This window comes from Iodobacter violaceini, assembly GCF_011601265.1.
GTDB classification, from domain to species: domain Bacteria; phylum Pseudomonadota; class Gammaproteobacteria; order Burkholderiales; family Chitinibacteraceae; genus Iodobacter; species Iodobacter violaceini.
The window spans coordinates 1-57,671 of sequence record NZ_JAAOLX010000015.1; the positions used below are offsets into that span (position 1 = coordinate 1).

A 57,671-nucleotide genomic window follows, 5' to 3' on the forward strand; every position below is an offset into this window, starting at 1 on the left:
TATAAGAGACAGACCCCCGCCCGCCCCTACAAAGACGGCCTGAAACCCGCCGGTGCGAAATACCGCATAGGCCGATGCTTTAGCAATCTGCGATTTTGCACTTGGGAATTTTTTATAAACCTGAGCCAGCGTGTCTTGCGCTGCCTGATCAATTGCTGCCCGGCGCTCTGCAGGTGTTTTTTGCTCAACAGATGATGCGGCACTGTTTTGTTTTACGGCTGAATCGGCCAGCACAGGTAAAGCAAGCAGTGAGCTTGCGGCAAATATAATTGATTTTAATTGCATAATTAAACTCCTGATTTCATAAAATTTAGAAACTTACTTACAAAAATCAATCGTATTTAAGTATTTAATAATGATTCAGTTTTTAACTATTTTCCCCGGCTTCAGCAGGCAGGTACGCTGACATGTTTAAAGCTATTACCAGTTAATCACAAAAAATTAAAAAGGTATGTCGGTTAATCCCTGCACAGCACGTAAATATGTCACAAAGCGTTCAATCTTCACAGCCATTAATCGCACAAAAAATATATAGCTTATTTTATTTATCAGAAAGAAAAAAGGAAGGGAATCATCTTAAATCAATCACAGATATAGCACCATTAAGATCAGAATAGCAATCCAGAACATACTCATTCTGATTGAAATATTCTGATCATGAAACCATCCGCCTGACGGATATATTTTAAAAAACCAGATTTATTCATCCATTTAAAAAAATGGAATTAACCTTAAAACACACTATCCCCGGTTATTTTGGTGATTGCGGGGGATCATGTAAACCCTTAATTTCCCGCGATTAGACGATAAATCACAAACAAGCGGAACGCTTGATCTGGAAAGAGAACTGCAGCGCTTTACAGAGATTGCATCAATACGCGCCGATTTAGCATGATGCCCGTTTGGGCAAAAATCCGGGCCACGGCATTTTGCCCAAACAAAAAAACGGCGCGGAATAAGAATTCTATATTCCCGCCCCTGCCGGCCCGGAAACATGGCAGCTATACGATCTGGATATCGATCCGGGCGAAATCCACGATCAGGCCCAAGCCCGCCCCGATATCCTCGCCGAGCTGATGCAAGAGTGGCAGCAATATGTGAACGAAACCAGCGTACTGGAAGACATCCCCACACCGCCTCTGCTGTAGTACACCGGGCTTTGCCGGGGTTTTATCGCCCGGCGAAGCCCTCTGCCCTTTGGACAAATATCCTCAGGGCGATCAGCGCAGCCTTTACCATGAGCAGCCCGGGGCGCTGCTTTACACAAAAAACTGCATCAAACGCCCTGAGGCGCAATCTGTTCAACTATGGGCATAGTCATTTCGATAATGCGCTCAAAGCTAACGGCTCGCGTATTGCAGGTGCCATACAGCACATTGCTGCCCTCCATCACAATGGCTAATAAATGGATCAGCTCATTGATCGCAAGGGTATTGGCTGCGGGGTATCTGAGACTGACTAAGGCGGCTGATCTTTCGATCATGGCATCATAAAACGCATCCACTGTCTGGCAAATTTGCTCATCATGCAGCGCCATCGCCCATAGCTCACGGAAAGTGCGCGTCGTTTCATTTTGAATGGCATCCATCATCATCCAGCGCACCAGCCCCCTCAGGCCTTCTGCATAGAGTTGCCCTTCCGGGGAAAGCGATTCTTCCAAATGAAGAAAGTATTTCTCCAGTATTTTCGCAACCATCGCGTTGATCAGCTCGTTTTTACTAGGGAAATGATAAGTCAGATTGCCCGGTGAAATTCCCGCCGCTTCGGCCACCCTTCTGGTTGTAAATTTGGCATTGCCAAACTCAATCAGCACCTGCTGCGCGCACTCAAGAATATGGTTAATCGTATTTTGCGAAACACTGCTTTTGGCCGCATCGCCTGGCAGATCCGGCGACCTGGATTTTCTTTGTATTGACATCAAACAGCCTCTTTATTCGGTACTTTTTTGCATTGACCTAATTAGTTCAAGTGTACTAAATTAGCGACAAATAGTTCATCTGTACTAATTTTATCGCTAAGCTTTTTGTTTGGCTAGGTGAATTGCTTTGCTTGACTACTCCACAGCTGATGAAGAAGGCTGCCCGGAGTTAAAAAATGACTTTCCAGAGGATAAATATCATGCGAATCAAAACACTATCACTTGTACTGTCTATGGCACTCATGGGTGGGGTCAGCGCTGTTTCTATTGCAGCTGGCGGTGGCGGGGTGGCAGCAACAGACCCAAATGCAGCGCTGGGCAAGCACTTTGATGCAAAAGGCAAGATGCCTTCCCAGTACACCAAAGCGCTGATCGAAGCGCAACGCAGCAGCCTGCCATTTGAAGATACGCGTGATTTTGAAGAATCCAAAAAAGGCTTTATTGCCGCCCCTTCTTACAAAGAAATCATGGCAGATGCCGGCCACGTCGCATGGAATATAGGCAGCTATGACTATCTGCTGCAGGGCAAAGACTTTGACAGCATTCACCCTTCCCTTCAGCGCCAGGCCATTTTAAATATGGGCTACGGCCTGTATGAAGTTGTGCCGGGTAAGATTTATCAGGTACGCGGTTTTGACCTCGCGAATATGACCATTATTAAGGGTGACACCGGCTGGATTTTATTTGATGTGCTAACAGCCAAAGAAACCGCCCGTGCCGCGCTGGCCTTTGTGAATGAAAAACTGGGCCAAAGGCCGGTTGTGGCTGTGGTTTATTCACATTCACATGGCGATCACTTTGGCGGCGCTCGTGGTGTGGTTGATGAAAAAGATGTCATCAGCGGCAAAGTTCAAATTATTGCTCCTGAAGGCTTTATGGAACATGCCATCTCTGAAAACGTGTATGCCGGCAATGCGATGACACGGCGCATGCTGCTGACCTACGGCACGCTGTTACCACGCAGCCCATTTGGTCACGTTGATCAGGCGATTGGTAAGAATGTTGCCGCAGGCGATTTGGGTTTGATTCCGCCAACCCGTACTGTAAGCCAGGATATTGAAGAGATCACCGTTGATGGCGTGCAAATGGTGTTCCAGAACACACCGGGTACCGAAGCACCTTCAGAAATGAATACCTACTTCCCACAATTTAAAGCGTTCTGGGCGGCTGAAAATATCACCGGCACCGTACACAATATCTACACCCTGCGCGGCGCTTTGGTGCGGGATGCGCTGGCATGGTCCAAAAACATCAATAACGCCTTGTATTTGTTTGGCGATAAAACCGATGTGATGTTTGCATCGCACAGCTGGCCGCGCTGGGGTAAAGAGCGTGTGCAGGAAGTCATGCGCACCCAGCGTGATATTTACGCCAATCTGAATAATGAAGTGCTGCATCAGGCTAATAAAGGCGTCACCATTAATGAAATTCATAATGTGTACAAACCGCCGCAATCGCTGCAAAACCAGTGGGCGGCCCACTCTTATCATGGCTCTGAAGAGCACAACAGCCGTGCGGTGCTCAACCGCTACCTTGGCTATTGGGATGCCAACCCGGCTACTTTAATGCCTTTATCGCCGCGTGATTCCGCCCCTCTTTATGTGGAAATGATGGGCGGCAGTAAAAAGATTATGGCCAAGGCCAAAAAACTGCATGACCAGGGCAAGTATCTGGAAGCCGTTGAAATCTTGAATAAGCTGACACTGGCAGAGCCAAAGAATACTGCGGCTAAAGATTTGCTGGCCGATGTATATGAGCAGCTGGGCTACCAGAAAGAAAGTGTTGCCTTAAGAAACAGCTTCCTTGCTGGCGCCTATGAGCTGCGTAATGGCATTCCGGAAGGGGCTTCTCCAAGTGCAACCAGCCCGGATATGGCGCGTGCTATGTCCACTGATCTGCTGCTGGATTATCTGGCCGTCACCATGAACAGCAAAAAAGCAGACGGCATGAAGTTCAAGATCAACTTTATCACTCCGGATAATGGTGAGAAATACGTGCTGGAAATGAGCAACTCCACACTCAGCAATATTAAAGGCTTCATCGCCAAAGATGCGGATCTGACCATCACCATCAATCGCAGTGATCTGGAAACCTTTATCTCTGGCAGAGCCACTTTTGAGCAGCTCACCCAAAATGGCAAAGTACAGCTGACTGGTAATACAGCGGTACTGAAGCAATTGATGAGCACCCAGGAAAAATTTGACCCTCGCTTTGAAATTCTGCCGGGCACTAAAAAAGCCAAATAAAGCAGCAGGCTGATTGATGTGAAATGAGTACGCAACCGCCGTTCTCAGCCCAGGCTGAAGCGGCGGTTTTAATTGAGTGCGCAGGTAAACCCTGCAATCAGGAGTTGTTTGATGAAACCCCAATTATTAGCATTATTACTGGCCGGATTAAGCGGCAGCAGCTGGGCTGGCGGGCTGTATTTGTATGAGCTGGGCACCGAAGATGTGGGCCTTGCCGGGGCGGGCAGCGCCGCCCGTGCACAGGATGCCACAACGATTGCCACCAATCCGGCGGGCATGACCATGCTGGAAGGCGATCAGCTGACGATTGGCCTGCAAGGTTTGTATGGCGATGCCAAATATCAGCAGGACGGCCGCGGGGCATTCAGTGGCAATGAAGCGGGCAATGTTGTGGGCTGGTTTCCTGGCATGAGTGTTTTTTACAGCCACAGCGTGGATGAGCAGCTGAAAGTGGGGATTGGCGTGTATGGCAACTTTGGCCTTGGGCTTGATTTTGGTGACTGGGCGGGCAGCCGCTTAATTAAAAGAAGCACTTTGCTCGGCATGACCATTCAGCCCACAGTGGCTTATAAAATCAATGATCAATGGTCTGTTGGCGGAAGTATTAACGCCAATTATGGTGTCTTTTCATTAACCCGCAGCACACCCGGCGGCGATGTAGAGCTGAACGACACCGACTGGTCCGCCAGCATCAAACTGGGGGTTTTATATCAGCCTGATCACGCCACCCGCCTTGGCCTCTCTTACACCAGCGAAACTGAATACAATTTCAACAGCAGTGTAAATCATCCGCTGGGCGGGCAAATCCCGGCGAGTGGCAGCATCAATGCGCCTCAGCAACTAATGTTCAGTGCCTTTCACCAGCTGGCACCCCAATGGGCTGTGATGGCCAATCTGGGCTGGCAAAACTGGGAAGCGTATAACGATAATCAGCTTTGGCTCGGCAATAATGAAGCGCCCAATGCAGACCGTATGCAAGACACCTGGCATACCGCGCTGGGCCTGCAATATCAGGCCACGCCCGCTTTACGCTTAAATACCGGTATTGCCTATGACAGCAGTTTTTACAAAGACCAGCAAAACACCTCAATGACCATGCCATCCGGTGAGGCATGGCGCTTTGGCTTGGGCGGGCAATATCAGCTGAATAAAACTGATAGCTTAGGCGTGGCATTTGAGTATGTGCATTTTGATAGCGCTTATGTACCAAGCCCACTGTTAAGTGGCGCTTATCATTCCCCCAAAATGTATTTCATCACTGCAAATTACAGCAAAAAATTCTGAGCGAATCATTCTTTTGCTCAATAAAGCCAAATCTGTAAACGCACAGATTTAAAGCATCAGCCGGGCCTGTCATTTAAATTAGGTATATCTATGTGCCTGATGTGTTCCGCCAGAAAAATACCCATTTCGTTAAAAATAACAGGCTCGTTCTGCTCAGCGCTGTATTGATCTAAGCCCATTTTTCATAAGCTGATTGTTTTAGAAACGCCGCGATATCGGGCACATAATAAAACCATCCTGCTATTCCTATTACAAAATCGCAGCGTGCTGCTGGTGCAGCAGCACGAGTGCATGCACGCGCTTTTTTGTCATTTGAAGACTGACTGCAAATTCTTATCAATTTATCCAGAAGGCATGAGTGACAGCACCCGACCCTTAGCGGACATTTTCGTGAAACTTGGAATTGTCTATCAAGCCAAGGACTGGCCACGAACGGCTCGGAAGCGTCTATAAAACCCAGGGCGATTCATTTCTCCGATTACGCTTCTCTAATCGGAGCTACGATACTAGCTAACTGGCCCCCCCCTTAATGACATTATTGTTCCCGCAGTAATCAAGCCCGATGCCAGTATGCCTTGAAACAATTTTCCAATTTTTGACTCACATTTAAATGAAAAAACGATGAATAGTATAGGCAGAACCAAAAATCCACCTATCGGTGAAACCCAACGTCCTGACTCCGGTCCATAGTTGTACAACTCAGTACTAAGCGGTAGTAGCATCGGAATTCCGATAAAGGATAGTAAGGAAACTATGACGAGTAGTGCATAACTCTTTTGTCTTTGACGAGAGCGAAACAGTAGCGCAGATAAGATTAGCAAGTAGAGTGTTTGAAAAATCAGATATGACATTAGCCCGCCGATTGGGAGGTATTCCATGATGGCATTCACAAATAGAAATAGAAATGCAGACTAACGCTTGCTGTGATTGTTGGGCTTCGCAAGCTCAGCACCAACCTACAAAATTCAATTTCCGCTTCTGGCCGTAATCAGCCATTTAGGGACAGTAGCTGAGAGGCAACATCCGCCCTGAAGCGGATAATAATAAAATCCAATTGAATTTCTAACTTATATTTTTTGTTCGATTGAAAATCGATTTGGCCAGATTCATTACGAAATAGTAAGCGTCACCTGCAATCGTGTCCGATATGGTGTTATCGTAATACGGAGAAGTTCTGTCCTCATTAAAACGAGCAATTGCCTCCGTTTCATTCGATGCGTATATCAGATAGCCCACAACTTCAAAGCCCTGAGCCAGCAAGTGCTCTCTATTAGCAAGAAATTGATCTTGATCGGTGCACAAACAGCTAAACTCGCTCTGCGCCCCGATCATTCTTTTATAAAACTGATATGCTGGCATTTTAGATTCCTCGGCATTTTAAATACTGATCGTTTCTGCAATATCAAACTAATGGAGAAGATTGCTGGATTACTCTACTGCCCGTTAGAAGAAATGTCTGCACTTGGCCGCATCCAGCCTGTGAAGCACATCATGCTTGAAATGAGCCCGTACTTGCAACCACAGGCGGCACCTGACCCAAAGCGGGAGTACTTGAAATATGATATAAAAACAACTAACAAAGAAAAAATTGCACGTTATAGGGCTTGATGAGTAATCAATTTAAATTTCACTGGTCAGGCATACTTCAAAATAGTCACTCTGGGACACGAACTTTTAGAAATTTGACATTGTTACTTACTTTATCGAACAGTAGCAGCATGGTATCAAGGGTTTTTGAATTTCTTGCACGTTCAAGCTTATTAGCCATTTCAGATTGATTTTTGTCTAACTTCAAACTTTGAATTACTGCGGACAACCATAATGGTGATAACTGAACAAAGGAACCCATAGACATTTGGTCAAGTTGTAAATTCCCCTCTGGGCTGGTTAATTTTAAGCCCAATAGAAGTAATGTTCTACCATCTTGCTCTTTGAGGGCAAGGTGGTCGTTATTGAACTCACCGCCCCACCGGCCGTTAATTAAATTAAATCCATTTCGTTTTGAAATGGATTCAAATAATTCAGTACGAATCTTTGCTTCCTGTGAAAAGATATTCATTGCAATGCTAGGAATATTTTGTGCTTGTTCAATATTTGCGTCAATTTCGGCTACAGCAACAGATGGTATCGATATGGACAACGCCATGGCGATTAAATTTATTATTCGGTTGTTCATATCAGGCCTCTAACAGTCGAAGATTTAAAAATAACTACTAAGAAGTCAATTAGTTCTGGTTTTGTGATTACAATTAACTTCAAACACAGTGAGATTAACAATCTATCCTAAACGTGTACATTTTTAAATAGAACAGGCCACTATCGATCCAAAACAGACTTTTTGTTTAAAGTGAAAGAAAAGTCCACTGTATTAACCCCAGAGCGCCAGCAATAGCCACGGCTTCAACTGTCCCATTCGGAAAGTATAAAGAGACCAGTGCTAATGGAAATCCCGTTATGCACAGCATAATGTGGGCTGATATTGACGTTTCTGCATTGTTATAAATAAAAGAACACGCAGCAGACAAACAAAACCAAAGCGTCGACCAGCAAAAATAATAAATAAATATTTCTTGAGTTCTTAATTTTAATCTCACGTCATTACCTTTTCATTGCCTGACATCGCCCTAAATCGGAAGTAAATCGTTTAAATGGGTGGCCTTCCATGAAAAGCTAAATAGAGACATTTTATTGACTCAGGAAGATCAATCCAATACTGGCCCGACTTGTCTTCTGGCAATTGCCAAAACAGATTTTCTGTAAATGCAACATCTATGCAGGTATTTATTTCGTCATTTGCATTTTGCAAAATGGCATTAAAAAAGTAAAACAAAGGCTTGTAAACTAAAAAAGACACTCTATTGTTCATTTCTGAATTCAAGGCGTAAGCAAGTTTTTCAAACCAAGAGTATGCGTACTCTGGAAGAAATTTCCCCCAATCATTCATAAACAATAAATCTGTTTTTTTTGATATATCTGGAAATTTATGATGAATAGCTTGATAAAATTCCACGACTGAATGCATCTAAAACACCCGCAAATGAATGTTTTTTTTTATTGCCAATCAATATAACTATTTAACTTCAAATTTCTCTATAAGCGAATAATATTGCTTAAGTACTGAATCTTGTGCCTCAACACCTTCAAGTGCATCCACCTCACTGCGTATTAAGTAATATTCAGGCTCATTTTTTATGTGGCCTCTGATTAATATCCTTGCAATTTTTTCTTTGCTTTTTTCTGCAAATTCTGGAAATTCTTTTTGAATTGACGCGTTCCATGCATTAAGGGCACTCAGTCGGGCAGCAGGCTTTAAATTCGAAAAAATTTCTGGCACCTCTCGAAGCGCTTGCTCTAATCCAGTCGCCATTTTTGACTTGGTTAAACCTCTGTTTGACGCTAGCATTTGATTAAATTGCTCAGGCATCTGAATTAAAAAGCCGACGTAAACCTGAAGCTTTTCATCTGGAATTAACTGAAGCTGCTTAGTTAACTCCTCAAACACAGCAAATAGCTTGTCATACTTTGTGACCTTCACATTTTTTGATTGAACGTGCGTGTTCACTATTCATGCCTTCCTATATGACACTTCCGCTTCTGGCCGATTGCGGTCAGTAAACTACATCATGCTCGAAATGTGCCCATAGTTACAACCACAGGCAGCTCCCGCCCCTTAGCGGACACTAAATAAATCGTATTAAATAAATCGCTAAGAAGAATAGTTTTGTCGTTTATGAATTTACTTCATCTTTTTAAGTATGCCTCGATGGCATTGTTAAAATTATTCGGCTTGGTAATTTCTTGCAGCAATTGCTGACCGGCATTAACTTGATGGATTGTCATCTTTCGCGAAAAATCTGCTTTAGCTTTAGCGCCATTACTTGTTGCATCTGACGCGGCGAGGCTAAACAGTGCGTAAGCTACCACAATATTTTTTGGTACACCTTTCCCTTCCGCGTACATCACACCAAGGCTGACTTGTGCCACGGCATGCCCTTGCTCAGCAGATTTGCGATACCAACTAACTGCTTGAGCGTAGTCCTGTTGCACGCCTCTACCATCTTCATACATCATGCCGAGATAAGATTGAGCCATTGGCTGACCTTGTTCTGCAGCTTTACGATACCAACTAATTGCACGGTCGTAGTTTTTCGTTACGCCTGAACCAAACTCATACATTGTGCCTAAATTGGCTTGCGCGGAGATATCGCCTAACTCTGCAGCCTTGTGAAACCAATGTGCTGCATGGGAGTCATCCTTTGCCACACCTTGACCGCTGTAATACATTGCGCCGAGATTCGTTTGTGCTTCTGCTTTTCCTTGTTCAGCAGCCTTTCTATACCAATACACGGCTTGAATGTAATCCTTAGGTACGTCCTGGCCTTCCGAGTACATCACACCGAGATTATATTGCGCGTCGGCAATATCTTGTTCTGCAGCCTTACGATACCAATACATGGCTTGAACGAAATCCTGTGATATGCCCCATCCTTTTGCATACATTAAGCCAAGGTTATACTGAGCTTGAGGCATTCCTTGCTCAGCAGCTTTGTGAAACCAACTCACAGCTTGGTTATTGTCCTGTGGAACACCCCGCCCATTTTTGTACATCACGCCGACATTGAACTGTGCAGTAGCATAGTTTTGTTCTGCTGCTTTACGCCACCAACTCAAAGCGCGATTATTATTTTTCGGGACCCCACGCCCTTTTTCATACATCACACCTAGATTAAATTGTGCAGCAGCAAAGTTTTGTTCGGCAGACTTGCGATACCACACAACAGCTTGAAGTTCGTCTTGCTGTATGCCTAATCCCTTGCTTAGCATGACGCCTAGTTTAAATTCGGCCTCCGCATAATCTTGCTCTGAGGCTTTACGAAACCAACTAAATGCTTGAGCATAATCTTTTTCTACGCCGAAACCATTCTCATAGGCTATTCCAAGGATGGTTTGGGCTGCGGCATCGCCCTGCTCAGCAAGTGGTGCGAATACTTCGATTGCCTGTGCTATTTTTTCAGCATCATAAGCAACTAATCCTTCGTTATTTTCCGCATTGGCTGTCGCAATAAAACCTATCAATGCACTGATTAGAATTGTTTTTTTCATTTAGTCAAATAGGTAAAGGAATCGAAAGATTTTTATGCGTGAATAGACTGCGAACTACAAGCTGCAGTTTATTTTGATAGTCTACTAATGGCCGCAAGTTGACAGATGTTGCAGCAGGCCACACATAACACTTTTTTCCATTGCAGAGAATTCTGCTCTTGCCAGAATAAGGAAAACTTATGGATTACTTTGCAAAATATCTTCCGCCCATTTGGCAAGCCTAGACAACCCAATATCACTCTCGGTGGCATCCACATCACCCGCCACATCAACAAATACTAACTTCCCTTTTATTAGCAAATATCCCCCACCAGAAAATGCCTGCTGTTCTTGCGGCTCCTTTCCATCTTCGAATTTAAGGTTCCTAACGGTGTATGTGCCAATGAAATGCGGATTGTCAGCAAATACGCCATTTTTCGTGATTGAACCAAGGGATAACTTTACGGCATACCTCTTGTCGGAGGGTGCTAACTTTTTACCAGCAGCATCGATTTGTGATTGAAGTTGTCTGTGATAATTATCACTTTCACCCCATTTTTTTTCAACAGAGGCTTTAATTGTCTTTTTCAACGATTCAAAATCTGCCTCTGAAAAATAAACAGTCTCCATCATATCTGGGGCAGAAATCTTGTACTGAAATCTTACTCGCTTTTTTGGGGTCTTATTTCCACCTGACGTCGGAACGTAATCATACATGACGGCTATTAGATGAGCACCAGATGGCATGTGTGCTTTGGCACTCTCATAATCTGGCGCCCCCTCCGAAGCTCGTTTCGAGGCGAGTGGAAGTGGAATTACTATAGACTCGTGCCCGACATGTCCTATGAATGGCTCACCTGAAAAAGCGTTATCTGACATGAGTGAACAGAGAAACAAAATCATAAATTTTGCGATAAGTATTTCTGATTTTTTGCAAAAAAACATAAAGAATCCATTAAAGTATAAGTTGGTGTTTCTTGACCCAAAGCGGAATTCCAACTGCTTATGCATTTCGTATTGGAAATGAGTTAACAATAGTGGCTAGCTCACCCAATATTTTTGGGAGATACGTTTGGTCTAATTGAAATTGAAAATTTAGCTGATTTCCTACTCCCGCTTCATCCATGGCAAAACCACTAACCTCTAAATTGCCAAGTACATTACAAGTAATAGAAATTTCGAGCTGCCCCTCAAGGGTAGAAAAGATTGCTTTACCCTTTAAGGTATCGTATAGCAGCTGCAATTGATCGTAAAAATCGCTAAATTCAAATACCTGAAACGAAGCAAAAAACCGGCCTCTGAATGCTCCTGAATTTATCTCAACGACAACGTTTAGCCAATTGTCATCGTAAAACTCACCTATTGCAGCACGTTCATAGCCTTGAACTGTCACTGCAATATAGTCTTTGTTTGAGCTACAGATTTCAAAAGTAAGCACAAAATCCCTTATTCAGAATTACTTATTGCGAGCATCCCCTTCTGGCCGACTGCAGAAGTCAATTGCGCAATAACTATTGGTTTTATTTCAATCCAATTTCATCTATCCACTTTGATAAATTCATTTCATTTGCAACTTTCTCTAAACATAGCTTTTCATTGTTCGACACGAGAGATAGCTAATGTGATATTTCTTCGAGGACTTTCACGTCATCATCGAAATCTGTACTATTTAAACGTTCAATATATTGGCAGGCAATAATCAAGGCTCGTGCAATATTTTCCATGTGAGACTTTTTTGTCTCAGTTTAAGTTATTTGTACAGTCTGCTCTTGGCCGTCTTGAGCTACTGCTCCCGACCCAAAGCGGAAACTTCCTTAAAACTAGCCGAGTCTATATTCCTTTACGTGGTTTCTTAAGTCACCAGTTATCGGTACAAAATTCAATATTTCTGCAAGAGGTAAACGATCATTATTAAGTCGCACGATATTGAGTCTGCGCACTGGAATGCCAGCTATACGATAAGCGGGTAATTTATGGTGGCCGTCAATAATGAACTCTCCCCACGCGCCATCGGTACACAAAGTAATAACCGTTGGCCTTGCTCCATTTTGTATGTCTTGCGCTAGATGATTAACATGAGCAGCAGAAAGTGAGCTGAGAGGTTGTGTTGCTATCAAAGCACCAAAACCTGGATAGAAACTCGTGACTTCCAAACCATTTTCTGACTTATCAGTTAGGTCGACCACGTAAGCGTCAGCCGGAATTTCTTCTAATACAAGAGCATATTCACCTATAGCAAGTACATTTAATATCTCAGAAAAATGTACTCCTAGCGGATAATCCCCACTGACCTCCACTTCAACAGATTTACGAAATGACAGCTCGGACCGCGTTTTATCCGTAGAAATTTTGCGAACTAAGTTTTGTCCTACACTCCCACGACAATCGCTCCATTGAAAAACGCGAATTTTCCCACCAACGAGCAAGGCAGCTTCAAAATCATCGCCTCTTACATCTAAAAGACCGCCCATTGAAGTAACTGTAAATGCTTCACGGCGAATTTCAGTGGAAATTCCTTCGGTCCAATCTATTTTTCCATGCCAACCTAAAGTATCTGTTGTTGAAGTCGAGGCAGTCAAAATATCTCCAATTATTGAATCGTGTTAAGCCTTTTCGTCTGCTCATGGCCGACTGCGGTCAGTAAACTACATCATGCTCGAAATGTGCCCGTAATTACAACCACAGGCGGCACCCGCCCCACTGCTAATATTCAACCATTAGCATAATAAATATTCTGACATGAAGCTGCTGCATCCCAGCCTGTCAGGTTGAATTTTTTATTAAGAAAATTATTCAGTCGGCTTTAAATTAATGCCTTCAATATTTTGTTCAATGTTTTTTCCAGAGCATTTCACTATTGCTACGCTTTTTTTATTGGTTTCAACATTAACGCCAGCCTTAATTTCGTCATCCTCCGAAAACCGGTCAAAGATCCAGAAAACTGAATAAACCGTGTTTCCATTTGGAATATTTACAGAATACGATATGTGTCCTCCCACTCCATTCCATTGATATGTCGATGCTTGATTACGCGGAATATTAACAACAATTTCGGGCTTATCATGCAATTTACCGAATGAGTATGAAATGGTTTTCTCTGCGTCGCAGACTTCAATTTTTTTTCCTTTTGCAGTCATGCAAGAAAATATGGTTTCGCTACCGGCCTGACATTTTGCATATATGCTCGAACTGAATAATGCGATTACTATACTGAGGGTAGTAGTAATTAATTTCATTAATGTTTCCTTTATGTGGATTAGCTTATCTAAGTTGGCCGTATTCAAGTTATCTGCAGAGTTCGAAGTTAAGCAATTAAAGTCTCTCTCATGCTGTACTTCGTAAGACAGAGTTACAAGTACCTGCTATAGAAGAAAAGGTGAAGCTCATTCGGCATTTAAACCATAGCGGAATTACTTCTGCTGTTAGCCACTAACGCATCGTCGCACAGTCTAACCCAATCGTTTCAACAGCGCGTTAGCCCTTATGTAATTATCGCGCAATTTGTAAGCGGAGTAATAATATTCAAAAAGTTTTGATGGGTAAATTGGGCAAGATTTTGAAAATGTCTGTAAAGCTAGTGTATAGCCGTCTTTTAAACCTGCCGAGTATAAGACGCTTACTTAATTCAGGCGACTTCTCTCATTCATATTGCAATTAGCTACTTAGATATAAAAACACCCCAAACCTGGGACTGGCGTCCAAATTTGGGGTGTGTTTTTAATACGCCAGGGCAGGCTCTGCACGAATCAAATGACCGGATTGGCATTCAATGCAATCAACAATATATGAATAGCGATGATGCGAGCATTCGATTTGTGCAGATATGCCCCGGATTGATTTAGCCACTAGACGGGATAAATCCCTCCTAATGCCAGGTGGAGATTAACGCGCTGAATCAGGCGCTCGTTTTGTATACGCAGCATCGACATCTGACTGTTTGCCAGATTAAGTTGCAATTGCTGTAACTGATAGCGATCTCCCTTGCCTACTTTAATCATCACGCCTTGCAAATCGATCAGCTTTTGCTGATCGGCCAGTAAAGCAGCCAGTAAATCACCGCGTTCAAGCAGCTTTTGCTCGGCATACAGGCCCCCTTCAATTTCAGCCAGGGCATTGAGTACCGTCTTGGCGTAATTCACCGTGCTTTCCTGCTGCTGTGCCGTTTTAACTTCTACCTGCGCATCCAGTGCGCCACCGGTAAAGATGGGGGCAAGCAGACGGCTATTCACGCCCCAAAGCGGGTTGCTTAAGTCTTTTTGCAGCACCAGCAGGCTGTTATCCAGTACGCCTAAACCCGCCATTAAGCTGACTGAAGGAAGTTTGGCTTTTTTAGCTGCTTCCACCTGATAAAAAGCAGCACGAAAGCGGCTTTCGGCGGCACGGATATCAGGGCGTCTTTCGGCTAAATCAGAAGGCAGGCCCACTGGAATCGGCTGCAGCTCACGGGGCAGTGAATGAGCCACCGCCACTTCTGCCGCTGGATAACGGCCCAGCAATACTTCCAGAGCTCGCCTCGCCGAGCTGAATGCCTGCTCGCTTTGCAATAATTGCTGGCGATAATTTTTCAGCAGAATCTGGTTATTCAACACATCCTGCTGAGTATTGCGGCCAATTTTTCTTGCGCTTTCAATCAATGCCAGCTGCTTTTCTGCCAGCACCACCATAGACTGCACCAGCTGAATCTGCTGCTGGGCTTCGGCGGCAGCCAGCCAGGCTTTCACCACAGCCGCAGCAACAGACTGGCGGGCATAGAGGGTATCGAGCTCTGCAGCCACTGATAATTCACGGCTTGCTGCCTGACTGCTGCGTGTTTTGCCCCAAACATCAATCTCCCAATTGGTGACCAGCGCAAGGCCATTCAGTGCCAGCGACGAGCTGGGAATCGTTGCATCCCCTGCCTGCCCGCCCAAACCTAAGGTTGGATAAAGTGCGGCTCCGGCGGCTTTTACTGCACTGTGCGATTGCTCCACACGTAAAGCCGCCAGACGCAGATCAGGATTATTCAGCTGAGCTTCACGGATCAGCTGCAACACTTCAGTGGGTAATGCAAAACCAAGAGCCGCTGCATCAAATTCACCAGCACTGCGGGCAAATTTCCAATTCGCCGGAAACTGCAGCTCTGCCAGAGCAGCCTGCTTCAGGGCGGCGTGATCGGGGGCCGGGGTAATCGCGCAAGCCGCAAGTGTTAAAGCACAAAATCCGGCCAGCCCTAATTTAATCATTTCTTTTTTCATCAGGCGCATTCCTTAGTGCAGCTTCAGCACAAGATAATTCACCTTAGATTGCGCACGAATCATCACCATTCTTAACAAATGCAGCGCAGCCAGCTTATCGGTATAAATGGCCGCACCGCCGCGCGCACCCATCGGTATAAACAGGTTTTCATCGCCTTCACGTGGCTCTATCGTCAGCTTTACCGCATATTTTTGCGGCAAAGGTGCAGAGAGATATTCAGCAGGCGTATTAGGAACAACGCCTCCCTGAACCAGCTGCCCCTGACCATTTGCCCAGACAATTGAATCCACCCTGGCATGCACAACATCGCCTGGCAGGCTTTTGAAAGCTATTTCAGCCTTATCGCCCGGATTAACATAGCGCAGCTCGTTCTGCTCAAAAAACGCCAAGATGCGCTGCTCATGCTCAACAAAGCTCAGCGCAGGTTTAAAGGGCATGCTCACCAGATAATTACCTGGCCGCACGGATACATTCACGGCATAGCCATCAGCGGGCGCACGCACCACCGTAGATTGCAAATCATAACGCGCCGCTTCCAGCTGAGCCTTGATTTGCGCCACGCTGGCCAGATCAGGGCCAACCACACCTTCCAGCCTGGTCTGAATCTTAGCTTCACCTGCTTTGGCGTTGGCCACTGCAGATTCGGCTTTTTTAACTTCGGTTGTAAAGCTTTCAACATCAAATTGCGGGCCTGCCCCATGCTTAGCCAGCTCGCGCGATTCGCCAAGGCGTTTACTCATCAGATCAAGATGTGCCTGTGCTGCAATCAGATTGCTTTTGGCGCTATCCAGATCCTGCCACAGCGTTTTCGAAGTTGCCGTTGCATCGGCCAGCTTGGCCTCGAGTTCTTTGACTTTTAAGCGATAAGGCGTGTTATCGATTTCCAGCAGCACCTCGCCTTTTTTGATCAGCTGATTGCCTTCCACTGCAACACGGGTCACCGTGCCTTGCACGCGGGGAATCACCTCAACCACATGATTAATCACGCGCACATCACTTGATGAAGGCGTCACCACATTAATGGTAAATATAATTGTGGCGGCCAGCGCAAGCGCGCCAGTCACAGCCCCCACCTGCGTTTTGATATTCCACGGAATAATTTTTAGTTTGATACAAAACAGCCAAACCAAAAAAGCATAACCACCAATGATAATTTCAAGCACGGGTATCTTCCTCGGTCAGAATGGCCTCAGGCACAGGCACTTGCTTCGCCAGAATTAACTCGCGCTGCTGAGTTAAGCCCTCCAATTTTTCTTTTAACAGCAGCAGCTCATCATCCACGATCGCAAGATCTAAAGGTTTATCGCTGTGCTCACCGTTTGGTTTGCGAAAAAAATCATCGTGCTTATCCGTACCATAGGCCCGTTTGTAAGCTGTGGGTTTGGTAAACGCCCATAACCATGCAAGAGGCCATAGCAAGCCACCAACTGCCAGCGACAGCAGGCAAAGCACCTGAATGGCGTGCTTTTGCGGGTGATTATGTTTTTCAGCAAAGACTTCCGGCAGTACGTGTACTTTCCAGAATAAATAGATGGCCACAATGGGCACTGCAATTAAAACAACCCAGACCATTACATCGGCAATGGCTTCTTCCATGCCGGCCATAGCCCAGGCAGATGCGGGCAAAAGCGATAAGAAGAGGGCTGCCCCTCCACTACCACACCATCGTTGTAGTTTTGGCATATAAATCCTTTTCTTTAAGTTAATTACAAATACTAGCATAAGGAAAAATCAATACCTTATTTACCCACCGTCAAATATAAAAACCTTGTTATTAAACAAATTATTTGAATAAATCGAAAAATAAATAATTAATACTGCAAAATTTACTAATTTATTTTTTATAAAGATGAATTAATTTTTTATGAAGATGGAATTTTAAAACAATATAAAGATGATAATGCAAGCTCTGTTGCACAGCTTAGCGCTTAGGATCGTATTCCTTAAAATTTTTTTCATTGCAAGGTTTTAATCATTAATGCACTACTAAGCAAACACACATGATTATTCACATGCCTTTGTTATAGTGACATTTAGTTATTTTGCAGTACCGTATATTTAAATAATATAAAACGCTTTTTAGACAGACTGATGATTTTAATCTGTCTGGTAAAAATCAGGCTCAGTCAGTGGGCGGTAATGATAAAACCACCTTGTTTTTTTAAGGCTGACACATATTTTTTACAAACGAATGGATTGAAAGAACAGCGCTACTTTACGGGAGTAAGTTAAAAAATAAAACTTCCTTGCTCGTTTTGGCATAATACAAAACCTTGAGTATTAAAAAACGCTACCAATATGTCACAGACTCATCAGCTGATCACAACCCTGAAGCGTTTGCTTAAAGCAAAAAACGTAACGTATGCGCAGCTTGCCCTGCATTTAGAGCTGAGCGAGGCCAGCGTTAAGCGTCAGTTTTCCCGGCAAAGTATCAATTTGCGTACTTTAGAATCGATCTGCAGTTTCATCGGTTTAGAGTTGGATGAGCTGGTACTGGCGGCAAGCCAGGCACAAAGCAAGCTGATCCAGCTGACAGAAGCTCAGGAAAAATACATCGTGGAAGACCCAAAACGGGTTTTGGTTGCCCTGTGTGTGCTTAAGCATTGGACAAAGGATCAAATTGTAAGCAGCTATAGCCTGAGCGAATCAGAATGTATTGGCTATTTGTTAGAGCTTGATCGTCTTGGCATGATTCGTTTGATGCCAGAAAACAAGGTTAAGCTCATTATTGCAAGGGGCTTTTCCTGGCTTCCGGGTGGCCCGATCCATCAATTTTTTCGCTCTTATGTTCAAGCCAACTTTTTAGAATCTGATTTTCAAAGCTCAAACGAACTCATCCGTTTTCAGCAGGCCACCTTAAACGAAGCTGAAACCAAGCGTTTTCAGCAGCGTATCAGCAGATTACTGCAGGAATTTGCCGACTTACACCAGGAAGCGCTCAGCTCACCTGATAATAGTGAGCGTTTGACGATAGGTTTACTGATTGCCATGCGCCCTTGGGGGCCAGAGATATTTGATGCACTGAAGCGCCAGCCCGCTTGAAGCGGCTGCGTGCCTTATTCAGCCCAAGCCCGGCAGCTGTGATTCACAATATTGCTGCAGCCTGCTCGCCGGTGCGGATGGCGATAAAGGCAGCTTTACAGATTGAAATCTGAAATTGATACAAGCGTAAATTACAACGCCAACGAGATGTTCAAGCCTCACTTCTCCATTTACGCCGTACCCAAACGCCCGGCCAACACCCGCTTTCCCAGCCATTGCACGGCGGTGCAGAGCAGCAGGTACACCAGGGCGATGAAGCCGAAGACTTCCAGCGGGTAGACTTGCTCGCGGCTGTTGACTTGGCTGGCGACGAAGGTAAATTCGGCCACGCCAACGATATAGGCCAGCGAGGTGTCTTTCACCAGCACCACCCACTGATTTACAAAGGAGGGCTGCACAATACGCAGGGCTTGCGGCAGGATGACAAGGCGCAAGACTTGATAGCGGTTCAGGCCGCTGGCGTGAGCAGCTTCCCACTGGCCATCCGGTACGGCGCGTATGCCCGATTGCACGGTGTAAGCCAGATATGCGCCAGAAACCAGCGACAGCGCGGCAATCACGGTGAGCACGCCGGGGATGTCGATGCCAAAGGCAATCGGCAATAAGAAGTAGCACCAGAAAATCAGCAGCAACACCGGAATAGCGCGCAGCAGCTCGCAGACGGCCAGCAAAATTCGCCGCAGCCAGCCCTGGCTGAGCGTCAGGCTGATGCCCCAGACCAGCCCTAAAATACTGGCGAGGATAGCTGCGCTGGATGCCAGAATCAGCGTCAGGGCGATGCCGCCCAGAGGGCCGTTGGGCCATGCGCCGACAAAAAAGAACAGCAGATTATTGCTAATTACGGCGGTATTCATACCCATCTCCGCACAGGTTTGGCCACGGGGCCAGCCAAAGTGCGCTGCACCAGCACAATCAGCAGCACATAAAACACGCTGGCCACGGCAAAAGACTGGAAGGTCAGCAGGGTTTGGGCGTCGATCTGGCGGGAGCGGTAAGAGAGCTCCATCACGCCAATGGCCATAGTGAGCGAGGTGTTTTTTATGGTGTTCAGCCATTGCCCTAAGAGCGGCGGCCATGCCGTTTTAATTGCCTGCGGCCAGATCACCCAGCGCAAAACATCCAGTGGGCGCAGCCCCAGCGCCCGGCCTGCATTCCACTGCCCCTGCCCCACGGCATTCATGCCAGAGCGAATATCCTCGGCAATAAACGCCATGGCGTAGAGCGATAAGGCCACCCAAGCGGCGATAAACTCAAACGAGGGCAGGCCAAGAAAAATATCCCCGGCCTGCCAGAGCGCATGCGGGCTGTTCAGCCAGAGCATCCACGCCTCGGGCAACAAGGAGCCCACGGCAAAATACCAAAACAGCACTTGCACCAGCAGCGGGATATTGCGGATCAGATGATGCGGCAGTGCCAGAATCCGGCTGCCTGACTGATAACGGGCAATACCCAGCACCACGCCCGCCAGTGTTCCTGTAAAAATCACGGCCACAGAAAGTAATAAGGTAATCAGCAAGCCTTGGCCCAGCGTCAGAATATGCGGCCAATCCAGCCAGCCATTGCCCAGCCATGCGGGGGGATTCATTTCCCTTACTCCAATAAAAAAATGCGCAAGGGCGAACCCTTGCGCTAAAAGTCGAGAATGTCGATACCAGGAGATAAAACAATGTCTAAAACGCAGGTAAAGCTCATTACGGCACTTCCTGCTTCATCCGAAAATTGCGAATACCTGTTTACTGCACCTACAAAAAAACACTTCCAGCTACCTTGCAAACACCCTGTTTTCAAGGCTCAGAGAGAGAATCGCTTAATTAAACCTTGTCACCAATCTTGAAATCACGCGGTAAGGCTGCGCGGCTTTTCGGGCCAAACCAGTGATCGTAAATCTTTTTCGCCTGGCCGGATTTTTCCAGCTCCAGCAAGGCGTCGTTCACCTCTTTGCTCAGGCGCTCTTCGCCACGCGGGATACCAATGGCCTGATATTCACGCGTCAGTGCAAAAGGGGAAATCTCGTATTTGGTTTTGTCCGGCGCGTTGGCCAGCAATGCCAGCAGCTTGGCGTCATCCTGGGTAATGGCTTGCACATTGCCATTACGCAGCGCGGTGAAAGCTAAAGGCGTATCGTCATAAGCCACTACAGGCGTGCTTGGGTATTTTTCGCGCAGCAGGATTTCCTGCGTGGTGCCTTTATCTACGCCGATACGCAGCTTAGCGATGTCTTCAGGGGTTTTAAGCACACCTTTTCTGGCGATGAATTTTTGCCCGGTGGCAAAGTAGGGTGTGCTGAATTCAACCTGCTTACGGCGCTCTTCGGTAACCGTAAAGTTAGCAGCTACCAAGTCCACTTTATTTGCAGTCAGCAATGGGATGCGGTTGGCCGGATTCGTTGCCAGCAGTTCCAGCTTTACACCCAGCTTTTTAGCAATCGCCTGAGCGATTTCCACATCAAAGCCCACCAACTGGCGGCTGGTTTCGTTTACAAAGCCAAAAGGCGGATTGCTGTCAAAAGCAGCTACACGTAATACACCCGCTTTTTTGATATCGTCCAGCTTATCAGCCAAGGCTGGGCCAGCAATAGTTGTAAGGACCAGAGCTAGTAATAATGAGCGTTTCATGATTTATTCTCTTATCAAGTTTTATTGAAAACTGAGGTGAACCTTAGATTTAAGATTCAGAATTTGGTAATCAACCGCAATGAATGCATCATGCCCGACAGACTAAATATTTAAAAAGACTTTAAAATTTGATTTATATAACAATACAGAATATTAAATCACCATGGTCTTTACACCCTGAAGAGATAAGTGGCTTTAGCAGATCTTGCGTAAAATACGCTCAAAGCGCTTTTTTGATACAAGAATCATGAAAGTTTGAATCATCCGTTTTGGCATAAGGAGAATATCCAGATGCGATTTTTATTAGCGGCAGCGCTGCTGGCCCTTACAGCATGCAAGCAACCCAGCCAGCCGGTGCAGGCAGATAGCAGCCCTGCTTCTGCCCCACTTACATTGCTAAGCAAAGTGAAAGATATTCCCGCCGGAATCAGCATTCAGGGCAAGCTGCTGCAGGCATTACGCTGGCAGGATAAAGGTGGCGATAATCTGTTGTTGCTCAGCCAAGCTGAGGGTGATTTTCAGCCATCAAAAGATGGATCTGATGATGTACGTGATGCACATGTCTACGCGGCCCATTACGTACTCAGTGCCGGTAAACCCAGGCGGCTGTGGTTGCTGCAGGACGGTGTGGAGCAGTGCATGTTTGATGTGGCTGCAGCGTTTGATCCGGCCGCAACCCGCGTGGCCGATCTGGATGGTGACGGGGTAATGGAAACCATACTTGGATACAGCCAGACCTGCACCAGCGATGTCAGCCCGCATAGTTACAAGCTTATTTTGCATGCAGGCAAGGCTAAATACGGGTTGCGGGGCACAGACCGTTTCGGGGTGACATGGCGGGATGCAGATACAGGGCAGCTGTCAGGTACTCCACTACTTGCTGACTGCAGCCGCAGCAGCCAGCAAGCTCTGCTAAACAGCAAGAAAACAGCGGGCTTTGACGAGCTGCCTTTACCAGGCTGCTACGCAGATGAAAAGGATTTTGCCGGAGCCCCCCCGGCTTTTCTTCCCGCCATGCGCCAGCAGTGGCACAAGTTGATGCAGCAGCAGGATGCAGAGTGGCGTAAGAGCCTGTAAGCAGGCAGGACTAGAAACAGCAGCACATCCCAAAGAAGCAGGACACTTCTCTTTCAATGATCAAACAAACCCTAAACACGCTTTATTCAGGTACGAAGCTGTGTGCGGGCCGATAAACAAATACTGTCACCTATACTTCTGATTACCTTGTCAATTTATTCAAATATCTGACGCAAGGAGTTAGAAATGCCTTTTAATATCAACAACCCAATCAATCAGGGAAACGGCCCTTTATGTGGTGCGGCATGCGCTGTGTTTGTCTCGCACTGGCTGGCAAATCAAGATCTGAATATCCCCGTTGATCCAAATGTTCAGCTTGGGGGAACGGTTGCCGATGAAATCCGCCTCGCCATGGACGCCACCCGCACCTGCTCTTGTACTGACAACCTGGGCAGCACACCTGCCAATATTGCGGCTTATCTTAAAAGGCTGCACCCCCATGCACGGATTTACGCCCCAACAGAAATGCTCAGCAACTGGTCAACCCGCCCCTGGTACCCTGCATTACGCTTAGGCTTACAAACAAGCTGCAATCTGAATTGGTCCTGCGGCTGCGCTTGTGCCCTTCCGGGCGGGGTTTTAGGCGTTGATTATCTGACCATCAGCATGATCAGCAAATCCCTTGCATGCCCGCTCTTCTCAAGCGCTTATTACGAAGGGCACTTTATTGTGCACACCGGAGTTGACCGCATCATGGATCCCAATGGCGCGATCCTGATCGGCCCCAATAAAGACCAATACCTCTCCGGCGGCTACTTCAGCCGGGGCTGGGCATCAGTCGGGCTGGATCTGCATATCTACAGGTAAGCCCCTGCCTGCTCTATGCAATAGAAATAACCCGCCCCTGGCGTATCCGTCACATGTAAATTCGCAAGAAACAAGATAAATAACGACAGATCAGGAAAAAATAAAAAGAGAAAAACAAGAAATTTGCCTGGATTTAAGGCAGAAGAGGAAATACATCAGAGCAAAAAAAATCAAGGTAACGTGTAAGCTTAAACCACTTTTTCATGCGGTTTAAATTCAGCCAGATAACCGTAAACCTTGATTTTATTGATATTTAGTTGGTGCGCCCAGTAGGAATCGAACCTACGACCTTCAGCTTCGGAATCTGACTATCTAGTATTTCATGGCATTTCATTAAATTTCAAAACCAAGCAAATACAATGACTTATTAAATTTGGCATGCCATGGGTCTATATAATTCCTAATGAAACTGTAACCATAAAAGTAACCATAGAAACTATAGGGCACGATTATGGCAAAGAATAAGCTCAGCTACGAATCTGACATCAAGAACGCACCAGAAAATATTGCCAAGGGTGAAAAAGAAATATTCTTACGCGATGGCGATGGACTCGAACTACGAATCACGCAATCAGGACGGTACTGGCAGTACCGCTATACATGGGAAGGCCAGCGCTGCGTTTTCCCAATTAATGGAGATAAAAGCGAGCGGGACGAGAAAGAAACCACAGCTAAAAATGAACTTGCCGAAGCCAGGCGTTGGGCCGCGTGGTGTAGAGCACAAAAAAATGCCAACCTGGACCCTCGGAAAGTGCGGGCAGAAGCCGAGGCAGCACGCAAACAAGCCATACTTGACGCTGAGGCGGAGCAAATTCGCACAGTGCAAGCAAAAGCAGCGCAACTCACGATGAACGATTTGTATGCTCAATGGGATAAAACTCATGGAGTAACACTAGATGCTCATTGGAGAGCGGTAAGGCGTTCACACTGGCAATGCCACCTTGCGCCCATCATTGGGAGTACCCCCATTGAAGAAGCGAATAAAGTGCCTTTGATGGAAGTACACGACCAACTAACTTCCCAAGGAAAAAAAGCAACAGCGCGAAGTGTTTTATCCTTACTCATTCAACTAATCGGCTGGGGGGTGGAACGTGGCTTAGTCACTGATGATCATAGATTGCTGACTTTCAAACTCCCAAAGAGGCAAGAGGTTGTCACAGATGGGCAAAAATCTGAAAACTTTAAAGCCGATGATTACATCATTAAACACGGCATTGAAATTATCGGTCAAGATGGTGAAGACGATAAAGCAGGACGCGCTTTACAGTTTAGCGAGTTAAGAGATTTGCTCAGCAAAAGCCTGCCCAAATCTTCACAAGCGCTTACCGGAAAGTGCATCATCCGTTATATGCTGGCAACCGGAGTAAGAGCATCACAAGCAGTTCGCTTGCGGTGGGACTGGGTTTCGCTTGAGCATCGTGTAGTTATCTATCCCACCGGCTCAATGAAAAAACGCAAGATGCACCATGTACACCTGAGCGATTATGCCTTTAAACAAATTAGCTTAATGCTGGCAATACGTGTAAATGATTTTGTTTTTCCAGCACCACTTAAAGACGCCGCACACGTTCGCAGAGATAATGTAAGCACTGACATTGCCACCCGCCAGCACTACAGCGGAGACGATTTGGCAAAGCGTATGAAATTACGCCGAGCCATAGACCAGTATAATTTTTACAATCTGACAGGCGGAAAATGGGCGTTATACGATTTACGCAGAACCGCCGCCACACGCTTAATGGAATTAACTGGCAGCAATTGGGACATCGTACAAAAGATATTGGCCCACTCACAAAAAGAAACTCGTGGAGAAACAGACAAATACGATAGATATTCAAGATGGGCGGATCGCTGCAATGCGCTTAATCAATGGGGTGAAGCACTAGCCTTATGCGAAGAAGGATCTGCGCCACTTACAACATCTCAAAACATCATTAAACTAAAAGAAGGCTAATTCAAACTAAATTAATTAATCATAGCCAAAATCAAAGAATTAATTAATTACAAAAACTGAGCAAAAACATTATGTTGCGACTAATGATGATATAAGAGGCTCCATAGCATCGGCATAATGATCACGATATATTTTGCTATACCTAAGTTTAGGTCACGAGAAAATCTTTATTGAATCACTTATAATAGTAATTACAAAAAATATTACGCCCATAGGACGCGTTAATGACACTACTTTCCGTGAGAAAACCAACTGGAAAAGATCTTGTAGATCTTTTCCTTTTATGTAGCCCCGAACATCTTTTGAAATCACTAAACATTACAAGTGAGAACCAAAGCAGCGCAGCAGCTAACTTTGATAGCATGGATACATCAGATTTTAACGCATATTTTGGAATGTCTTTAATTTTTGCTGGTAAATCAAAGATTAATAAAAAAAAATCTGCCTCTCTAATCCAATCACTATATATTGATCCTGATACTATATTCTGGATAAGTGGGTATATATTTTCTCAACCACCACAAGAAGCACAAATAGAACCACCAAAAAGAACACCAACAAATCAAGATATTATAGATCTTTTTCTGCTATGCGCCCCAAATGATGCCTTAGAACAATTAGGAATTTCAGAAGAAAACAGAAATGATATCGGAAAACATAGCTCTGATAATTTTCAAAGCATATTCAATTTGGCCCTTTTTTATGCTTCCAATTCAAGATCCAATCAAAGAAAATCTTTCCAGCTTATTCAATCCCTATATATTGACCCTTATTCTTTATTCTCATTCAAAGATATAGCTAATCTCGATGAATTTGAAAAAACAGAAGTACTTATCAAAGAAATAGAAAAGAAAAATGCAAAGGCTATTCGTGCAAAAGGTGGATATGAAAAATCAAAAAGATCACACCACTCAAAAATAAAAGAGAATGCCTATTCAACATGGAATACTTGGAAAAACAACCCGAAGATGTTTAAAAAGAAGGTTGATTTTGCAGAACATATATTAGAAAAATTCAAAGATTTATCAATCGATAAAGATACGATAATTGGCTGGTGTAAACCATGGGAGCACGAAGCTAAATTATCAAGGGGATGGTGGAAAGAATAAAAAAAGAGGATCTGCTAGCAAAGGGGTTTTCTTCTAATAACTTGGTCCCCAACATGGCGTTTTTTCTCCGAGAAGAAGCACCACATGTCACAGCATATCAATTCGAAAATCCCCCTCCCATCCTATGGCTCTCTGCCAGTAAGTGGCTTTGTGCGGCAACCTGCAGTCCTCGCTTGTGTTCCTTTTTCTGCGACTACTTTGTGGCGAAAATGCAGAGCGGGGTCTTTTCCAAGCCCCGTCAAGTTATCTGAGCGCGTAACAGCATGGCGTGTAGAAGATGTAAGGCAATGGCTTAAGACGCAAGGTACCATCTAATGACTGCGCTACACTCACTTAGTAATACAGGGCCATATTTAAGCCCTTATACCAAGATTCAAACCACATTGAATCAGACAGAAGATGGTACTGATCACCTTCCTAATGAAATTGCCTGTAGATCGCTCGCCTCAGCTGCAGTCAGAATCACTGTGATTATCCTGCTTGATATGGCGGCATGTTTCCATGCATAGCGAGGTTCAGCCAAGTACCACCAGATATAGAAGCAAGGTCAGAAATACCCTTTTTGCTGCTGTAATCGTCCCAATAATCCTGTAAAGAGCAATTTTATGAAATACCCGTTTATCACGGGTGTGGCTACTGCTACGCCCAAAAAAGCTGAAGCACCTATCTTTAAGACTCCTGCGCAATTAAATAAGGGCAAGACCCGCTGCATTTCAATACAGCAAAACGCCATAGCGATAGCTATTGAGGCTAAGCTCTTACGGCCTAAAACAAGGGGTTATGCATGGTCCTTCCCTAAGCAGGAAGCTAAAGCATGAATCAATCATTTAGCCAACAAGTCAAACTAGCCTCTCAGGGATATTGGCCACTTATTCTTACCCGCATGGGGATCAACCCCAAATTATTAGATGGCCGCAATCATCCATGCCCAGCGTGCGGAGGTGTTGATAGGTTTCAATTTACATCTCGCGGCAACGGTGCTGATTATGGTCGCTTTGCCTGCCGGGGCATGAACAAGCAAGGAGGGGATGGCTTTAGTTTGGTTATGCATGTCTTTGACCTAAGTTTTCCTAAAGCCATCATGGCAGTAGCAAAAGTACTGGGCATCAATATAAATGGGCCACGATTAGCAATGCCAGTCATACCTGTGCAACCTCCCCCCCCAGTCATTGACAACACCACCAAGTTACAAGCGATATTGGATAACTGTCAGCAAATCCGTACCGGTAATACGGCTGGTAAATACCTCATCAACCGTGGCTTATCTGCAGATTACTGGCCCGCCAGTGGTGTGCTGCGCTTTGCCAGTGCTTTGGATTACTGGCATAGCAATGATGAAGATAAGCCCATCAAACTAGGCGTGTGGCCTGCCCTAGTCGCTCATATCCAAAAGCCTGATGGCTCACTGGCTGGTATTCATCGCATTTATCTAAGCCAAGCCGGTCACAAGGCCGATATCGCAGCTATTAATGGAGAAGTCCCCCCTAGCAAGAAATTGCAATCAGCCCATACAGGCGCAATCCGTGGTGCTGCTTGCCGCTTATTCCCGATTGGCGAGGATGGCCGCTTAGCGCTAACAGAAGGGATAGAAACCGCCATCGCCGTACATAGAATGACGGGCTTAGCTGTGTGGGCGTGTATCTCTGCCGGTGGGCTAAGAAACGTAGTGCTACCAGACAATGTGCGTGAGGTACTGATATATGGCGATAACGACTTGCCTGATGAAAAGAACCGAAATGCAGGCAAAGAAAGTGCTTATTTTTTGGCGGCCAGGCAGCTTGCGATGGGCAAAGCAGTCAAAGTTCTATTACCACCGTTAGCGGGCATAGATTGGTTGGACGTACTAAGCAATGAGTTAAATAGAGCAATATCATGATGCTGAATAATTTGAATGCAATCTCTCAATTTAATACCGCCAATCCAGATAACACCACTTACCTGGCACCTAAAGCGGACTCAGAAATTAGCGCCAATAGCGTAACCGAATATTACTTCGTACAAAATAGCGATCTGATTTATGTTGGCACTAAGATTGACCACACTACTGGTGAAAGACAGAATTTAGCCCCATTGCGTCTGTGCAAAACGCTGGCCGTTATTGGGCAAGGGATTGATGATTACGGCGATCATTCCCGCGTATTGCAGTGGTCTGATTCTCTCACCAAGCAAGAGCATACGCTGGCACTCGCAGCAGCGGACATTGGCGAACGTGACGGCTGGAAGTTATTAAACAGCAAAGGCTTAGCTGTGGCATCGGGTAGAGCCGCACGTGAAAAACTGGCTGATTACTTGCAAAGCCAAGGCGGTCAAACACGCTATCTCATCGCCAATCAATCAGGCTGGAAATGTGGGGCATTTGTACTACCAACCGGCGAAGTCATAGGCACTCCAGAAAGCAGAATATTGTATCCCGCATCTGCAACATACCTGCCCGCCTTTGCCCAGCGCGGCACGTCGGCAGAGTGGCGAAATACCGTAGGCGCACTGGCAAAAGACAATCCGCTAGCGATGACCGCCGTAGCTTGCTCATTAGCAGGAGCACTATTAGAGCTAATTGAAGCTCGTGACGGTATCGGCCTGCACCTGCATACCGAAACATCCAGTGGTAAATCCACCTGTGCTGATGTTGCAGCGAGCATATGGGGCAGCCCCGTCAAGTTAATGCAATCCTGGGATGGAACAGGAGTTGGCCTTACTAATTCAGCGGAATTTTCTAATAGCATGATGCTTTACTTGGATGAAATCGGCGCTGGAGATAGTAAAAAAATGGGCAGCATCATTTACACCATGCTCAATGGGGTTTCTCGTACCCAAGGCCACAAAGATGGCGGCAATCGGGCTAAACGCTCATGGTTAATGTCTTTGATTTCAACCGGCGAAATCCCCATGAGTCAGTTTCTAAATGAAGGCGGCCATACGGTACGGGGCGGACAAGAAATCCGCATGCTGGATATTCCTGCCGATGTGGGCCGCTACCGTGCGTTTGACAGCATTCATGGTTGTAAAAATGGCGGCGATTTTGCTATCAAACTGACTGCCGCAGCACGCAGCCATTACGGCAGCATAGGCCGTGAGTTTGTCGAATGGTTAATGGCCAATAAAGACAGCGTTAAAGACCAAGTAAGCGCAGCAGAAAACCGCATGCTACTGGAGCTACCCGCCTATGCCGCCCCCACAGTGCAACGTGCGACGCGTAAGTTTGCCATTTTGGCTGCGGCATTAGAAATGGCCGCAAAGGCGCAGTTGACGGGCTGGACAGTGGAAGAATCCTATCAGGCAGTAGCAACAACATGGCAGCGCTGGTTATCTGTATTTGGCATGAGCAGCCGTGATGACGAAAGACTGATTGAGCAAGCGAATGGGATACTGGCATCGCATCAGTTCTCACGCTTTGTGGTGCTGCCGATGACTGATAAAGAACCAGTCACTCAAAACCTAATGGGGTATAAACGCATTCAAGATGGCAGAGATGTTTTTCTGGTACAGCCTCACGCGTTTAAAAACGAAATAATCAAAGGGTATGAAATGAAGAAAGCATGCGATGTTTTACATAAAGCGGGCATGCTAGAAAAACCCCAAGGCCGTGATGGTTGGTCAACCGCAATCGGTAGCAGATTAGGGCAAGGTTATAAAATGCGGCTACGCCTATGCGATGAACCAGAGGCGACAAATCACACCTAGACACACCCCTCCTAAGACTAAGCCAGCTCATACAGCGTGTGTTCAACTGGATGAGAATTTGTTGTGTAAAATCTTCAATCATCCCGATAGACCAGCTGTTTGCACAGCGCCGCAACCATCGTTTGAGATGTGCGAGAGTAAACATCAGCCGATGTTTTATTTGACGCAACTTGAAGTTGCGACCGCCCCTAAGCAAACATCCGACAGCAACAACTAATCAGGCAAATTAATCTATGAGTAAAAAGAACACTGGAAAGCAATCTAAAAGATTTTTAGGTTCTTTCACACTGAAGGATGGGCGGGCAGTTACTGGCGAATTACAACTAAAGGGTGCAAGTACTTTACTCAAACTACACTCAGATCAACCGCTGGATAGTCTTACTGGCTCGGATAAGCATATTGAAGGTATGGCTTATTCGGGGGAATATTTGACCCTAATAGATTGCCTCTGCTCTAGCACAGGACACTTTTTCTGGAAAAATGAAGCAAGTAATTATCACGCAGATATCTTCCCCCATTATGTCGCAATTGGCCGAACACATCTCATTGCCAACCAAGCCAACATCAAAACCATTGAATTCACAACGACTGATCTATCAACTATTTTTTACGATTTTGACGCATTTGGTAAGGTAATTGATGCCAAATCAATCATTGATATAGTGTTGAAAGATATACGCACTCATCGACCAGTTGAGTCTGGAGATATGCCAATCGTTAGCTACTTCACAGGAAAGACTTGCATCGCGGAAATATCCACAATGATTGGCAAAATATCGGTACGTCATCGCCCAAGTTACAGTATGGGAGGCCCGTCAGGGTTCAACATAAAAAACAGCATGTTGATCTCTATCGAGCCTGAAAATCCGATTACATTTGATGAAGCAATAATCAAAATGAATGACATTGCTAGCTTTCTGTCCATTTTAGCTGGCCGTGCTCAAGGCATTAACGACATTCAAGTATTCACGATTGAAGCTACCAAAGAATATCCCCAAGCAGTGTCTATTTATCCTAGTTATCGCTGGAAATGCTCAGATAAAAATGCAGTAGACAAGCCAAATCCAAGGGATGTTCCCCTTAACGCAATCACTCACCCTGCAGAATTCAGCAATGTGCTCACCCATTGGATTAGTCGCCAATCAACTTGGCGTTTAGCACGATCAAGGAGCTTGAATTGCCTTCGTGAAGGAAACAAGTACGGGCCCGACAGGCTTGTTGCAGCAGCAAATATGTTCGACATCCTGCCTATAGATGCCACACCAACATCAAACGAGTTATCAAGTGAAATCGTCGAAGCACGAGATCAATGTAAAAAGATTTTCAGAGCTATACCTGACGGAGTAGATAGGAGTAGCGTACTGGGCGCACTTGGTCGGCTCGGAAAACCATCACTTCCAAAGAAAGTAGCTCACAGAGTAGATATTGTTCACTCGAAATTAGGTTGCCACTTTCAAAATCTAGATGAGGTGGCTGCGATAGCGGTGAAGTGTCGTAACTACTTTGTTCATGGATCAAAAGAAATTGAATTTGACAAAATAGAGCACCTATTGCCATTTCTTACAGATGCTCTTGAGTTTATCTTTACCGCTTCTGATCTGATTGAATCTGGATGGGAGACTCAAATATGGAGTAATGGGCAACACGGCATGCGGCACACTTTTGGTCGTTTCAAGGTTGAATACGGGAGCTCATCATCTGAGCTTCTAAGCTTAACTCAAAAACTAGATTGATTAGGGTATGTATGAACATAGTTACCTAAGGGCAAAACCCACTGCATACACTGCATATCTGCATTCAAGCTATCTAAGTCCCTATATTTATTGATTTTTAGTGTATGCAGTGCGTATGCAGTTAGGGAGTTGTATGCAGTGGGGTAAAAAGAAGGGGGTAGAGAGGCGTGCAGTAAAGCAAGCGGGTATGCAGTGCATTTTTGCTTACTGCATACGCAAAAACCTAGCAAATATGCGGCTTAAAGTGATATGTATGCAGATATGCAGTGTATGCATCATTTTTTTACTTGTATAAACCTAGAACCAATAAAAATATTTATCCTTGATAGGACTTCAATTACAAATAGCGATATCCTTAGTGTGATAAATAGGGTTTGGAAATTGCTAGTGCATTTTATCGTGGTGCTGAAAAATACATTATTCAAGGTTGAAATATGGCTTTCTTCTTCAAAGGCTTCCGACTAAACATTGCATGGAAAATGTCTGCTGGTGATGAGAGTATTCGTCAATATTTAAGAGATAAGTTTTTTGCAAAAACCAGCAATGGCTATTGGCTGGCTTGGCATCAAGATCATTTGGCTGAGATCGCCGTATTACCGCCTGAGCACCTCGTTGATCAGCCTTGCGAGTGGCTACACAATGCAGAAAGCATTGAAGCTGCGATTGCAATGGTTGAATCAGGGCACTATTCAAGCCTAAATAGCTGGGAGCGTATAAAGCAGAGAGTTAAACCATTACGGCCAGAGCTGGAAGCTCGAATCAAAGCTTGCTATCCACACGGCCAGCTACAACACATTAGTAAAGAGCAGTGCAATTTCACCTATATAGGGCCAATACAAAAGGCACTCAATACTCAATTACCGGTGCTGGGTGCTCAATTAGAAGATAATCATTTTAACCAATGGTCTCAATTAGAGCGTATTGCGAAAGGACACATATTTGAAGTACAGCAGCCAAATCTCCCTTGGCCTGCCCGACTAACTTGGGCAAAAAAAACAGGAAAAACCTATGTGTCCTGCTACCTCACATTGAGCACCGTATTTCCTGCTTATGATTTGCAATATCATATTTGGTCTCCAGTAAGTGATGATGCACATGGTATTTTAATAGACAACTATTCTGTAGGTGCGTGGGGGGCGATTAACCAGCTTATCGCAGATTGCTGCGGGCAATTTGGCTTATATCCACTCAGCAAAGACGAACTTAATCAAATCGTCCCTTTTGTCACCGAAGGCATGATCACAGATGACGAAGATGATCCCGACTTTGATCAACTTATGAGCGATGAAATAAGCAAATTTGAATATTCTCGCAGCCAAGAGCAATGTCAATGCCATGTATATTGCTGCTTGTTTCAAGGGCATTAATGGATTGAATGAAAGGTAAGGGGCGCTCATGTAAACGGATACCCCATGCTTTCATCTCTTTACCCCAGCTATCGGCTTTGCACCTCTCATAAACTACCTTTGATCAGCATCCTAATACCAAATAGTCGCACCACTATTAGAACAGTGGAAGTCTGGTATTACCTCTCCCAACTTTAATGACTCTTACTATTTTTTGATAGTTCTACATATTCATATTTAGCGCATACATTGTTTTGCTTACATTGATTGGCTGATAAATTAGTGAATATACACAAACAAGGTAAATCATAAAACAGGTGCACTAAAGCTTCGTGTAATATTTTGCGGTCGCCATACATCGTTGATTTATTATGAATCTTAGTGATCTGCTTGCTTCGTTTGCCTCTGCGTTTAGCCAGGATCAGCGTTTAATCTCTTTGCAACTGGGCGATGGCGCAGCATGGGGCGAGCAGCTTTTACCTCAGCGCGTAACAGGCAGCGAGGGGATTAATCAGGCTTATCGTTATCAGATTGATTGCCTCTCATCCGATGCGGCTTTAGAGCTTAAATCGCTGCTTGGCCTGCCGGTTGTTCTGGCAGTGGCCGATGCCAATGGCGATGCGGTTGAGCGCTGTGGCGTGATCTCGCAGGCGCAGCTTTTAGGCTCGGATGGCGGCTTCGCTAAATACTCTATTACGGTAGAGCCGCCATTCGCGCTGCTCAGATACCGCCGCACTTCACGCGTATTCCAGGATTTATCCATTCCAGATTTGATTAAGCAGGTACTGGCAGAGCATCAGGCCAAAAATCCTGTGTTTGCCTCGGTACAAACACTGGATTTCAAACTGTCAGCAGAATACCCGCCGCGCTCTTACTGCCTGCAATACCGCGAAGATGACTACGCCTTTTTGTGCCGCTTAATGAAAGAAAGCGGCCTGGCATGGCGCTTTGAGCATTTGGCCGGAGACACACCTCAGGTTCAGCTTATTGTATTTGATGATGCTTTTGGCCTGCCCGAAGCAGCAGAATCTGCGGTGCGATTCCACCGCTCGGACGCCACAGAAGAAAGCGATTCGCTCACCGGGTGGAACAGCCAGCGGCAAATTGGCAGCAGCTCGGTAGCCCTTGCCAGCTTTGATTACAAAGCCGCCAATACCAGCCACAGCTTAAGCGACAGCGCCATTGATCAGGGCGATGGCGGGCAGCAAATACAATCCAGCCTCGAATATTACGACCCGCAAACGCATTATTACGCCAGCGATTCGGATCAGCTCAGTAATGATGCCAAGCTGCGTCAGGATGCTTTAGACGGGCAAAAGAAATCATTTACCGGCTCTGGTACATTGCGCAGCCTGCAGGCAGGGCAGTGGTTCCGTCTGGAGGATCACCCCGCGCACGAATGGGATAGCGCAGAGCAGCGCGAATTTGCCATTACCGGGCTGACATTCACTGCAAACAATAATTTACCGGCAGATTTAACCCGGGAACTTGGCCTTATTGCTCCCAGCTTGCTCGCAGGCGTGGCTTCGTCCGCGAAGAATCCCCCTTACCAGGCCGACTTCACCGCCCAAAGACGTGGCCAGCCAGTGCTTAGTCATCTGGGCGGGCAAGAATTTACCAAACCCACCAGCCTGGGCTTGCAAACTGCTACGGTGGTTGGCCCTGCAGGTTCAGAAGTCCATACCGACGAGCAGGGGAGAATAAAAGTACAATTTCACTGGCAGCGTGCCGCTGAGCACCCTGAGTTTGGCGCAAATCTGGATGACAAATCATCCTGCTGGATACGTGTTGCCGCGCCATCGGCGGGGGCAGGCTGGGGGCATCAGTTCATCCCGCGCATCGGCCAGGAAGTGACCATCAGCTTTGTTGAAGGCGATATCGACCGCCCTGTAGTCACTGGGGTCGTTTATAACGGCAGCCACCCTGTGCCCGCCTTCAGCGGCGCAGGCGCACTGCCTGCCAACAAAACCTTATCCGGCATCAAAACCAAAGAACATGAAGGTGGCCAGTACGGCGAGCTGCTGTTTGATGATACAAAAGGCGAAGTCCGTACCAAATTATCCAGCGAGCACGGAAAAACCCAGCTTAACCTCGGCTATTTAATCCACCCAAGAACCGACGGCAAGGGTGAACCACGCGGCGAGGGCTTCGAGCTGCGCACCGACAATCAGGGCGCAATCCGCGCCCATGGCCTCTTGATCAGCACCGAAGCCAAAAGCGGCGCCAGTGGCAAACAACTTGACCACAGCCCCGTGCAAAGCCAGCTTGAATCCGCGCTGGCACTGGCACAAAGCTTGGGTGAAACAGCCACCAATCAACTTGCGGACACCATAGAAACTGGCGACGAAGGCAAAAACGTAGAGGCAGACAACAGTGCAGGCAGCAAGGCCAGCACCGGCCATTTGTATCACCACGTGCATGCCAGCAAAAGCCTGGAAGCAGGCAGCAACACCGATAAAGACGGCAAAACTAAATCCAAAGATCAGGCAGGCCAGCAGAACATCATCCTGCTGCATGGGGAAGACGGTATCGCCATCACCAGCCCGCAAAGCCAAACGCTCTCCGCAGGCACCAACCTTGATTTTGTCGCGCAAAGAGACAGCAACCAAACCTCCGGCCGCCGCTGGATACATAACGCAGGATCACACATCAGCCTGTTTGTAGCCGGTGTAAAAGACAAAATCGCGCTAAAGCTAATCGCAGCCAAAGGCAAAATCCAGCTGCAGGCGCAGAGCGACGATATCGAAATCACTGGTGATAAAGACCTGAAAGTAACTGCTTGCAAGGGGCTGCTCAGTATTTCGGCGAAAGATGAAGTTTTAGTTACGGCTGGTGGCGGATATATCCGGCTAAAAGGCGGCAATATCGAGATTCATTGCCCCGGTGCGGTCACGGTGAAAGGTGCAAATCATGATATGAGCGGGCCAGCGAGCTTAACGCCCCAATTTGTGCCTTTTGTTAAAGCTAAGGATTGTTCACAAAAAATGAAAGATGCCGCTGCGGGCGGCGCAGCCGTTCTTTGATACACAGGCCAAAATTAATGCAAAACACAGCACTCTTTGACCCATGGCCGCCACTGGCTATAGAGCCGACTCATATTACGCAGCTGGCAGCACAAATTGGATCGTCAAAACAAGACGGCGCTCTTTATCTGCTGATTGATCCCATGCTGGGCGAGCCACGCCCCTTGGATGGCGGGCCAGATGCTGCGCCGCCAGAAAACACACCTACACTGCAAGACTCCCGCACAGAAGCATGGGACGGGCGAAGCATCACCATGCTGACTTTTAACGAGCCGCCATTGCCTTATGCCCAATTGCCCTATTTAGTGCAATTGCAGGGCAAAGAAGACCCTTTGTTTGCTGAGTCTATTCAGATTGCCTTAGAAAATAATCTGGTACTGCTGAAGAGAGGCTTTGGCTGGCTGCCTGTATGCGCCTGGCTGCAAAGCCATGCGAGTAGCGAAGAGCTGGCAGCTTGGCTGGCCAGAATGATGCAGCAAAGAATAAAGGGGCACGCAGGTAAACGCTATTTAAGAGCAGGCGACCCCAGAACATTGCCCTTGCTTTTAGCGCTGCTGGGCGAAGAGCGCATCAGTCTGTGGCTTGGGCCTGTTTCCAACTGGTATTTATTATCTGTTGACGGCAGAGTCACCCGGCTGAAAAGCACCGGGGGCAGCAAGGCAACGCTGGAATTAAAGCCCCATGAAGCAGAAACAATACTCGATGCCGAGGCAATTAACCGAACATTAGTGCAATGGTATGCCACACGATCAGCCCCCTATGCCGAGATGTTTTTAAATGCACGGCTATGGGTTAAAACAGCAAGGGAATCTGGCTGGCCGCAAATCGATGATCAAGTGGCCTTTGCCCTCTATGCGGATCGATATCCGCAGCTTTGGCGGCACCCGTCCATGGCTGCCATTTTTAAAAACGCCAAAGAAACTCAAACGCCTTTGAATGCCGCCTTGGCTGAAATCACAGAAAGCCAATGGGATCAGATCATGCTGCACTTACCACCTAAAGAAAACCAATGACAGATACCTGTAGAGCATGTGAAAAAAGTGGCCTGCCTATTCTATTGGTGCGCCCCTCAGTGATTGCGAATAAAGCAGATTTACAGCCACCCGGCAGTGCAAAGCTGCTTTCGCACGCCATTGCGCAAAAAGCGGCTCAGCTTGCTACGCCCAAGCAATCGCGCTATGTACTGCGAACCCTGCGCCGGGGCTATTTATATGTGTTTTATGAAACCCCGCCAGCAGGCAAAAAAGATGGCTGGGATATTTACCGGATTACGCCAGAAGGGGCGCTGTACTCTGCCTCACATCCCTCCTTTTATTTAGCAGAGCCTTTTTCTTGTGATAAATCCGGCCATTTGCATAAAGTGCGTTTGCTGACGATTCCCCAAGCGCATAAAACGGGGAAAATATGGCTGGCTTATAGCGCCAACTTATGGAATGACAAGCTAAAAAAAGCCAATCAGGCCAATCCAAAAGTTATGCAATGCCTTGATGTTAAAGCCTACTTAGACAGTGGAAAAGCACCAGATAATGCATTTGTTGCCAAGGCAGAAAGCCCCGGGAAATTTGTTGCTGAATATGCGCTGAGCAATGTAAACCCAGGCAAAGATGCGGATCCCTACTTCCCCTTTAAAGGCGAAGCAGGCGCGCTGGATCAGCTGAATGGCCATATGCAGCAATTGGGCAATATGCATCCCAAGACCAAAGATAAAGGCCTTGTGTTTGCCCTGCATGACCCGGTGGCGGTTTCTGCCGAACTCAATCACTTGCGTATGCGTGCTCTGGTAAGAAAAAATGAAGTTGCTGCCCTTTACAGCCGGGGTGTCATATGCTCAGGTTTTCTTCTTGGGGTAAAAAATTGTATCGGTGAGGATCATTATAAGAAGACTGGAACCACCTTGTTCGATGGGGCACAAAGACGTATTGGCTCAATGAATAAAGCGCTATATGACAAAAATAAGCTTAACCCCTCTTTTCGACCCAGCCTAAAAGACACCGTATGGAAGCCAACTCATGCGGGTCAACCTGTTACACCCGCGAGTATGGGAGAGGTTTATCAGCTGGAAGATGATGCACTCCGTAAGACGAAGGCTAATGAGCGCACCCAAACAGACTGGGCAAAACTATGTACTTATTTTGATGAGCCAAAACGTGCGCAGTTTATGCTTGAGTACGATAAAAAAATGGCTGAGATGGATCAGATCATCACCTCATACGATGATGATTACGTCGCAGCATCTCAAAAAAACGTGACGGATTGTTTTGCCCTGCATTTTGATGAAAATGACCCGAACGATCCTAAGCAAACCCACCATAGTGCGGGGGCTTGCTATAGCGAGGAGGCTTTTCATGTTTACGGCGGGGGCAGCTTGGGCCCTGGCAGCGCTGAGCTTGCATATAAACAGGCAATCAAAAAAATTAGTGAGCAGGATGCCGTGATGCTGCGTGCACAGCTTTCTAATCAAAAATCGCTGTTTGAATATGTGGCCGAAGATAATCAGGCCAAAACCTATAATTTGCTCAAAGACTTACTTATGCCACAGCTTAGCCCTAAGTTTAGCTGGCTGAATGAGGCGGTCTTTGGCTTTCATCAGGGCGTTTCTACAGCGCTAATTGGCGGGGCGGTTGGCTACGCGAGCGAGCACAGTAGCTTTAAAGCTATAGAAGGTAAGTTACTGGGCATGACTTTGCTTGGCCATAATATGGAGCATATTCTGGCTAGTGTGCTTGATAACACCAGGATCAAGCCTCGGCCCCTATTAGTCAGTGTGTTCTTACCTTTTGACGAGGCGATTGCATTGCTTGCTAGTAAGCGTTATACGCCAAGTAAAAAACTGCTGAATAGCATGCGCAAGCAAAGCCTGATTGAACTGCATGTACTCACCGATACCGATAAGCTGAAGCAAGCAACACAAAGCGCCACAGCCCTAAAAGACGCTGAAAAAGTATCCCTCAAAGTCTCGAAACTTAATTTAACCGCACAAGGCTTAGAGGGGATACAAAAAGTATCGTCAGAGGATTTTGGCAAAATGTTTGCGCAGCAAAGCCACGTGGCAGAGACGGCCAAAGAAGCCTTATATAATTTAAAAGAGAACAGCTGGCGTGGTAGTAAAGCGGTCTTTATCAAGGCAGAAGGCCGCATTGCCATCGGCTTTTTATCCCTGCAAATGCTGGGCTTAAATGGCAGCCTTCAATCTTTAGCTGCTGCCAGCCCAGAAGATCAAAAAGCCTTGCGCGATGCTTGGTTTGGCATTGCCAGCAATGGCTCGGGTACGGTTGGGGCCACCGGGGAATTGGCGGGCATTGCTGCGGCGCAATTTGCGAAGCATGGTGCTCTTACAATGGCACTGAAAACCGTAGGTGGTTTTGCAGGCTGGGGGGCTTTGTTGGTAGATGGTGTGCAGGCTTTTGTTTTTGCGGGGGAGCGTTCCAAACGCAATGACAAATACGCGGCATCTGCTTGGAAAAGTACCGGTGCTTTATATGTTGCAGGTGGATTAACAGGTGTCGGGGCAACTTTCGAGGTGGTGCTTATATGGGTGCGAACAGGGAAGATTATTTCTGCCACAGCGGTGGCCACCGAAGGGGGGATTGCTATTTTGGGCCTGAGCTTAACTGGCTGGGCCTTGGTTTTAATGGGGCTGGGTGTACTTTTATATTCTGGCTCTGCAATGCTTACGCCTACCGCGCTACAGGATTGGGCCGAAGATTGCTTTTTTGGTAAGGCAAATAGGTTTAATTCATCGGCAGAAGAAGAAAAAGCTTTGTTTAAAGCTTTAAAAAAGAGCAGCCAAACTGAATCTGAACCTCAAATTAAATATGAAGAAAAAAAACCTTCGGCCGCAAATAAATCTTCGCCCTTAAATAAATCTGCACCCGCCTCGATTAAATATCCGTGAGCTTATTAAAAATGACATCAAATACGGCAACCACCACTGCTTATCGTGTACTGCAAGGTGAATATCCGCCAGCAATGATCGATGTATCTAGCTTAGGCATCGTCACATATCTGAATAAGAAAACAACCACGCGGCAAAGTGGCAGTACGCTGAGCGAAGTTAAAACGATCTATCCAGCAGCTATCGAGCTGGCTAGTACCACACATTACCAGCGTGGTCTTGTATCTGTGTTTGCAATGCTCATCATTTTTGGGTTTTTCCCCGTGATGCTGTATAGCGCTTATTCATTTACATCGTTTTTTTCTGATACGGACCCAGTTCTTTTCATTTTCGAATTGGTCATGTTCATATTCAGTGTTTTTTTCGTTATGGTTTCTTTTCATTTTGGGCTATATCCGCTAAGGGCGGATATGTTTTCCCTTAAAAACGACAGCTTGTTTTTTGATAAGAAAAAGAAAAAAGTTTACCGTGTTTTTAGAGATTTACCTGGTCTTATTGATTACGTTAGAAATAGCTTAAAAAAACGAAATCCATTTTATGCTTGGCCTACCGTAATTGTTGAATACGATTGGGATTCTTTAATCTTTGTTTATGTTTCAAAAGTTGTGATGCTGGGGCAATTACCATCGACGGTTCACACCCTAGGTGTGGGGATTAAAGATCCTGATTTTGCACAAAAACAAGCGGCAAAAAGTGATCAGGATAAAGCTTGGGATCAAATGCTAAAGCATGAGGCAATACCAGACTTTGTTGACTTCTTTACCATTGGTAATCCACTGGTCATGAGTGAATATTCCGTTCAAGCATTATGGACGTATCTGCATGCCTATATGGAAGAAAACGGCCCGGCCTTGCCTGTTGGTGAGTCTTTAGCCGAAGCCGCCCCTAATAGTTGGTGGCAATCCATGGGGTGTATTGGCCCATATGGTCCAAAAATAAAAAAGTGGAATCAGGACCATCCTATTTTTGTGGTGATATCCTTTTTGTTTTTCCCTATCTTTGGCCCCTTGTATTTACTCTGGGGCACCTTTAATTGGCTTTCGCATAAAACCGCATTCGAAGCCCCATTTCCCCCAGAAATCCGTGCAGAGTGGGGGGAGCCATTACTGCCAAAAAAATAAGCCGCAGCGCTGCTGTTGCTCATGATTAGTAAATTAGTTTTAAAAGAAACGGGATCAACTACAAAATATTTTTTATGCCAAACAATGAAAAACTGATAAAAATAACCCCTGATGACACGATGGATATAATTACCAACTCAGAAGGGGTTTTGGTTTTTTCTTCTAAAGATTCAATCAGCATGGATTTAACGAGCATTAAATCTGTTGGCATTGAAAATATTGTTGATATTGCTAAGCACGAAATTACACCACTATTTGATTCGGTATCCCATTACATAAAGTTCAGAGGTAAAGGCGAGGTACAGTTTTCTTACAATTTAAGAGGCAAGCTGCTGGAGCTTGCCTCTACAGATGTACAAATTGTTATCAGGCACAATGAAAATATTATTTTTAGACGAATGCCGGATTAAAAAGCAGAATGATCACGTTTGTATTCCTCACAAGACTTAACGCCCAAAATATATTTGCAAACATCAAACTCTGCTCTGCAAAAAAAGTTAATTTGACTAAAGAAAAGCCCCATCCAAGCAAGGATGAAGCTTTTTTAACTGGCAGGCGATTAAGCCAGATTTAATGCGGGCAAAGCCTTGACGATTTTCATTGTTTTTAGCGATACCGTTACCACGCGCAAGAATAGCTCTAGCGGGTAGCGGGGGTTATTCATGGTGTCGCAGGCCCAATCGTTTGCGTCGTTCACAATACCGCTGTCTTTATGCGTGCTCACGCATTGGCGCTCTACTACCCAATCCAAAGCCGGTTTGCCGTTCACCACATAGTCATACGCTTCCAATGGAATACCCGTAAGGGTGATTTTATGGTTGTAATGCAGCGTGCTTAAATCTTTATCTTTGCCCTTCTTGCCGTACTTCATTTTCTCCACACGGTAATCCGTAGCGCTGAGGGTTAAATCCAGACCTTGGGCGGGGTACATCGGCACGGTTTCATAATCCAGATGCAAGACCGCCAATTGCCGCCCTGCCTGACTAAAAGCCCAAAAATCAGCCGCTGTTTTTACACAAGGAATACGTGGCAATTCTTTGCTTAGATTATCGGCATAGCGATCACGGTAATCAGGTGAGTGCAACAAGCCGTAAACATAATAGAAAATATCTTCTTTAATGAGTTTTTCATCAGGATAAGCCGCAAGGAAATGCGCCAAGCCTTCGTCGGTGATGGCGTCTTTCTTGGTGTAGCCTTGGCTACTTTCCTCAACTACTTGCTCATCAAGATCTGCAAGTATATCTCCTTGCTGGGCATCTGCTTCTGCAGTTTTATTAGCTTGTGCTTCGTAGAGATAGAGTGGGAAGCATTGACCCTTTGAAATCATTTCTAAGTCAGGCAATTGGTTGGATATAAATGCACAAAAATCTTTACTCGACCCACGACCTGTTGCACAAATAACTAAATTTCCACCACCATCGATTGGAAAAAGCTTAGGCATCTGATAAACCATATCATTCATATATTTATCAAAATAAGCATAAGATTTTGTAAAGGGACGATAGAGGGATGAAACTAATGCGGACTTCCTAAATTCATGCTGAATGAATCTAGCAAGATCATTTTTTAGTCCTCGATTCCAACTAATTTTTGTTGTATCCGTACTTGCAATAGCATCTGGATCAGGGTACTGATCTTTTGTTTTCCCTTCGCATCTTTCTTTATATTTCAAAACTTCGCCATTATAGAAATCAATCATTGATTTCATATTGATTGCGAGGCTCTGCTTCGAGGCGTTATAGCACCATGCATCGCGGTTTGTTTTTACGCCATTAGAGTAATTTTTGAAGATGGTCACAGAAGACTGATCAAGTTTATCTCCTAGTGCAATGAACTTTGTAAAACTATCATCGCGTTGTTTTATCCAATCACCATATTCATCAGGGGTGATTTTTTTCCAGCGATCTGCAATCGTGATTCCTTCAATATTTTTAAAATCCGAAATTATGCCTAACTTTTGCTGTTGACTGAGATAGTCACCAATATCATGCCAATAGATTTGCCCCTGTTGCTCAGCTTGTGGATTTTTAACTAATAAAGTGATCGCAATCGGCGCACGACTACCACTACCAAAAATCTTGCCACCTTCTTTGCGAGACTGCTCGCCAGAAGTTCGCTGATTTCCACGCAAATGAAAGACGTAAAGGCTGCTAAATTCATCAGCCAAACATTTACGTAGCCCATCGGCAGTATTTGCCTCTAAAAACCCAGCATTGGTCACAAAGCCAATTACACCGCTATCACCAAGGCGATCAGAAGCCCAACGAATCGCCCGAATATAGGAGTCATAAAGTGCATTTTTATTTGTCGCCGTTGAGCGAGCAGCATAGCTTTCACGAATTGCACTATCCAGCACGGGATAAGCCACATTCTGATTATTGTCGTTGGCGCTATCCTGCCCAGCCGAATAAGGCGGATTACCAATAATCACCCGTATATCCAATGCCTTTTGCTTTTTACGCCTTGCGCTGTTATCTACTAAAAGCTGGTCTACCAAATCCTCCTTTTCATACATCTGAAAAGTATCAGTCAAGCAAATGCCTTCAAATGGCACATAGTCGCCACCGACAATGCTGTGATAAACCGCTTCGATATTAATAGCGGCAATATAATAGGCCAGCAGCACAATTTCATTGGCATGGATTTGGCCTTTGTATTTGGCTTGCAATTGCTCTTTAGAAATTAAGCCACTTTGCAGCAGGCGGGTAATAAATGTGCCCGTACCGGTAAATGGGTCAATAATATGCACGCCGTCAGAACCCAAGCTTTGGCCGAATTCTGTTTTTAGAATGTGATCTACGCTATGGATAATAAAATCCACCACTTCGACTGGCGTATAGACAATACCCAAGCGCTCGGTCATACGTGGGAAGGCGTTTTTAAAGAATTTTTCGTAAAGCTCAACAATGATTTTTTGCTTACCATTGGCGTTTTCAATGCCTTCGGCGCGCTGTTTTACGCTATGGTAAAAGCGCTCTAGCGTATCGGCTTCTTTATCTAAACGATGCTCTTGCAAGATATCGAGCACGGCTTGCATGGCGCAAGACATCGGGTTGTTAGAGGCAAAGCTGTAATCACTGAATAGCGCATCAAATACCGGCTTGGTAATTAAATGCTGGGCCAGCATTTCTACCACTTCGGCATCGCTGATGCTGTCGTTTAGATCGTCGCGTAATTCATTGGCAAAGGCGTAAAAAGCCTCGCGCTCTTTGATATTTTCTGTGTTTTCAATAATGGTGGTAATGCGGGTAATGTGGGTGCGGGCAATCTTGGCAATATCATTCGCCCAGTCTTCCCAGTGATGGCGATTGCCGCATTTTTGCACGACTTTGGCGTAAATAGCCCGTTCAATTTCACCAATCTCGAATTGCAATTCTGCCTGATCTTCTTTGCTATATTTGGGCACAGCCTCGCCAATCTTATATTCCCTTTTACCCGCGTCTTTATTGCTAGTGCCGGTCGATTTTTTATCTTTTTTAGTGATTTTATCGGTAATGGAGATGACTTCCATTTTGGAGGTATCACGGCCAATTAAATCCAGCTTATTCACCATCGCATCAAAGCGATCATCGTGCGAGCGCAGGGCTTGCAGCACTTGCCAGACTACCTTGTAAGTCTTGTTATCATCTAAGGCATCATGCGCCTCTACACCAGCAGGAATTACCACCGGCAAGATGACATAGCCGCGTGTCTTGCCCTCTGCCAGCCGCATTACACGGCCAACCGATTGCACTACATCAACCTGAGAATTGCGCGGGGTAAGAAAGAGCACGGCATCCAGAGCGGGCACATCCACACCTTCGGATAGGCAACGGACATTGCTGAGAATACGGCAGGTGTTATCTGGCGTTTCTGCTTTTAGCCACGATAATCTTTCTGCTTTTTGGCTGGCATTCATGCCGCCATCAACGTGCTCGGCTTCGCATTGCAAAGTGACCGAAGCGTTGTCTTCTGCAAATTCTTGCTCTTTGTAAGCCTCTACCACGCTGGAAAACATGCTGGCGATGTTTTTAGAGCTGACCTTATGTGTTCTGCTGGTGGTGCTGGCTTCAATCACTTGGCAAAAAGCCAAGGCACGGCGCATTGGATTGGCATCATCCAATAAATCCGCTTGGGTATCTTGCTTAGATAAGCCTTTCCAGCAGCCAATAATCTTTGCGGCATCGTCTACTTTTAACTGGTTATCATCGCTGGCGAGCAGCTTTTGCAAACTGCGGCTGATGTGGGCTTCATCGACGGCTAAAACCAGCACCTTGTAATCGACCAAAAGCTTTTGGCGCACGGCTTCAGAAAAATTGATCACATACAACTCTTTGCCATACAGGGCTTCATCATCCATAGAGCAGAGAGCAACGCTGTCTTTTTCTGCGGATGCTTTGGCGCTATCGCCATAAATGCGCGGTGTGGCGGTCATATACAGGCGTTTGGCCGCTTTGATAAAGTCAGCGTCATGTACTTTTACAAAATTTGATTCGTCCGCATCACCAAAAGTAGCGCCGGTGGTGCGATGCGCCTCATCGCAAATAATTAAATCAAAATCGGCCAGCGCGTGTTCTTTTTGCGCCTTGCTGATTACTTCAATAGATTGGTAAGTCGAGAAAACCACGCTCATATGACGGGCATCGTGGCGCTTCGCCACTTCAAGCGCTAAGCGGGCTGGCTCGGTTGTGGCTGGGTAACGCAGCTCATGGGTAAAGGTTTGCACCACGTCATCATCTTTTTTACGCTGTTTACCCACATCACTATCAGAACAAACAGCGAAGCTATGCAATGGCGTTACGCTTTCTTGTGTCCATTCGGTGAGCGTTTGCGAGAGCAAAGACAGACTAGGCACTAAAAATAAAACCCGCTTGCCCGTGCCTGCCAGCTTTTCAGCAATCTTTAAGCTGGTAAAGGTTTTACCTGTACCGCAAGCCATGATGAGCTTGCCTCGGTCTGCATCTTGCAAGCCTCTTTCTGCACCGGCCAAAGCGCCTTCTTGATGTGGACGCAATTGCTTTTTAACTTTGAGTACCGGCACAGCGGCTTCTGGCTGGTACTGTGCCCAATCAATCTGGCTATTTTCTAAATCTTGTAAATCAATTTTACTTACCGGCGGGTGCTGATTTTGCAATGCATCTTCAGCATTCACGCCCCAATGATTGGTGGTCGTGATAATCACGCGGTGGCTAAATGTTTTTTTGCCAGAGGCGGTAAAAAAGCTATCAATATCTGACTTTTGTACACGGTAATCAGGCGCGTAAAATTTGCACTGAATGGCATGAAACTCGCCCGTACCGTGAGTTTCTGCCACCAAATCAATACCGGTATCCCGCTTATCTAAAGCTTGCTCATCAGCCCAAGCTGAATACGTCCACACCTTGCTGTAAAGATCACGGTAAGTGGCTTCATTTCGCAAGTAGCAACAAATCAACTCCTCAAAATAAGTCCCTTTTTCACGTTGTGTTTCTGAGGCTTGACGATAAGTTGAGAGTAGCGTTTGTAAGGGGGTCATTTTCTTGGGCTTCTAGGGGATTGGGTCAGTCGTTTGCGGGGCGAAAGCTGCAAATATGCTGCATATCTAAAGTGCCGACATATTAAAGCAAGGACTTGGTTTTGGGGGCGATTCTGCTGGGAAAAGTGACTTTCAAAAAGAGAAGTGATCGTATCAAGCAGCGGTACTTTGCCCCAAAGCCTGATTTGATAAAAGTACCGCTTAAAGTACCGCCAAAGTACCGGGTACTTTTCAGGGAAAACATATGCACAAGCAATAAATGGGATAAACGGGCTATATTATCAGAGGTAAAAAAATACTATTTAGTATATAAAAAAAACAAATAACAGCCCAATTCTTAGCTTTACATTTCCAATTAAAACAATAAGTTAAAGGCATAGAGTGGTTCACAGCACATTTATTGAGATGCGCATAATCCGCTGTTTACTGTGGATAAGCACAGCCATCGCATCAAAGAATGGTGCCTGCCCGTTAGCCAACTAATCACAGCTTCCAGGTAAATGCAGAAGCCTGCAGAGCAGTATTTTTCAGGCCTTTACGCGTGCGCACGCGAGGCAGGGTACTGCGGCATGCTCAGCCGGATCTGGAGTAAGCATTTTTCAGCGCCCAATGACTGCTAAATTGCTTTCCATTCACTTCAGTAAGTTTGGGCACTCCCATACACGCCAGGATCAGGACTCAGACGTTTTCGGGTAAATTTAAAACGCCCATGATCTCAGACAAAAAGTAGACAATGCTCAACTAAGAAAGAGGCCTGATGGCAGATCGCTCAAAAAATAGCAGCGACTGACGTATAAGTACTACGATTTTTTTGCACTTAAAGTGATTATCAATCGGGGAAAAGAAAAAGTGAGCTTGCTACAGCAAAAAAACAGACTGTAACCATAACTGTAACCATAAACTGCTTTTTTGCAGTGAATGCAAGCAGTGATAATAGCTAAGTACTTGATTTGGTTGGTGCGCCCAGTAGGAATCGAACCTACGACCTTCAGCTTCGGAAACTGACACTCTATCCAACTGAGCTATGAGCGCACGACAGGAAGGACCGCATAATAACGTGTTTATGCGCCCCAGTCTACGTGCAGGCTTTGTTCCTTGCTGCAAAATGTCGGTATAATCACCCTCAATCGTATATGGTTTTATTTCCAACTCATGAACTTACATAAAAAGGGATGACAATGAGCGGTAGCAGCGTGAAAGCGTCAAAGGGCATTGCTGGCATGATTCTGGCGGCAGTGATTGGGGTGCCGCTATTTGTTTATCTGCTTATCAAGCTGTTTACGTCAGGCAGTGGTGTTGATATCACTCGCTCGACCATGACGACTGAGGCAGTTTCAGCGCGCTTGCAGCCAGTGGGCAGCATCAAGATTGTAGATGGTGGCCCTCCCGGATCAAAAAGCGGTAAAGCGGTTTACGAAGCAGTCTGTGTTTCCTGTCATGGCACTGGCCTGGCCGGTGCACCAAAGTTTGCTGATGCAGGTGCCTGGGGTGCCCGTATTTCTAAAGGCTTTGAAACACTCTGGACTCATGCGATCAAAGGCTTTAACGCCATGCCGGTTAAAGGTGGCGCAGCTGATTTAACAGATGACGAAGTCAAGCGTGCCGTGGCCTATATGGCAAATGCCGGTGGCGCTAAGTTTGAAGAACCTAAAGTGGAAGGCGCAGCAGCTGGCGGCGCGGTTGACCCAGCGACTAAAGGCAAAGAAATTTACGATTCAGTATGTATGGCTTGCCATGCAGCGGGTCTGGCAGGCGCGCCTAAGTTTGGCGATAAAGCAGCATGGGCTCCACGCTTGAAAGATGGTGTTGACAGCGCGATTGCAATTGCAACAAAAGGCCTGAACGCGATGCCACCGAAAGGCGGTTATAGCGGCTCTGATGCAGAATTTACTGCAGCTGCGCAGTATCTGATCAATAGCAGCAAGTAAGCTTGCTGTCTGGAAATAAAAAGCGGGCATTGATTGCCCGCTTTTTTTGCTTACGAGTAATAATTTCCCTTGTTGCTTCCCCTTGCTTCACCGAAAATAACGGCTTCTCTATGCCATTGGTTTAATTCGGCAATCGCTCGTTTAAATCTGTATGGCCCGCACCGTATTTCTTCCGGGTTTCCGATATGGTGTGATCTGTCAGCCCGTGGTGTGCAAGGCACTTTTTATGTTTAATTATTGGTTGGTATTAGGTGTTGCTGTATTTACTGAGATTGTCTGGGCTTTATCACTTAAGTATGTTCAATTAAACCCCAATCCCTGGGTGATTGCAGGCTCTGTTGCCCTTTCATTTTTAAATATGGCGCTGCTGTCTTATGCAATGAAAGGGATACCTGCAGGTACAGCTTATGCAATCTGGACTGGCCTTGGCGCTGTGGGTGTAACAATAGGCGGGATTATGTTGTTTGGTGATCCGCTGGGCTCTGTCCGAATTTTCTTTTTATGCCTGATTGTCAGCGGCGTAGTCGGCCTGAAAATGGCAAGTTAAATATAAAAAAAGGCCAGCTTAAATAAGCTGGCCTTTTTGCATGGCGTTCACTCAGGCTTTTGGTACTGCAGCCAGGGTATCAACCAGCAATTCCCAGAAAGAGGCCACAGAGGCAATTTCGACGCGCTCATCAGGGGAATGTGCACCGCGGATAGTAGGGCCAAAAGACACCATATCCATCTTTGGGTAAGCAGCGCCCAATAAGCCGCACTCCAGGCCAGCATGAATAACCTGAACTTTTGGCTTTTCACCATAGCGCTGCTGATATACGTTTTCTATCAGTGCTAAAGCAGTTGATTTCAGATCAGGCGTCCAGCCAGGATATTCGCCTTCTTCCTCTACCAGACATCCCCCCAGGCGGCCCACTGCAGTAATGGCATCGGCCAGCTCACGCATGCGGATGTTTTTGAGCGATCTCACCATTAACACGGCCTCAAAGCGGCCATTATCAACACTGACCACGCCCAGATTATTTGAGGTTTCCACCACGCCGGGTAAAGATTTGCTCCAGCAGCGTACACCATGTGGCAGTGCCAGCAGCATATCCAGCGCCAGCCGGGCATGAGCGGCCACCGGCACCAAATCGGCCACCGATGGTTTGAGGGCAATAGATAAATGAGGATCGGTGCCGGCTAATTCATCGCGGAATAAAGCCTGATGACTATCCACAATTTCAGCCAGGCGCGGGGCATCGCAAGCAGCTACCGAAATTTTAGCAAAGGCTTCACGCGCCAGGGCATTGCGTAAAGTGCCGCCATTAAATGAAACTAATTTGGCCTCAATATCACGGCAGGCTGCATTAATCACGCGTGCCAGCAAGCGAATTGCATTGCCGCGCTCAAGGTGAATATCTACCCCTGAATGCCCGCCCACGAGGCCGGTTAAAGAAATTTCAAAAACATCAAAGCCAGCAGCAAGTGGCTCTGTGCTAAGTTTACGCGACAGGCTGATATCCACCCCGCCCGCACAGCCAACGTAAACTTCGCCCCATTCTTCGGTATCCAGATTCAGGAGCAGCTGGCCTTGCAATATGCCCGGCTCCAGCGCGCGTGCGCCGGTCATACCGCTTTCTTCATCAATCGTCAGTAAAACTTCCAGCGGGCCATGAGGTAAATTGCTTTCAAGCATGGCCAGTGCTGCAGCCACACCAATTCCATTATCTGCGCCCAGGGTTGTCCCTTCGGCATGCACCCAGCCCGCCTCAATACGGGTCTGAATGGGATCTTTCATAAAATCATGGCTATGGCTGGCATTTTTTTGCGCAACCATATCCAAATGCCCCTGCAAGACCACGCCTTGTCTGTCTTCCATGCCCTCGGAGGCAGGTTTACGGATAATTAAGTTTCCGCCCTTATCCAGCTGTGCATGCAGGCCACGCGCTGTAGCCCAGGCCTGAATATGATCACGCAGGGCCGATTCATGCCGGGATGGCCGAGGGAAGCGGCAAATCGTATCAAAATGACGCCACAATAGGTTTGGAGCAAGATCAGTAATTACCATGATTAATCTCAGTCAATGACAGATACAGCAATTTGCCAGGCAGGCAAACGGGGTTATAAAGAATTTCTAAGCAATCTACTGCGACACCGGATAATAAGTATGCAAGGAGGCCCGTTTTTTTCTAATCAATATTTTTATGGAAACGGTCTTTTTACAAATAAATGACAAATGACACAGGCCATTTATATAAAAAACTGGGAGTAAATAATTAATTTTTATGGATAAATACGGCTAAAAATGATGAATCGCAACAATGGCCCCAGACTCTGTTTTAATTGTAAATTTTCAAAACAACAGAATGCCACAGACTAAATGATCCGTCATGCAAAAAAAGACGCTAAACATTCAACAGAAAACGACCTTTTACCAAGCTGTATTTTCCCTTGCAGCCACTTGACAAAAGACGGATGCAAAAATGGCTGATTCAATTTCACTTTATATCTGTTTTATTTATTTTTCCAGCCGCTAAATGAGTATTCACTTCAGAAACGGCTTATCTCATGCGCAGGCATGAACATTGTTTTTGATCAATAACGGGCAGACGCATTAAAAAACAATCCCGGATAAAAAAGCAGCCATTTATTCACACAATAAAAAGCAGGCGCGCATTATATATGAGGCTTCTTTCCGTTTAAAAGGAGGGATAACAGACACTGCTAACATCTCATGACAAGTGGTATTATCAGCAGTGTTTTTCACGGGGTCAGCCCAGCCATTGGTGGCCCTCTCAGAAAAACCAAGGGACCATCGATTCCCTTATTGCAAAAAAACACATCAAACATCCATTTTCACTGCAAAAAGATCACCCATGCTGTCTGGCCAAGGTTTATTTCTCTCCCTCATTGCCTCGCTGGTTTTCTCTGTATTAGGCTGGTACAGCACTCAGCTCACCCCTCTTCAAGGCTTAGACATTTTTGCCTGGCGCGTAGTATGGACTGTGCCTGCCATGCTGCTGCTTTTAGCCTTGCTAAAACACGGGGAGAAAATGCGCAGTACCTTACAGCGCTTCAGACACGAACCGATACTTTGGCTGGCTATTCCAGTCAATGCGCTTTTACTGGCCATACAACAACTGATGTTTATGTGGGCCCCCTTAGAAGGGCGCCTGCAAGAAGTATCACTCGGCTATTTTCTATTACCGCTTGTAATGGTGCTGGTCGGTTTTTTTATTTACAAAGAACGCCCCAGCAAATTGCAATGGCTGGCTGTTTTTTTTGCACTACTCGGTGTAATGCATGAATTATGGCTGACGCGCGCTTTTTCCTGGGTAACATTAGTAACCGCGCTTGGCTATCCGCCTTATTTAATGATACGCCGCGCCTTACACCTCGACCCATTTAGTGGTTTTTTAATAGAAACCCTGTTTATTTTACCCGTAGCGGCGCTGATGATTTATCTGCACCCTGCTGCAACAGATGCCCTGCACACAACGCCCATGCTCTGGGTTTTATTACCCTGCCTTGGCATTATGACGGCCACAGCTTTTGTTTGTTATTTAATGGCCAGCAAATTGCTGACAATCGGCCTGCTTGGTATTTTGGGCTACGTTGAGCCGGTTTTACTCTTTTTTATCTCGCTGTTTGTACTTGGAGAACCCTTCAGTGCCGCTGGCTTAGGAACTTATATTCCAATCTGGCTGGGTATTATGCTGACCTGCTGGCAAAGCGCACATACCCTGCATCAGCAAAGAAAATCCGGCATCAGCATTTAGGTTAAAAACAAAAACGGCCACATGGTGGGCGGGTATCAAACAGAATCATTTTTCATTCAATCCGCTTATCAGATTTGGATAAAACCATATTCGCATCTGTTTAAATCCAATATATTAGGAAATACTTACGTAGTACGTGTTACATAAACAATTGTTTGATTTGCATAGAATCCAAGGCACTCATTCGGCATACGAAACCATCCCTGATCGACTGAGCCCATTTTAAATACGCCTCAGGATTCTCTGTGTTTTCAAGCATTGCAAAACTCGCACCCAAACAAACCATACGATCACTTTTCAGTGTAAGCCTGGTACTGACAATCAGCGCATGTGGCGGCGGAGGGGGCGGCAGTGATGCGCCGGTCAATCCTGGCACACCGGGCAATTCTACGGGACTGGTAGGCACTACTCCCCCCCCTGTCATCCCCGTACTTCCTCCTGCATCACCTTTTAGTATCGATACCATCAGCCCCCTTGAAGCGGGCGAAGGTGTCACGATTATGATCAGGGGGCTTGGCCTGTCTCAGGTTAAAAAAGTATTAATTGATCAGGCAGAGCTGCCATTTAAAGTTATTTCCGACCAGCAAATTGAAGCTACCATTACTTCTGAAGCCCAATCAGGCGCAGTCACGCTGCAAAAAGAGGGCTCTGTGATTCAGTCTGCCCAAAAAATCACCATTGCAGGTCCTGGGGTCGACACGTTTTCAAGCACAGAACTTAACACTGGCGATACGCTTGTGCTGAGTGGCAAGCAATTAAATCAGGTAAAAAGTATTCGTCTGGGCGGCGTAATTCTGCCTAAGGTCAGCCAGACTAATAATCAATATATCGTCAGCATCCCTGCAAGCGCACGTTCAGGGTTTATCAGTCTTGAAGACAAAAACGGCGACATGATCACTCTGGCGCAAGCCATTCAAATCTGGCAAACCGTTGCCCAGCCTGCTTTGCTTCCGGCTGCGGGCTTGCCCGGGCAAACCATCAGCCTGCAAGGCCAGGGGATTGAGCAAATTGAACAAGTTATATTTGCCAATAAGCAAACTGCGGTGATTCGCAGCCGCAGCGAAGGCCAGCTTAGCGTAAGCGTTCCTGACAATGCACAGAGCGGCCCGATCACACTGATGTGGGGGAAACGCAGCTTACAAAGCAATACCCGCTTTGAAGTGACGCCCTTAGTCAGCGTCAGTGCCATGAGCCCTTTAAGCGGCCAGGCCGACAGCCAAATTACGCTTTCTGGCCAGGGCTTAGACACGGTGACGAGTGTGAGCGTGGCAGGCATCAGCGCCAAAATCATCAGCAAAACGGCCACGCAGCTGCTGGTGCAAATCCCTGCAAATGGCAATGGAGAAGTGGTATTAAAATCGGGCACGCAAACGGTCTCTGCCGGCAATTTTAAATTAGTTGTTCTTCCGCCAACCGTAGTGGCCCCGGTGAAGCCAACCATTAATTTAGAAAGCGTAGCCGTAGTACAAAACTACTCGCAATTAGTGGGAGAAAGCTATCAGCGGCTGGTGCCTGGTAAAACGACGATTGTTCGTGCCAGCCTCACCACCAGCGCCAATAAGCTGAGCAGCCCGCGCGTATTGCTCAGTGCCACACTGAATGGTGTTTCCCAGGGCCAGCCATTAGAAATGAGCGGGCCGGCTTTTGTGCCTTCATCCGTTGCCCGCAACCAGCTGGATCAAAGTTTTAATGTAAAACTGCCTGAAAAATGGATCAAACAAGGGCTGAACCTGCGGGTTGACGTCGATCCTGATCAAAAAGTAAGCAACGGCTCCAGCAAAAGCATCAGCCCGGCCGTGGGCCTTGCCACTAATATGGATCTGGTACTGGTGCCCTTACAAATTAATAACGATGGCAAGGGCAAGCTCATTAGCGCCAAAGCGCCTGATGAGGCCTCTGTGCGGCAAATGCTGAGCAGGTTGTTCCCGCTGGCTGGCAGCTCGCTCAAAATCAGCTTTCGCAGCCCGTATACACTGACCACAGTCAGCTCCACCACAGAAATGAAAAGCATTGATGAAGCAAACACAGGCTCGGCAGGCTGGAGCCGTGCGCTTTCAGAGCTGAGCCAGTTGCGTATCAAAGAAGGCAGTGGCCGTCACTATTATGGCCTCGTGCCAGACCCCAAATTTAGCGGCGGCATTGCAGGGCTTGGCTATGTCAATCCAACCAGCTCAAGCAATGCAAACACCACGGCCATTGGCCTTGATGCAAATTACGATGAAGATTTAACCACTATGGGCCACGAGCTTGGACACAATCTGAGCAGACCCCACGCACCTTGCGGTGGCGTAGGCAACCCGGACCGCAGCTTCCCTTATGCGGGAGGCAAAATTGGCGACACACTGCCTTTTGATCCAACAAGCAATCGCCTGCTCACACTGGATGAAAATAGTAATTCAGACATCATGGGCTATTGCAATGGCAGCTGGTTCTCTGACTACAATTACGCAAAGGTTCAGGAATTCCTGGAGCAGCATAACTACGCTCTTGCACCAACAGCAGCGGGATATTCTATCCCCATGAAGCTGATGGATATTTCTGGCAGCATCAGCGCAACAGGTGTGAGCTTTGATCCGGTCACCCTTCGCAGCGGCAATACCAAAGCAGTTACCCAGGGCGATTACGAGCTGCATTTAATTCAAAGCAATGGCAAGGCGATTATTCAGCGCTTTAACCCGGTTGAAGTTGCCGATGCCCAAGGCGCTGTAACGCACTTTTTTGTCAGCATCCCCCAAACAGGTGCTTTAACAGGCATTGAGGTCTGGCATAAAGGGAAGAAAATCGGCAGCCAGCAAGGCCAGACACGGGCGGGTGCAATAGCCGGAAACCCAAGCGGTGCAAAAGTACAGTGGCAGGAAATAGCAGGTAAGTTAGTAATGAACTGGGATAACAAACGCTACCCTTATTTGAGCGTGATGCACCTTGGGCAGTCCCGCCAGCTGCTTGCGCATCAGGTGCAAGGCGGAAAAATAGCGATTAATCTGGCTGGCGTTCCTGCCGGGGGGCAATTTGAACTATCGCTGTCTGATGGCTTAAACCCAAGTTTGATTCGATTACAGCGCTAAAAAAAATGGCCGGTTTTGAACCGGCCATTTTTTATTTATCTGGTTTTACGCCTTCTGGCAGCCAGTAATCCCAACACCCCCATCCCCATCAGCGCATAGCTTTCCGGCTCTGGTACTGCAGCAATATGAATATTATCAATAGCAGAATATGCAACACCCGTTTCAGAAGTAAGCACAATTTTGCTTAAACCCGCCCAGTTAAACACCGCATGCGTGGGGGACGTTGTCGTTGAAAAAACATCCTGAGTAAAAGTCAGCGTATCGCCCACATAGCCCTGAAAGCGCGTAATGCCGGATTCATAGCCTTTGGTAACATAAAGATCAAGCAGCGTAAATGCCGTATCACTGGAAAAAGAGGCCGCAGTGCCACCATCGTTGTAAGCAATATTTGGCCCGGAAACCACACCCGCCTCAAAGCCAGAACCCGGAATATACGCCCCGGATAAAGAAGCAAAATTAGACCAGTTAAAGCCCGCATAACCATTTGCAATCGGGGCACTATCTGGCCCCAGCGTGTCAAAATCAATCAGCTGAGCGGCCACAGGCGCTGATAATATGGCAGATAGTGCAAATATGCCGGCTAGTACAAAAGATTTAAAAGTATTCATGGCCCCTCCAGAAGATTACGCTAATATATTTATAAAGTTACATATAAATATAAAATTAATTACTTTCATTGAAATATCATAGCCAGTAATTAATTTTTTACCATCTGAATTTACACATTCAAATATAAGCAATGACTCATGCAAGCAAAAAACATTTTATGACAAAATATTAAAAAAACAAAAAATGCTAAGCAAACTGCAATGTTTGCTCAAAGTACCGGGTGGTCTTTTTCCCCCCAGGTACTTTGCCGCACGCAGCCATCTTGCCATTCTTTTATGATTAGCCGGTTCACACTGACATGGCACAAATTATGAAACGTTTTACCCTGCTAAGCCTGCTGATGCTGAGCCTTGCTCATCCATGCTTTGCCAGCCAGTGGCGGGAATTAGGCAATACGCCCAATGGCAATCTGATTTCTGTACTTGATACCCAAATTCGTAAAGGTGACATTATCACCACCCGTATTCGAAATGATTTATCCGAGCCTAAGCAAACAGAAAATGGCCATATCACCCATATTGAGGCCGATTTACAAATTAATTGCAGTAAAAAAACAGTATCTCCGATTCGGACCTTTTTATTTGATGATCAGGGCAGCGCAGCGCTTTCTGTGAATTTACGTGGCGGGCGGGATTTTATCAAAAAGAACGAAGACAGCTCTTTTGGTTTAGCGATTAAGGAGTTGTGCTAAAAAACATATAGAGTAAGTTTTTTGAATGTGAGCCGAAATAATTGGTTAGAGTCAAAAAAGCTTTTTTTAACTAACGATATGCAAAAAAAGCTATTTTTAAACCATAGATAGCACGGTATTATCTAAGCATCGCAACACATCGAGAATCTGCCATGCGTTTGATTTCATCGCTTTTTGTTTTACTCTGGGCTGTTACCGCAGAAGCCAAGCCGCTCACGGTATGCACCGAAGCCAGCCCGGATGGCTTTGATGTTGTGCAATACAATTCCCTGACCACCACTAACGCATCTGCTGACGTATTGTTTAATCGCCTGATTGATTATGACGCCGCTACCGGTAAGCTGGTGCCCAGCCTTGCAGAAAAATGGGAAATCAGTCCGGATGGCCTGAGCTATACCTTTACCTTAAAAAAGAATGTCTCTTTTCATAGTACTGATTACTTTAAACCTACACGCCCGCTGAATGCCGACGATGTGGTATTTACCTTTAACCGCATGCTGGACAGCAATCACCCCTGGCATAAGAGTGCGCCCAACGGCTATCCGCACGCGCAAACTTTTCAATTGCCCAAGCATATCAAGGCCGTTAAAAAAATAGACGCGCAAACGGTGCGCTTTGAATTAAATGCACCCGAAGCTACTTTCTCTGCCCTGCTCACCATGGGCTTTGCCTCGATTTACTCAGCCGAATATGCCAATCAATTGCTGGCCGCAGGCAAAACCGGTGATTTAAATACTAAACCAATCGGCACAGGGCCTTTTGTATTAAAAAGCTATCAAAAAGACAGCACAATTCGCTTTGATGTTTCTGCCCAATACTTTGGCAATAAACCTAAGACCGATAAATTGATTTATGCCATTACCCCTGATGCCAGCGTGCGGGTACAAAAATTAAAAGCAGGTGAATGCCAGATTGCCCTGTCACCCAAGCCACAGGATGTATTGGTGGCAAGGCAGGA

Annotated in this window: 45 protein-coding genes and 1 tRNA gene (1 of these 46 running past the window's edge); 26 read left to right on the forward strand and 20 right to left on the reverse strand. The window is 46.1% G+C overall.

Features of this window, described 5'->3' with window-relative positions:
- On the reverse strand, positions 1 to 285 hold a 285-nt coding region (locus tag HA050_RS20150), incomplete at its 3' end, for a hypothetical protein (RefSeq protein ID WP_205836524.1).
- A 991-nt stretch (positions 286 to 1,276) separates the two neighbouring features.
- The gene (locus HA050_RS20155; protein ID WP_166830134.1) at positions 1,277 to 1,918 is read right to left on the reverse strand and encodes a TetR/AcrR family transcriptional regulator; all 642 of its coding nucleotides are present in this window, start codon (positions 1,916 to 1,918) and stop codon (positions 1,277 to 1,279) included.
- 200 nt (positions 1,919 to 2,118) lie between these two features.
- Between HA050_RS20155 and HA050_RS20160 the strand changes: the two genes are divergently transcribed.
- From HA050_RS20160 to HA050_RS20170, 3 genes are all read left to right on the forward strand, one after another.
- Positions 2,119 to 4,164: an alkyl/aryl-sulfatase gene (locus tag HA050_RS20160; protein ID WP_166830136.1), complete on the forward strand. Its 2,046-nt coding sequence runs from the start codon at positions 2,119 to 2,121 to the stop codon at positions 4,162 to 4,164.
- A gap of 111 nt (positions 4,165 to 4,275) precedes the next feature.
- Positions 4,276 to 5,448, forward strand: coding sequence for an OmpP1/FadL family transporter (locus HA050_RS20165; protein ID WP_166830138.1), 1,173 nt, complete (start codon positions 4,276 to 4,278; stop codon positions 5,446 to 5,448).
- 1,287 nt (positions 5,449 to 6,735) lie between these two features.
- The gene (locus tag HA050_RS20170; protein WP_166830140.1) at positions 6,736 to 7,056 is read left to right on the forward strand and encodes a hypothetical protein; all 321 of its coding nucleotides are present in this window, start codon (positions 6,736 to 6,738) and stop codon (positions 7,054 to 7,056) included.
- Positions 7,057 to 7,102: 46 nt separating this feature from the next.
- Here the strand turns inward: HA050_RS20170 and HA050_RS20175 are convergent, their stop codons facing one another.
- The 11 genes from HA050_RS20175 to HA050_RS20225 all read right to left on the reverse strand — a co-directional run bounded on the left by HA050_RS20175 (position 7,103) and on the right by HA050_RS20225 (position 17,448).
- A complete protein-coding gene (locus tag HA050_RS20175; RefSeq protein WP_166830142.1) occupies positions 7,103 to 7,624 on the reverse strand; it encodes a hypothetical protein in 522 nt (173 codons plus the stop codon).
- A 468-nt stretch (positions 7,625 to 8,092) separates the two neighbouring features.
- Complete coding sequence (locus HA050_RS20180; protein ID WP_166830144.1) at positions 8,093 to 8,458, reverse strand: DUF7674 family protein; 366 nt, start codon at positions 8,456 to 8,458, stop codon at positions 8,093 to 8,095.
- Positions 8,459 to 8,518: 60 nt separating this feature from the next.
- Positions 8,519 to 9,010, reverse strand: coding sequence for a hypothetical protein (locus HA050_RS20185; RefSeq protein ID WP_166830146.1), 492 nt, complete (start codon positions 9,008 to 9,010; stop codon positions 8,519 to 8,521).
- A 179-nt stretch (positions 9,011 to 9,189) separates the two neighbouring features.
- Positions 9,190 to 10,551, reverse strand: coding sequence for an SEL1-like repeat protein (locus HA050_RS20190; protein ID WP_166830147.1), 1,362 nt, complete (start codon positions 10,549 to 10,551; stop codon positions 9,190 to 9,192).
- A 177-nt stretch (positions 10,552 to 10,728) separates the two neighbouring features.
- The gene (locus HA050_RS20195) at positions 10,729 to 11,475 is read right to left on the reverse strand and encodes a hypothetical protein (RefSeq protein ID WP_166830149.1); all 747 of its coding nucleotides are present in this window, start codon (positions 11,473 to 11,475) and stop codon (positions 10,729 to 10,731) included.
- Between the two features lie 58 nt (positions 11,476 to 11,533).
- On the reverse strand, positions 11,534 to 11,968 hold the full coding sequence (locus HA050_RS20200) for a WapI family immunity protein (protein ID WP_166830150.1): 435 nt from the start codon (positions 11,966 to 11,968) through the stop codon (positions 11,534 to 11,536).
- Between the two features lie 382 nt (positions 11,969 to 12,350).
- Positions 12,351 to 13,109, reverse strand: a complete 759-nt coding sequence (locus HA050_RS20205) for a hypothetical protein (RefSeq protein ID WP_166830151.1) — start codon at positions 13,107 to 13,109, stop codon at positions 12,351 to 12,353.
- Between the two features lie 210 nt (positions 13,110 to 13,319).
- A complete protein-coding gene (locus HA050_RS20210; protein ID WP_166830153.1) occupies positions 13,320 to 13,766 on the reverse strand; it encodes a hypothetical protein in 447 nt (148 codons plus the stop codon).
- 609 nt (positions 13,767 to 14,375) lie between these two features.
- A complete protein-coding gene (locus HA050_RS20215) occupies positions 14,376 to 15,764 on the reverse strand; it encodes an efflux transporter outer membrane subunit (RefSeq protein WP_166830154.1) in 1,389 nt (462 codons plus the stop codon).
- 12 nt (positions 15,765 to 15,776) lie between these two features.
- A complete protein-coding gene (locus HA050_RS20220; protein ID WP_166830155.1) occupies positions 15,777 to 16,928 on the reverse strand; it encodes an HlyD family secretion protein in 1,152 nt (383 codons plus the stop codon).
- On the reverse strand, positions 16,921 to 17,448 hold the full coding sequence (locus tag HA050_RS20225; protein WP_166830156.1) for a DUF3302 domain-containing protein: 528 nt from the start codon (positions 17,446 to 17,448) through the stop codon (positions 16,921 to 16,923). The genes HA050_RS20220 and HA050_RS20225 overlap by 8 nt, the downstream gene beginning before the upstream one ends.
- Before the next feature lie 615 nt (positions 17,449 to 18,063).
- On the opposite strand from HA050_RS20225, the gene HA050_RS20230 reads away from it, so the two are divergent.
- Entirely contained in the window at positions 18,064 to 18,807 is a 744-nt protein-coding gene (locus HA050_RS20230; protein ID WP_166830157.1) for a helix-turn-helix domain-containing protein, read from the forward strand.
- Between the two features lie 170 nt (positions 18,808 to 18,977).
- Here the strand turns inward: HA050_RS20230 and HA050_RS20235 are convergent, their stop codons facing one another.
- From HA050_RS20235 to HA050_RS20245, 3 genes are all read right to left on the reverse strand, one after another.
- Positions 18,978 to 19,661, reverse strand: a complete 684-nt coding sequence (locus tag HA050_RS20235) for an amino acid ABC transporter permease (RefSeq protein WP_166830158.1) — start codon at positions 19,659 to 19,661, stop codon at positions 18,978 to 18,980.
- A complete protein-coding gene (locus tag HA050_RS20240) occupies positions 19,658 to 20,392 on the reverse strand; it encodes an amino acid ABC transporter permease (RefSeq protein ID WP_166830159.1) in 735 nt (244 codons plus the stop codon). The genes HA050_RS20235 and HA050_RS20240 overlap by 4 nt, the downstream gene beginning before the upstream one ends.
- Positions 20,393 to 20,618: 226 nt before the next feature.
- Entirely contained in the window at positions 20,619 to 21,422 is an 804-nt protein-coding gene (locus HA050_RS20245) for an ABC transporter substrate-binding protein (RefSeq protein ID WP_205836525.1), read from the reverse strand.
- Between the two features lie 291 nt (positions 21,423 to 21,713).
- Here HA050_RS20245 and HA050_RS20250 point away from each other — a divergent pair, with 291 nt between their 5' ends.
- The 16 genes from HA050_RS20250 to HA050_RS20325 all read left to right on the forward strand — a co-directional run bounded on the left by HA050_RS20250 (position 21,714) and on the right by HA050_RS20325 (position 41,578).
- On the forward strand, positions 21,714 to 22,499 hold the full coding sequence (locus tag HA050_RS20250; RefSeq protein ID WP_166830160.1) for a M949_RS01915 family surface polysaccharide biosynthesis protein: 786 nt from the start codon (positions 21,714 to 21,716) through the stop codon (positions 22,497 to 22,499).
- Positions 22,500 to 22,685: 186 nt separating this feature from the next.
- On the forward strand, positions 22,686 to 23,306 hold the full coding sequence (locus HA050_RS20255) for a hypothetical protein (protein ID WP_166830161.1): 621 nt from the start codon (positions 22,686 to 22,688) through the stop codon (positions 23,304 to 23,306).
- Positions 23,307 to 23,757: 451 nt separating this feature from the next.
- Positions 23,758 to 25,260 carry a tyrosine-type recombinase/integrase gene (locus HA050_RS20260; protein WP_166830162.1) on the forward strand — a complete coding sequence of 501 codons (1,503 nt, stop codon included), beginning with the start codon at positions 23,758 to 23,760 and terminating at the stop codon, positions 25,258 to 25,260.
- 224 nt (positions 25,261 to 25,484) lie between these two features.
- Entirely contained in the window at positions 25,485 to 26,369 is an 885-nt protein-coding gene (locus tag HA050_RS20265) for a hypothetical protein (protein ID WP_166830163.1), read from the forward strand.
- A gap of 84 nt (positions 26,370 to 26,453) precedes the next feature.
- Positions 26,454 to 26,684, forward strand: coding sequence for a helix-turn-helix transcriptional regulator (locus HA050_RS20270; protein WP_166830164.1), 231 nt, complete (start codon positions 26,454 to 26,456; stop codon positions 26,682 to 26,684).
- A complete protein-coding gene (locus HA050_RS20275) occupies positions 26,684 to 26,878 on the forward strand; it encodes a hypothetical protein (RefSeq protein WP_166830165.1) in 195 nt (64 codons plus the stop codon). Before HA050_RS20270 ends, HA050_RS20275 begins: the two co-directional genes overlap by 1 nt.
- Before the next feature lie 96 nt (positions 26,879 to 26,974).
- On the forward strand, positions 26,975 to 27,187 hold the full coding sequence (locus HA050_RS20280; protein WP_166830167.1) for a hypothetical protein: 213 nt from the start codon (positions 26,975 to 26,977) through the stop codon (positions 27,185 to 27,187).
- Positions 27,184 to 28,245 carry a DUF7146 domain-containing protein gene (locus HA050_RS20285; protein WP_166830168.1) on the forward strand — a complete coding sequence of 354 codons (1,062 nt, stop codon included), beginning with the start codon at positions 27,184 to 27,186 and terminating at the stop codon, positions 28,243 to 28,245. The genes HA050_RS20280 and HA050_RS20285 overlap by 4 nt, the downstream gene beginning before the upstream one ends.
- A complete protein-coding gene (locus HA050_RS20290) occupies positions 28,242 to 30,050 on the forward strand; it encodes a DUF927 domain-containing protein (RefSeq protein WP_166830169.1) in 1,809 nt (602 codons plus the stop codon). The genes HA050_RS20285 and HA050_RS20290 overlap by 4 nt, the downstream gene beginning before the upstream one ends.
- Before the next feature lie 233 nt (positions 30,051 to 30,283).
- Positions 30,284 to 31,783 (forward strand): ApeA N-terminal domain 1-containing protein, encoded by a 1,500-nt coding sequence (locus HA050_RS20295; RefSeq protein ID WP_166830170.1) that lies wholly within the window; start codon positions 30,284 to 30,286, stop codon positions 31,781 to 31,783.
- Positions 31,784 to 32,217: 434 nt separating this feature from the next.
- A complete protein-coding gene (locus HA050_RS20300) occupies positions 32,218 to 33,150 on the forward strand; it encodes a hypothetical protein (RefSeq protein ID WP_166830171.1) in 933 nt (310 codons plus the stop codon).
- 350 nt (positions 33,151 to 33,500) lie between these two features.
- Positions 33,501 to 36,152: a type VI secretion system Vgr family protein gene (gene tssI, locus HA050_RS20305; protein WP_166830172.1), complete on the forward strand. Its 2,652-nt coding sequence runs from the start codon at positions 33,501 to 33,503 to the stop codon at positions 36,150 to 36,152.
- Positions 36,153 to 36,169: 17 nt separating this feature from the next.
- Positions 36,170 to 37,165, forward strand: a complete 996-nt coding sequence (locus HA050_RS20310) for a DUF4123 domain-containing protein (RefSeq protein ID WP_166830173.1) — start codon at positions 36,170 to 36,172, stop codon at positions 37,163 to 37,165.
- Positions 37,162 to 40,047, forward strand: coding sequence for a T6SS effector BTH_I2691 family protein (locus HA050_RS20315; protein ID WP_166830174.1), 2,886 nt, complete (start codon positions 37,162 to 37,164; stop codon positions 40,045 to 40,047). The genes HA050_RS20310 and HA050_RS20315 overlap by 4 nt, the downstream gene beginning before the upstream one ends.
- 11 nt (positions 40,048 to 40,058) lie before the next feature.
- Positions 40,059 to 41,168, forward strand: coding sequence for a DUF6708 domain-containing protein (locus HA050_RS20320; protein ID WP_166830175.1), 1,110 nt, complete (start codon positions 40,059 to 40,061; stop codon positions 41,166 to 41,168).
- Positions 41,169 to 41,242: 74 nt separating this feature from the next.
- On the forward strand, positions 41,243 to 41,578 hold the full coding sequence (locus tag HA050_RS20325; protein WP_166830176.1) for a hypothetical protein: 336 nt from the start codon (positions 41,243 to 41,245) through the stop codon (positions 41,576 to 41,578).
- A 149-nt stretch (positions 41,579 to 41,727) separates the two neighbouring features.
- Here the strand turns inward: HA050_RS20325 and HA050_RS20330 are convergent, their stop codons facing one another.
- Both HA050_RS20330 and HA050_RS20335 read right to left on the reverse strand, forming a co-directional pair.
- Positions 41,728 to 46,662, reverse strand: a complete 4,935-nt coding sequence (locus HA050_RS20330) for a DEAD/DEAH box helicase (protein ID WP_166830177.1) — start codon at positions 46,660 to 46,662, stop codon at positions 41,728 to 41,730.
- A gap of 955 nt (positions 46,663 to 47,617) precedes the next feature.
- Positions 47,618 to 47,694, reverse strand: a tRNA-Arg gene (locus HA050_RS20335).
- A 146-nt stretch (positions 47,695 to 47,840) separates the two neighbouring features.
- Between HA050_RS20335 and HA050_RS20340 the strand changes: the two genes are divergently transcribed.
- Together HA050_RS20340 and HA050_RS20345 are read left to right on the forward strand one after the other, a co-directional pair.
- Positions 47,841 to 48,590, forward strand: coding sequence for a c-type cytochrome (locus tag HA050_RS20340; protein ID WP_166830178.1), 750 nt, complete (start codon positions 47,841 to 47,843; stop codon positions 48,588 to 48,590).
- Positions 48,591 to 48,816: 226 nt separating this feature from the next.
- Positions 48,817 to 49,137: a DMT family transporter gene (locus HA050_RS20345; protein WP_166830179.1), complete on the forward strand. Its 321-nt coding sequence runs from the start codon at positions 48,817 to 48,819 to the stop codon at positions 49,135 to 49,137.
- Positions 49,138 to 49,188: 51 nt separating this feature from the next.
- On the opposite strand, the gene HA050_RS20350 is transcribed toward HA050_RS20345, so the two are convergent.
- Positions 49,189 to 50,637 (reverse strand): aminoacyl-histidine dipeptidase, encoded by a 1,449-nt coding sequence (locus tag HA050_RS20350; protein WP_205836526.1) that lies wholly within the window; start codon positions 50,635 to 50,637, stop codon positions 49,189 to 49,191.
- 808 nt (positions 50,638 to 51,445) lie between these two features.
- Here HA050_RS20350 and rarD point away from each other — a divergent pair.
- Together rarD and HA050_RS20360 are read left to right on the forward strand one after the other, a co-directional pair.
- Positions 51,446 to 52,348: an EamA family transporter RarD gene (rarD, locus tag HA050_RS20355; RefSeq protein ID WP_166830180.1), complete on the forward strand. Its 903-nt coding sequence runs from the start codon at positions 51,446 to 51,448 to the stop codon at positions 52,346 to 52,348.
- A gap of 245 nt (positions 52,349 to 52,593) precedes the next feature.
- The gene (locus tag HA050_RS20360; protein WP_166830181.1) at positions 52,594 to 55,413 is read left to right on the forward strand and encodes an IPT/TIG domain-containing protein; all 2,820 of its coding nucleotides are present in this window, start codon (positions 52,594 to 52,596) and stop codon (positions 55,411 to 55,413) included.
- 35 nt (positions 55,414 to 55,448) lie between these two features.
- Here the strand turns inward: HA050_RS20360 and HA050_RS20365 are convergent, their stop codons facing one another.
- Positions 55,449 to 56,021, reverse strand: coding sequence for a PEP-CTERM sorting domain-containing protein (locus HA050_RS20365; RefSeq protein WP_166830182.1), 573 nt, complete (start codon positions 56,019 to 56,021; stop codon positions 55,449 to 55,451).
- A 311-nt stretch (positions 56,022 to 56,332) separates the two neighbouring features.
- Between HA050_RS20365 and HA050_RS20370 the strand changes: the two genes are divergently transcribed.
- Both HA050_RS20370 and HA050_RS20375 read left to right on the forward strand, forming a co-directional pair.
- A complete protein-coding gene (locus HA050_RS20370; RefSeq protein ID WP_166830183.1) occupies positions 56,333 to 56,713 on the forward strand; it encodes a hypothetical protein in 381 nt (126 codons plus the stop codon).
- Between the two features lie 152 nt (positions 56,714 to 56,865).
- Positions 56,866 to 57,671, forward strand: the 5' portion of a protein-coding gene (locus HA050_RS20375) for an ABC transporter substrate-binding protein (protein ID WP_166830184.1). 769 nt of this gene lie beyond the right edge of the window; only the first 806 of its 1,575 coding nucleotides appear in the window; it begins with the start codon at positions 56,866 to 56,868; its stop codon lies beyond the right edge, outside the window.

What these genes read in the sequence shown, in the direction of transcription:
- HA050_RS20155 (WP_166830134.1), bottom strand. Translation starts at nt 1,918, where the DNA reads ATGTCAATACAAAGAAAATCCAGGTCGCCGGATCTGCCAGGCGATGCG.
- HA050_RS20160 (WP_166830136.1), top strand. Translation starts at nt 2,119, where the DNA reads ATGCGAATCAAAACACTATCACTTGTACTGTCTATGGCACTCATGGGT.
- HA050_RS20165 (WP_166830138.1), top strand. Translation starts at nt 4,276, where the DNA reads ATGAAACCCCAATTATTAGCATTATTACTGGCCGGATTAAGCGGCAGC.
- HA050_RS20175 (WP_166830142.1), bottom strand. Translation starts at nt 7,624, where the DNA reads ATGAACAACCGAATAATAAATTTAATCGCCATGGCGTTGTCCATATCG.
- HA050_RS20190 (WP_166830147.1), bottom strand. Translation starts at nt 10,551, where the DNA reads ATGAAAAAAACAATTCTAATCAGTGCATTGATAGGTTTTATTGCGACA.
- HA050_RS20195 (WP_166830149.1), bottom strand. Translation starts at nt 11,475, where the DNA reads ATGTTTTTTTGCAAAAAATCAGAAATACTTATCGCAAAATTTATGATT.
- HA050_RS20210 (WP_166830153.1), bottom strand. Translation starts at nt 13,766, where the DNA reads ATGAAATTAATTACTACTACCCTCAGTATAGTAATCGCATTATTCAGT.
- HA050_RS20215 (WP_166830154.1), bottom strand. Translation starts at nt 15,764, where the DNA reads ATGAAAAAAGAAATGATTAAATTAGGGCTGGCCGGATTTTGTGCTTTA.
- HA050_RS20225 (WP_166830156.1), bottom strand. Translation starts at nt 17,448, where the DNA reads ATGCCAAAACTACAACGATGGTGTGGTAGTGGAGGGGCAGCCCTCTTC.
- HA050_RS20230 (WP_166830157.1), top strand. Translation starts at nt 18,064, where the DNA reads ATGTCACAGACTCATCAGCTGATCACAACCCTGAAGCGTTTGCTTAAA.
- HA050_RS20235 (WP_166830158.1), bottom strand. Translation starts at nt 19,661, where the DNA reads ATGAATACCGCCGTAATTAGCAATAATCTGCTGTTCTTTTTTGTCGGC.
- HA050_RS20240 (WP_166830159.1), bottom strand. Translation starts at nt 20,392, where the DNA reads ATGAATCCCCCCGCATGGCTGGGCAATGGCTGGCTGGATTGGCCGCAT.
- HA050_RS20245 (WP_205836525.1), bottom strand. Translation starts at nt 21,422, where the DNA reads ATGAAACGCTCATTATTACTAGCTCTGGTCCTTACAACTATTGCTGGC.
- HA050_RS20250 (WP_166830160.1), top strand. Translation starts at nt 21,714, where the DNA reads ATGCGATTTTTATTAGCGGCAGCGCTGCTGGCCCTTACAGCATGCAAG.
- HA050_RS20255 (WP_166830161.1), top strand. Translation starts at nt 22,686, where the DNA reads ATGCCTTTTAATATCAACAACCCAATCAATCAGGGAAACGGCCCTTTA.
- HA050_RS20260 (WP_166830162.1), top strand. Translation starts at nt 23,758, where the DNA reads ATGGCAAAGAATAAGCTCAGCTACGAATCTGACATCAAGAACGCACCA.
- HA050_RS20265 (WP_166830163.1), top strand. Translation starts at nt 25,485, where the DNA reads ATGACACTACTTTCCGTGAGAAAACCAACTGGAAAAGATCTTGTAGAT.
- HA050_RS20270 (WP_166830164.1), top strand. Translation starts at nt 26,454, where the DNA reads ATGTCACAGCATATCAATTCGAAAATCCCCCTCCCATCCTATGGCTCT.
- HA050_RS20275 (WP_166830165.1), top strand. Translation starts at nt 26,684, where the DNA reads ATGACTGCGCTACACTCACTTAGTAATACAGGGCCATATTTAAGCCCT.
- HA050_RS20280 (WP_166830167.1), top strand. Translation starts at nt 26,975, where the DNA reads ATGAAATACCCGTTTATCACGGGTGTGGCTACTGCTACGCCCAAAAAA.
- HA050_RS20285 (WP_166830168.1), top strand. Translation starts at nt 27,184, where the DNA reads ATGAATCAATCATTTAGCCAACAAGTCAAACTAGCCTCTCAGGGATAT.
- HA050_RS20290 (WP_166830169.1), top strand. Translation starts at nt 28,242, where the DNA reads ATGATGCTGAATAATTTGAATGCAATCTCTCAATTTAATACCGCCAAT.
- HA050_RS20295 (WP_166830170.1), top strand. Translation starts at nt 30,284, where the DNA reads ATGAGTAAAAAGAACACTGGAAAGCAATCTAAAAGATTTTTAGGTTCT.
- HA050_RS20300 (WP_166830171.1), top strand. Translation starts at nt 32,218, where the DNA reads ATGGCTTTCTTCTTCAAAGGCTTCCGACTAAACATTGCATGGAAAATG.
- tssI (WP_166830172.1), top strand. Translation starts at nt 33,501, where the DNA reads ATGAATCTTAGTGATCTGCTTGCTTCGTTTGCCTCTGCGTTTAGCCAG.
- HA050_RS20310 (WP_166830173.1), top strand. Translation starts at nt 36,170, where the DNA reads ATGCAAAACACAGCACTCTTTGACCCATGGCCGCCACTGGCTATAGAG.
- HA050_RS20315 (WP_166830174.1), top strand. Translation starts at nt 37,162, where the DNA reads ATGACAGATACCTGTAGAGCATGTGAAAAAAGTGGCCTGCCTATTCTA.
- HA050_RS20320 (WP_166830175.1), top strand. Translation starts at nt 40,059, where the DNA reads ATGACATCAAATACGGCAACCACCACTGCTTATCGTGTACTGCAAGGT.
- HA050_RS20325 (WP_166830176.1), top strand. Translation starts at nt 41,243, where the DNA reads ATGCCAAACAATGAAAAACTGATAAAAATAACCCCTGATGACACGATG.
- HA050_RS20330 (WP_166830177.1), bottom strand. Translation starts at nt 46,662, where the DNA reads ATGACCCCCTTACAAACGCTACTCTCAACTTATCGTCAAGCCTCAGAA.
- HA050_RS20340 (WP_166830178.1), top strand. Translation starts at nt 47,841, where the DNA reads ATGAGCGGTAGCAGCGTGAAAGCGTCAAAGGGCATTGCTGGCATGATT.
- HA050_RS20345 (WP_166830179.1), top strand. Translation starts at nt 48,817, where the DNA reads ATGTTTAATTATTGGTTGGTATTAGGTGTTGCTGTATTTACTGAGATT.
- HA050_RS20350 (WP_205836526.1), bottom strand. Translation starts at nt 50,637, where the DNA reads ATGGTAATTACTGATCTTGCTCCAAACCTATTGTGGCGTCATTTTGAT.
- rarD (WP_166830180.1), top strand. Translation starts at nt 51,446, where the DNA reads ATGCTGTCTGGCCAAGGTTTATTTCTCTCCCTCATTGCCTCGCTGGTT.
- HA050_RS20365 (WP_166830182.1), bottom strand. Translation starts at nt 56,021, where the DNA reads ATGAATACTTTTAAATCTTTTGTACTAGCCGGCATATTTGCACTATCT.
- HA050_RS20370 (WP_166830183.1), top strand. Translation starts at nt 56,333, where the DNA reads ATGAAACGTTTTACCCTGCTAAGCCTGCTGATGCTGAGCCTTGCTCAT.